Origin of the sequence: Enterobacter sp. SENG-6 (assembly GCF_001605945.1) — a bacterium.
Classification (GTDB): Bacteria; Pseudomonadota; Gammaproteobacteria; order Enterobacterales; family Enterobacteriaceae; genus Enterobacter; species Enterobacter cloacae.
In genome coordinates this window covers 228,768-270,951 of sequence record NZ_LOMM01000033.1, presented here as the reverse complement: position 1 = coordinate 270,951, position 42,184 = coordinate 228,768, and the positions used below count along the sequence as shown (strand labels likewise).

The window sequence follows — 42,184 nt, the reverse complement described above, 5'->3', positions numbered from 1 at the left end:
ACGCTTCTTCATGGGGATGTCCTCATGTGGCTTATGAAGACATTACTAACATCGGGGTGTACTAATCAACGGGGAGCAGGTCAGTCAGAGGGAATACATTCGCAGACTACACAGATAAGGGGGGGAATTTTTGCAAAGCAGCAGATGATGAAGGCTCTGCAACGGATAAATATTCTGGTAATAGCCGTCTGACATTTACCCAAAATCGATGTAAGTGGCTAGGCGCTGGTACTGGTGGAGTTATGCTTTATTCATCAGGAGTAGCCGCTTCTATTACTGATAACTCTAGCGAAAATAGCCTCATAGCGATAAAACTTGGATACCCATCTTCATATGCTGTTATTGATAGACTCTACAACGAAATGCTGGCAGGGGGGCAAAATGTAATTGAAATTGGAGATAATATAGCTGCACCTGTAAACAATTACACTGGCATTAGTATTAAAAATGTATATTGTAATTTCCATGGGCTTAACACTAACTCTTTCATTAGAACAGCAAATAATTCAGTTTTATTAAATGAGATTATATTAGATGATGTAAATATTACTAATACACCGCCTGTGACCGCTTATATTCCCCCAATTGTAAAGATTAACGACTTAGCATTTCAGAAGATTATTGCTGGAAGAATTTCAGCAGCTAATATGCCACTATTGCCAATGACAACAAACTACGTAGCTGTAGTAGATAAATATGGGATAGATATTCCGGCATTAAACTCAGATCTCGTGTATATAGACAATGCAACTGTGTCTATACCAGCAAATGCATCAACGGCAATCGCCCCAGGATGGTTTGCTAAGTCCTCTGGAGCAGCTACATTTACCAGGACTGGCGCTGGCACTCCAAGACAAGATTTAAGGAATGCTAGATACATAGGATCGCTATCTGCTATCGCTGGAGCTACAAGTACGATTTATTTCCAGTTCCCAAGAGCTGATCTTATCAACTATGAGTTCGTTACTATTCAGTTCCTAATCAACACATCCCAGGCGGTAACTAATGTCGTTAAAACATCTATTTACAACCCAGACGGAACTAAGTATCAGTTGGATTTGCGAAACCTTGATTCCGCTGCCTCATGGAGTGAAGCTACAATCACCATTAGCTCAAGGGATGCAAATTCATCAGGCTCGTTAGTTACTGTAGAGATAGGAAATAGCCACCCATCAGCAATGACCACCTATGTCACTGGATTTAGGATGAATAGGGGCCAATATGGTATGTGCGGAAGGGCTAACGCCTTGAGCTATGCGGAAACTGAAAGAATGAAGTCTGATTATTCATACATAACACCGTAAGCAACAAATGCGCCATCCAGGGATGATCCAGATGGCGCTTCCTTTATTTCAGTATTTTATTTACTACAAATATGCTCATGAAAGAGCAAATCACCTCAAAAATAAAATCCACCCTGAATCCAGATATAAATACCGTTGGAGAGAAACCCATGGCTGTTACAGATATAACGCCAACTAACAACGCTACAATTGGAATGAGGAATGAATGGTCATGATAAGTCAAGTCAAGCATAATAGTAACCAGGCATGTCAATAACATTGTCAGTAATACGTAAGACATATACTTGTACAATGTAAAGAATGTCTCTCCAGAGATATCTCCCAAATTAAAAAAGAAATGAGAGTTCATGGCTGGTGAAAGAAGTCTAATTAACTGCAATATGGCATATGCAAAGGAGAAAACTATAGAAAACTTAACGGAGATGCTAAGCTTTCCAATAGTGAGCCTGTAATATGATAGCAGGATGCAGAAAATAATTAACGGTAGATTAACAACATATATGATAAGTTCATTAATCTTATCAAGGCCTAATGAAAACTTTATGAATACATTATAGTATTTGAACTGTGGCAATCTATTCCATGTTTCAAGATATAGCCTTTGCTCACTCCCAGGAGATTTTATACAAATGATAAAATTAACTAAAACAATCACGAAAAGTAGTACGCTAAATTTAGTGATGTAGTCTCTTTTAAATACAAAAGCTAAAGCCATTGCGACTAAAAAACAAAGCGCGGCTTGCTCCATATAAGAAATATAAAACGCAAGAACTACGGATATTATTTTGTGGGCTTTTGAATCGATCCCTGATAAAAAAACCGAGAATACATAGAATGCCACTGATGTAGGTAATAAATAGTTATAAAATCCTGTAACCCAGAATACAGAGTCATTTATTACCTGAACTGGCATGCTTGCAAACAATATAACGAACAATGCTATTGGTATTAAACCCGTCCTGGATGATGTCATCTTGCAGCAAGAGTATGCCAACAAGAGCAGAGACGCAGGAATACCAAATAACCAAAAGGTGCGGTATCCTATAGTGCTTATCATCAAAGCGTCAACCAACACCCTGCCACTCCATGTCTGGTATTGGTGAGAAAGAAAACTTATAAATTCACCACTCTCAAAAGCAGAGAGGTAAAAAGCATCGTCGTTATAGTCACGCAACGATACGTTCATGGATATTGTTAATAAATAGAGTGTCGCCATAGATATTAGCGATACCCCTATCCATTTATTTGCAACTGAATCTTTTGGCATGACCAACTCCGCTATAATCCTCTGATATTACTTCAATCTCTCCACTGTAATCATCTGCATTGAAAATGCGTTTAGAAGCTGAGAAACCAGCCCTGTCGTATGAGAGTTTCTTGTTAAAATAACGAGTTACGTCAGGCCTCATGACAACTGACGACATAACCTCCACAGCCTCTCCGTTCGTCTTATAAGCGAAAACGCGATTAATAGATGATGGCTCGCCTTCAGTGAATGCCCACCCGACGACCTTTATGCGGTGTTTATCAAAAGAGCACTCATCAACATGGACATTCTCGAGGTCCATAACTACACTCTTTGGCTTGTTCAGAGTACAGGCGTTCCAGACTAAAAAAACAAGCAAAACAATTAACGCAGAGGCAGCAGTTAAACAAAGCCATATATAGTTAATATATCGATTAATAAAATCAGGCATAGGATTCACTTATTCCTTCTCTTAAGGATGTAGCGAGGTCTACCCTTGGACTCTATGTATATTCTTCCTATGTACTCACCTAGAACTCCAATGCCTATGAGTTGCACTCCACCGAGGAACAGAACCGAAACAAGTAGCGATGGATACCCGCGGACTGGATTCCCGAAGGCTAAAGTATCAATCACCATCCATGCTCCGTAAAAGAATGACATCCCAGCAACGGCTAAACCAATGTATGTCCACATTCTGAGCGGGAATGTTGAGAAGCTTGTTATGCCCTCAAGCGCGAGATTCCATAACTTCCAGCCATTGAATTTTGTATTTCCGGCAACTCGTTCTGCGCGAGCGTACTCAACCACATCAGTACTTCCGCCTACCCAGCTTAATACTCCCTTCATGAAAAGGTTGCGCTCAGGCATGAGTTTAATGTTTTCAACAACTTCGCGAGACATCAGGCGGAAGTCACCTACGTTTTCTTCGATCTGCGGATTGCTGATTTTGTTATGGAGCTTATAGAACCACTCAGCCGTTTTGCGTTTCAGTCGGCCATCTGTAGAACGATCGGTTCTCTTAGCCAGCACCATATCAGCCCCGGCCTGCCATTTATCAACCAGATGCGGTATTACCTCGATAGGGTCCTGAAGGTCTACGTCTATTGGGATAATTGCGTCACCCCTTGCATGGTCAAGGCCAGCGAAAAGTGCGGGCTCTTTACCAAAGTTGCGCGTAAAGGACAGTGGAACCACAAGCGGATCGGCAACAGCAAGCGCGTTAATAATTGACTCGGTCGCGTCTTTACTCCCATCATTGATGAATACTATCTCTACCTCATATTTTTTAAGGTCTTCAAATTCCCGGACGGTTTTATAAAAAATAGGTATCGCGTCTTCTTCGTTGAAGACAGGAACTACCAGTGAAATCTTCATTTTGCTTCCCTAAAAACTACATATCTTGAATAAAAGAATCCGCAAACAAGGCTCAACAGCGAGAACTCTACAAGAGTGATGATTGGCGATATCTGATAGTAATCAGAAAGCTTACCTACTAAAACGCTCATCAAACCCATGAATGTCACGAAGAGAAAATATCCTTTTGCTTTCGGCTTGGACTTGAAGGTGAAAGCTGCGTTTGCGAAGAACGAAAATGTTACCGCGACAGCGAACGCCAGGAAGTTGGCGGCAGCCTGGTTAACCGAAAACGTATAGACACCCGCTGCAAAGACAATCCAGTGGATGGCGGTGTTGAACACCCCTACAGTTAGGTACTTCGAGAATAACTTAAGCATATGAGTTGTGTGGTCGTTTTAAAATGAAGCGGAGTTTACCACCTAAGACCAATCTGATCAGCACTTGATCAATTTCAAAAGCTGAAATACTGTATATGCATACAGCAACTATCGGAGGTGAGTTATGGGATTCCCGAGCCCTGCAGCAGACTATGTAGAGGAGCGCATATCGCTCGACAAGCGACTTATCGCTCATCCATCAGCCACGTACATGATGATAGCCGGCGCGACATATCTTCGTGCGGGGATCATGAAGGGTGCCATGCTCATCGTCGATTCATCACTGACGCCAAAAGACGGTTCTTTGCTTGTCTGTGCTGTAGAAGGTGAGTTCAGGATCATGCGATACAGGACACATCCTCATCCGCACCTGGAAAACCCTGAAAATGGAAGGAGGGAGTCGTTACCGTTGAAGGATGATGTCTCTGATACTTCACGGCCGGTGTTTGGGGTGATCACCTATAGCATCAACGATGCGCGTTCTGGTGAGTTCGACGACTGCCCGGTGATGTGATGGGGCATGGGTGGGGCATAAAACAGCACTCGTTCTAAGGTGAACTTAGACGACTGATGATTTCAACGACTCTAACCATCTGTTATTTGGTGCGCTCTTGGACGATCTTTGTCGATTATGAAAAATGTATGCTCATGTGATGGGGATGCAGGTCTAAGACCTGGACGATCTTCGCTGGCAGCCTTAGCGCTTTAATGCCACAATATTTTTTTCTTCGAATGCAGGAAAGATGATGAAAAAAATAGCAATTGCTGGCGCGCTGCTGGCACTCACCGGGTGCGTACAGGTAGATAGCTACAAGGATGTGATTAAACATCCTGTTCCGGCACATCTGGCGGGATACTGGCAGTCAAAGGGGCCGCAGAGCAAAATGGTCAGCCCGGAGGCGATTGCCACGCTGGTGGTGACGGAGGAGGGCGATACGCTGGACTGCCGTCAATGGCAGCGCGTAATTGCCGTGCCGGGAAAAATCATGCTGCGTTCAGACAGCTATTACAACGTAACCAGCAAGCTGGATATCTACCCGCTGGAGCGCGATGGCTCGGTGCTGGAGTATGATGGCATGGAGCTGCAGAAGGTCGATCGCCCAACGGTGGAGTGTGCCGATTACCTGAGCAAAAATCCGCTGGAAAGTAAGCTACCGTAGCTGTTTTTGGTGTTTGCACCCTCTCCCTGTGGGAGAGGGCCGGGGTGAGGGCATCTGGCCGCACTCTTCAAATACTACAATGCATCCTCAATCACCCACACGCTCACGCTTCCGCCTTTGCAGGTAAATGTCCCTTCGCCATCCGCTGCGGTGGTCACCGTTTCTTCACGATTGCCGAGAAAATCACGCCAGGTTTTGTTGCCGTAGTTTTCCCCAAGGCAAATCACCTTCTCGCCATCATCACCGTTGGACATCACCACCACGCAACCGGGATCCTCTTCCGTGCCACTGCGGCTGAATGCGATGCAGTTAGGGTGGTCAAAAAACAGCGTCTGCACGCCGTGGGCAAAGCGCTGACGGGCGAGGATCAGCTCGTGCAGTTGCTCAATCACCGGCATATCAATGTGGTAAGTTTCACCGTCTCCCCCGGTATCGTCATAGCTGGCGCCAAAGAGATCGGGATAAAACACGCTCGGCACGCCATTTTCCCGCAGCAGGATCAGGGCGTAGGCCAGCGGTTTAAACCAGGCTTCCACCGGGGCTTCAAGCGCCTGCAACGGCTGGGTGTCATGGTTGGCAACCAGCGTCACCGCATGGAACGGATCGGCCTCCACCAGCGTGCCGGTGAAAATCTGGCTCATGTCGTAGTCCCGCCCCTGGCGCGAGGCCTCGTGGAATTTCATCTGCAGGGGGGCATCAAACAGCATCGTTTTCCCCTCGACCTGATTAATATAACCCTGCAGTTTATCCACCTCGTGGGACCAGTATTCCGCGACAATGAACAGCGGCTGCGTCGCCACTTCCTGAACGTGTTCAATCCACTCCTTATAGAACCAGGCGGGGATGTGTTTGACCGCATCCAGGCGGAATCCGTCGCAGCCGGTTTGTTCCATGACCCAGCGCGCCCAGTACTTGATCTCCTCCGTCACGGCATGGTTACGGAAATCGATATTTTCGCCCATCAGATAGTCGAAATTACCCATTTCGTCATCGACCTGATCGTTCCAGCCTTCGCCGGTGTAGTCATTGACGATTTTGAAGATGCCATCCTCATCGGGGTTTTCGATGTGGTCGATGCCGCTAAAGCATTTGTAATCCCAGACGAACTGCGAATACTGTCCGGCGCGGGCAGGGAAGGTGTAACGGGTCCAGGCTTCGCACTCGATGATTTCATCATCGATTTGCGTGCGGTCCTGTTCGTTCACGCGCTGAACGCGAACGTGCTCTTTCTCATCGGCGCCCATTTTGTGGTTAACCACCACATCCAGCAGCACCGCGATGTTATTACTTTTGAGCGCATCAATGGCTTCCAGAAGCTGGGCTTTATCACCGTATTTGGTGGCAACACTGCCTTTCTGGTCAAACTCGCCGAGATCAAACAGATCGTAAGAATCATACCCGACCGAGTAACCGCCCGATGCGCCTTTATAGGCTGGCGGCAGCCAGATCATATTGATGCCGATTTCGTTAAGATTGGGGGCTAATGCCGTGACCTCTCGCCACAATTCACCGCCTGCAGGGTAATACCAGTGAAAGCATTGTAACAGGGTGGGGTTTTTCATCGTCCGTGCTCCAGAAGCCGTTTGGCTGACTTCTGGAGTATGGATGAAGAAATCATAATTGTGTGTCGCGGGTCAAACTTTCTGGATAAAGAATATTCCCTGACAGCTTTCCATAGGTTGATGTGATGGATTGCTGTTTACCGGTTTGATCAATGAGGCTGCGCAGTTCGTCCATGCGGACTGCAAGCAATTCCTTAAGCTCGCGCTCATTTTTCAGAATGTTATCGAGAAACCACCTTGCCTGCTCAATCTGGGAGGGTGAGTCGCTTAAAATCGGGTGTTTCGAAATCGTTTCAACCAGTAAAACGTAATCAATTTCGTGTTTTATTAGCTCATCCCATAGACCTGAATGCGCGAGCTTTAACATTTTGATACTGAGTCTATAAAGCGCCTGCCAGGCGCTAAGTGAAGAGCTGGGATTATTCATCAAAAAGTATCCTGGAAGGAGGTGGCATTAGGGCCTATTTGTTTCCATGCGTCAGCAATGTTATTTATTAAATCCTCTACCTCGACAATCGCTTTTGGGTCATTATGCAAATTTGCCTGTAATAACCTCCTAACCATGTAGTCATATAGCGCGGAGAGATTAGCAGACAAATCACCTTCAACTTCCATATTTAGCCCCGCCTTCAGGCCATTGTCGATAATATTGATCGCCTTGGATAAAGCTTCCCCTTTTTCACTGATGCGCCCCTCCTCAAGAAAGAGGCGAGCGCGAACAAGGGCACTCAGTGCCCCGTCAAAAAGCATGGTCACAAGCTGATGGGGACTTGCGCTCATTACTGCACTCTCCAGTCCAATCTGCTCGTACGCTCTTGCGCTATTATGTGAGTACATTAACGTTCCTTAGCTACTTGGAGCTAAATTGTTGCGTTAGATAACTTGCCGTGTTGTTTAATTTACTGACTAACGTATCTAGACTGGTAAACTGTGCCTTATAGCGTGCCATGGTGGCTTCGATACTGGCTTCCATCGCATCGTAACGTTTGCTTAACGTTTTGAGCGTGGTGTTAATACCGTCAGTAGCATTTTTGATTATTCCTTCTTTACCTGCCGTTGTGCTCAGCATGTTGGTGAGTGTGATACCCATCTGGGTCGCCAGACCGTTTGTCTTGCCGTCGCCCATAAAGTAGGCTTGCACCCCTTCTGGATTATCGCTTAGTGCTTTGGTCAGTTTAGTGGCGTCAACCTTCAAATTACCCAGCGTGCCATCTGCACCCTTAGTGGGATCCTGAGTGACGCCCAATTGTGCCAAAATTGCGTAAGAGCCGGATTGTACCTCGGTCAACAATCCACGTAACTGTGCCTGTACAGAACGTACGGTGCTGTCCCCAAGTAATGCGCCATTGTTTGCAGATTGATCCTCACCTGCTTCAACTTTGGTATATTTGGTAATAGAGGTTATGGTTGACTGCAGGGAGTTATAAGCGGTAGCCCAGTCGGTGATCGCCTTTTGTGTGGCATCTGTAGAACGATCTATGATCAGATTTTCGCTACTGGTGCTTTCAGACTTCAGGCTCAGTGTGATGCCTGGCAGTGCATCGGTGATGGTGTTAGTAGAACGCTCGACGGTGATACCATTTATATCGACCTTCGCATTTGTAGACGCAACTTTCTCCGTCATTCCTCCGGAACCGGTTGATGACTCGTAGCCAATGATACCTTGCAGCGTATCATCACCGCTCACGGTTATGGTCATATCATTTTCTGTGCCCGTCGTTTTGGACGTGAGCATCAGTGTGTAATCACCATCTTTCGCCTTAACAACGCTGGCAGTGATGTTGCCATTAGCTTTATTAATAGCGCTGGCAATACCATTGAGCGATGTATCAGAATCGGAAAGCTCAACAGTAAGCGGCTTATTGACCCCTGTTTGTTCAATGGTAATAGTACGTGTGCTGCCGGTGGTCTCACCAAGTTGTGCCGTTGCGCTGGCCTGACTGGCTGAAGTCAACATCTGTGACTTAGCCATCGAGAGAACCCGAATATTGTAATTATTGACGCTGGCTCCCGTTGTAGTGGTGGCAGTAAAGGAATTGTTGGTTGAGCCTACAGACGTCGCATTCCAAGTGTCCGCTTTTGCCAGCGCTGCCGTAGCAGTATTCAGGCTTTGCATGGCGCTTTGCAGTTTACTGAATGCGCTCAGTTGTGCGTTATATGAGCTTTGCTGGTTAGTGATCGTTGTTAGCTTTGTATTTTCAGCATTTTCAAGATTTGTGTAAAGGGTTTGGAGGTCCAGACCAGAACCCACGCCCAGGCTACTAATTGTTGCACTTGCCATTAGTTAATTTCCTTTAGTCAATGGTAGCAATGGTAGTTTCAGCTAGTTATCGGCGTTATTTAAAATTAGTTTAAGGTTAATGAAAAAAAATTATCGTCCGAATAGAAGGTGGGCCTGTTGCCATATAGGGCTATTGATTTGTTCCGCTTTTCGCACCAGATAAGATGCACTCAACGTTAGCTTTCTGATCATGAATAGGGTGGTGTGTGGTGTTTTTCTTTTAAAACAGTAAGTTAAAAAAAATTCATCAAAATTTCTAAAGTCTTTTTCAGGTGCGTCGATAACCCTGTAGACGGTGAGAGACGCCGTGAGTGTTAGGCACCGAACCTTGAATCCAATTTGAAGGAATTAAATTATGGCAGTAATCAATACTAACCTGTTATCCCTGTCCACTCAGAACAACCTGAACAAATCTCAGTCTGCTCTGGGCACTGCGATTGAGCGCCTGTCTTCTGGTATGCGTATCAATAGCGCTAAAGATGATGCTGCTGGTCAGGCGATTTCTAACCGTATGACCGCTCAGATTAAAGGTATGACTCAGGCTGCCCGTAACGCCAACGATGGCATCTCCATGATTCAGACCGCTGAAGGCAACCTGAACGAAATCAACACCAACTTACAGCGTATTCGTGAACTGTCCGTACAGGCAGCAAACGGCACCAACCAAAAAAGTGATCTCGACTCTATCAACACTGAAATTACCCAGCGTATGAGCGAAATCAATCGTATTGCAGGTGCTGCAAACTTCAACGGTAAAAACTTGCTGGATGGTTCTCAGAGCGGCGGAGTGAGCATCCAGGTTGGTGCTAACACGGCTTCAGGCGATACCATCACCATTGGCTCTGACTCCCTGATTAATGCTCAGCTCAGCTCTCTGGCTTCTGGTACGGTTCTGTCTGGAACCGCATCAAATATCACCGATACTACCTCTGCGCAAGATGTTATCGATGCAGTTGACACTGCGCTTAAGGGCATAGATGGTGCTCGTAGTAATCTGGGTGCGATGCAAAACCGTTTCGAATCCACGGTGAATAACCTGAACAACTCTGTGACTAACCTGTCTGCTGCACAGTCCCGTATTCAGGATGCTGACTACGCCACCGAAGTTTCCAACATGTCACGTGCGCAGATCCTGCAACAGGCTGGTACTTCTGTTCTGTCTCAGGCAAACCAGGTTCCACAGACTATGCTGTCTCTGCTGCGTTAATCTGTACCCCTTTGATATTCAGAAACCCGGCAATGCCGGGTTTTTGTTATCCGGACCAACCCTTTCCCACGTTGATAGATGTGAAAATATTATGCGAAAAATTTTACTAACCATTGACAGACTCGAGCATTACGGTCAACACGAGAGTATTTTTTTTGATCTGGTTGAATATTTTCATCGTCACGGCTGGCAGGTTGATATTGTTGCTAGAGCTTTGGGGCGGTACTGGCAAAATAGCCTTAATTTTATTAGTGAAAATAAAACCATTCGTTTTTTGGAGCAGAGTCAGGTTAGCCTGCACGACGCCTACGATCTGATGTGGATATTTAATGGTTATATTCCCACCTCGCTAAATACCGCCTTTATGCAAGGGAAGTTTGTCGCCACAGTCTTTTTTCATCATTTCTATAGCTATGCTGATTATGATTTACCCTACGGTTGTGAGGTAGAGAATGCGCTATCAAGCATCAGTCTGGCCTGTTCCACTACCAGTTATGTTCGTTTAGTTGAGAAAGGGATTAGACAATCACGATTAAAAGTATTCCCGCTCACGATTAACAATCACTTTGCTTCAACAAAGGTCAAGTTATCTGGTAAGCTTGAAAAAATCCTGCTTATTTCTTCCGGATATAATAATAATTTATTAGATCAAATTGAGGCATTCAGCAGAAAAAAAATCAAACTGGATTACTACAATTTGGATTCTATGCCTAGCCCCGTAACGCCAGAATTACTCTCACAATACCAGCTGGTGATTGGCGATGAAGGCCGCGTGGTGCTGGCCATGAGTATGGGGTTACCGGTAGTGATTTCGGACGGCATCTCCTCTCATGGTTATTTGACTGAAAGTAATTTGCTCGAACGCAGCGATTACCATTTTGGCCTGACGGGTGCAAAAAAGATCACGAATCAACATCGCTGGGCACAAGAGATCGTTGAGGGCTACTGCCAGGCAGCCCTCTGGGCGCGGGAATTTCGTGCCGAGGCAATCTCACAATTTTCTCTGGACACTATTGTCGGCAAAATTCTTGACCGAGCCCCCGCACCAAAAAAATTGCAAATTACCGAAGAGCAGGGACGTCGCCTCGAATTTCACCGCAAAGTCATGGAAAGTCTCGGCGAAGAAAAAACGCGTTCGGTCAGTAGCTGGCTGAAAGACAGAAAGCCTGACCAGTTGCGTTCCGCAATTGTTGCGACTTTGCTTCAATCCTTCCCTGAATGTGCCAGCATTGCAGCCATTGTTATCGATCGTGTGGGAGCACAGAATAAGCTGCGCATGACACTCGATTCGCTAGAGAAGCAAATACTCAGAGCAGAGTCTGTATGTATCATTGGGATAACCGCAACGGAGCTAAATCTGGCGGTAGAAGGGATTACGTCAGCGAAGGTATTGATAATTGATGCGGGCGATACCCTTGAAGAGCATGCGTTGCTCACCTTTGCCGAGTTTGCGATGCGGGAACCGCAGAAAGAATTCTGGTATTTTGATGAACTGATCGTCAGAGACAATAAAGAAGATGGCTTAATCCTAAAGCCAAAATGCGATATTGATATGCTGCGTGCGCATCCGTATATCGGTTCGAGTGTGATTATTGCTACCGAGGCGATACGTCGACACAAAGGATTTGATACAGCCTTTCCGACACTGGGCCATATCGATTTATGTTGGAAACTCATAGAAGAAAAAGGACCTGCCGTTATCGGGCATATCCCGGAGGCGCTGATTGCCAGAGCTGTGAACATGAGTGAATGGTGCCAGGAACCGGCCATCAGGCTGGAGATCAAGAGCATCACTGAAGGGCATTTATACCGCTGTGGCATTCTGGCAGAGATCAAATCTATTGAAAATGACGGTATCCAGAAGGTGGAGTATGCGTTACCTGTTGCCGCGAAAGTGTCGGTAATTATTCCAACCAAAGATCGTTTCGTTCTATTACAACGCTGCATCGATTCGCTGATGGAGAAAACGTATTACCGTCAGTATGAAATCATTATTATCGATAATGGTTCAACGGATAAAGATGCAAGAATTTACCTGGACCAGCTTGAGGCATTACAGCTTGCACAGATCAAAGTGCTACACTGGGATGCTGACTTTAACTTTGCCGCCATCAACAACTACGCGAGCCGTCATGCAACAGGGGACTACCTGTTGTTTATGAATAACGATATCGAAATCGTCGACGGTAACTGGATGGGGGCACTGCTTGAACATGCGCAGCGTCCGGAGGTCGCGATTGTCGGCAGCAAACTGGAGTATCCGGACGGGACTCTCGAACATGGTGGCTACATTACCGGCGTTAACGACGGTGTGATCGTTGGCGGGAAAGGCAGCCAGGCGGGCGAGAGCGGTTTCCTGAGTTGTCTGAAAATCCCTCGCGGCGCTCATGCCGTCAGCGCAGCTTGCATGATGATGCGAAAGGCGGTGTTTGATGAACTCGGTGGTTTCGATGAAGTTCATTTCCCCATTTATTACGCCGATGTTGATCTGGCCTTAAACGCGAAAGCGCAGGGGTATCTTACCCTCTGGACGCCTTTCAGTACGGTAAAACACATGGGAGGTGCCACACGCCTGTTCCCGGAAAAATTCGCAGTGGTCGCACATGCGGATGACTCATGCCATGACGCGCTTTTGGGTAAATGGGGGGCGGAACTGGCGCGCGATCCTTATTACAACCCGAATATGAACCGTCTCGGCTCAGCGTTTAGCCTGAATACCCGCATGTCGCGTTTACCTCATGTGTTGCCAGGCAAACCGTTGCCGGTAGTTATGGGCTCGCACGTTAACTGGACAGGCTGCGGTAATTATCGCGTCATCAAGCCTTTTCGAGCTTTACAGCAGGAACTGAAGGCCGATGGTGGATTGATTCTCGGTTTGCCAACGGTGATGGAAGTGGCACAATTCCAGCCCGATCGTTTAATACTGGAAGTACCGATCGCCGACGATATTCCCCAGACGGTGAGGCGCTATCGCCAGGTTTGTGATGCCAAAATAATCATGGAATTTGATGATTACTACATTAATGTCCCGGAGAAAAACATTTTCAGGAGCAATATACCAAAAGATATCCAGAACCGATTGAGTGCGGGTATGGCGCTGGCTGACTGGGTTGTTGTATCTACAGAGCCTCTGGCAGAAGCGTACTCTCGTTTCCATTCGGATATTCGCGTAGCGAAAAATAGGCTGGATATGGATCTGTGGGGACATCTTAAGTCCACGAAACGGCGAGGGGAAAAACCACGTGTGGGCTGGGCTGGCGGGTCGAGCCATACCGGCGATCTTGAAATACTATTGCCGCTCATTCGTGAATTACAAAACGAAGTGGAATGGGTGTTTATGGGCATGAAACCAGTAGGGGTGACATGCGAGTTCCATTTGCCTGTGCCATTTGAACATTACCCGCAAAAACTGAGTGAATTGGATCTCGACCTGGCGTTAGTTCCGCTGGAGATTAATCTGTTCAACGAATGTAAAAGCAATTTGCGTTTGCTGGAACTTGGCAGTTGTGGGGTTCCTATTATCTGTACAGATATTGAACCTTACCGTTGCGGCTTGCCTGTGCAGCGGGTGAAAAATACGCCTGAAGCATGGATTGCTGCCGTTCGTGAACACATTTATGCCGGCGATGCGCTTGAGCGTGCCGGAGATGCGTTACGCAGCGCCGTACATCGCGATTGGATGCTAAAAGATAGCGGCCTGGATGACTGGCAGCGCGCTTGGTTAGGCTAATGTCTGAAACTATAAATGGGTGAGAGTTATATGTATCAGGGTAAAAAAATTGGTGTGGGGATTGTCACTTATAATCGTAAGGAAGGCTTACTTAAGCTCTTTAACTCTCTTCCACGCGAATACATCGATGAACTGGTTATCGTCAATGATGGTGAACATTTTGATGAGTATTCAGCGTTGGAATGTCACTATATTCTTAATGATGAAAATGCCGGTGTAGGGATCAGCAAGAACCGAGCATTATCGTACCTGCGTGAAAGAGACGTGGATCATTATTTTCTTATAGAAGATGACGTGTTTGTAAAACATAGCGACGTCTTTTTTCGATATATTGAACTGTCGCGTCTGACGGGCGTGCAACATTTTAACTTTAGTCAGCACGGTAAACAAAATGTTGATGAACATGGACATCCGCGTGTACGGATGCGTTGTGATTACGGTGCTGAAAAACTCTTTATGTTTCCCTTCTGCGTGGGAGCGTTCAGCTACTACACTGCTCTGGTGATTGAGACTGTCGGTTTGATGGACGAACGCTTCTATAATGCTATGGAACATGTTGAGCATACCATCGCGATTATTAACGCCGGTATGCATCCCCCGTTCGGTTATTTTGCTGATATCGCGGATTCGCAAGAATATATTGGCGATGAAGGCTGGAGTCTTACACAATCAACGATTTCAGGTGAGTTAAATTATCGTGCAATTCTAACTGTTGCCCTTCAGTATTTTAACCAGAAACATGGTTACCTGCCCGCAGACATTCCATTTGAAAATGCAAACAAAACGACCAAAATACTAGAAAAAATACATGGCAGATATGGTGCGAAAAACTAGTTCCAAGGAACAATATTTTCATGCGATCAGCTGCAGATGCAGGCTTGCGTCGGCGTGCCTTTTTTCACCTACAGTCAAAATAACCGTCTATTTCACCCATTATTCACCCGATTAAAACCCCTGCAGAATCGGATAATCATGCCGATAACTCAACTAACGCAGGGCTGTTTATCGTGAATTCACTCTATACCGCTGAAGGTGTAATGGATAAACACTCGCTGTGGCAGCGTTATGTCCCGCTGGTGCGTCACGAAGCATTGCGCCTCCAGGTGCGTTTGCCGGCGAGCGTGGAACTGGACGATCTGCTACAGGCGGGCGGTATCGGGTTATTGAATGCAGTTGACCGATACGACGCTCTGCAAGGAACGGCATTTACCACTTACGCAGTTCAGCGTATTCGTGGTGCGATGCTGGACGAGCTGCGCAGCCGGGACTGGGTGCCGCGCAGTGTTCGCCGCAACGCGCGCGAAGTGGCGCATGCGATGGGGCAGCTGGAACAGGAACTGGGACGCAACGCGACGGAAACGGAAGTGGCGGAACGGCTTGGTATTCCTGTTGAAGAGTATCGTCAGATGTTGCTCGATACCAATAATAGCCAACTCTTCTCTTATGACGAGTGGCGCGAAGAGCATGGCGATAGCATCGAGCTGGTGACGGATGAGCATCAGCAAGAAAACCCGTTACACCATTTAATGGAAGGTAATTTACGCCAGCGCGTGATGGAAGCCATTGAAGCTTTGCCAGAGCGCGAACAGCTGGTGTTAACCCTCTATTATCAGGAAGAGCTTAATCTCAAAGAGATTGGCGCTGTTCTGGAAGTGGGAGAGTCGCGGGTAAGCCAGCTGCACAGCCAGGCCATCAAACGCTTACGAACCAAGCTGGGTAAGTTATAGGTGATTGATTCACCTGAAAAATGCCGCACAACGTATTGACAACCAGGAGTTATCATGACGGTGCAGCAATCTAAAAGACGGCCTTTAAGCCGCTACCTGAAAGACTTTAAACACAGCCAGACGCATTGCGCCCACTGTAACAAGTTACTCGATCGTATCACGCTGGTTCGTCGTGGCGAAATCGTCAACAAAATTGCGATTTCTCGTCTCGACACGTTGATGGACGAAGCCGCGTGGCTCGAAGAGCAGAAAGAGTGGGTGGCGCTTTGCCGTTTCTGTGGCGATCTCCACTGCAAAGAGCAAAGCGACTTCTTCGATATTATCGGTTTCAAACAGTTCCTGTTTGAACAGACCGAGATGAGTCACGGGACCGTTCGCGAATACGTAGTTCGCCTGCGTCGCCTGGGACAGCATCTGACCGTGAATAACATTTCCCGCGATCTGCTCAAGACCGGCTATCTGGATGAAAACCTGGAGCCGTGGCTGCCTGCGACCAGTACTAATAACTACCGTATTGCGCTGCGCAAGTACGCACAATATAAGGTCCAAATGCCGGCGGCGGTAAAGCAGAAAGCCCACGCCGGGACAACTTCTGATATATATTAAAAAAGAATAAGATGTAGCGCAGTCGCCTTTGACCTTGCAGGCGATTTCTCTACACTACACAAAAATTCCACTATATCGGGGTACTTATGAAATTAGCACTTCTGGGTCGTCAGGCGCTGATGGGCGTTATGGCCGTTGCGCTGGTCGCGGGAATGAGCGTGAACACCTTCGCCGCAGAGAACCTGCTTAACAAAGTGAAAGAGCGCGGTACGCTGTTGGTCGGGCTGGAAGGAACCTATCCTCCGTTCAGCTTCCAGGGTGATGACGGTAAACTGACCGGTTTCGAAGTGGAATTTGCGGAAGAACTGGCGAAACACCTTGGCGTGAAAGCGTCCCTGAAACCGACCAAATGGGACGGTATGCTGGCGTCGCTGGATTCCAAACGTATTGATGTGGTGATTAACCAGGTGACCATTTCTGACGAGCGTAAGAAGAAGTATGACTTCTCCACGCCGTACACCGTGTCCGGTATCCAGGCGCTGGTGAAGAAAGGCAACGAAGGCTCAATCAAAACGGCCGCGGATCTGAAAGGTAAAAAAGTCGGTGTCGGTCTGGGAACCAACTACGAAGAGTGGCTGCGCCAGAACGTTCAGGGTGTGGATATCCGCACCTATGATGATGACCCGACAAAATACCAGGATCTCCGCGTTGGCCGTATCGATGCCATCCTGGTTGACCGTCTGGCGGCACTGGATCTGGTGAAGAAAACCAACAACACCCTGGCGGTCGCCGGTGATGCGTTCTCTCGTCAGGAATCAGGGGTTGCTGTCCGTAAAGGTAACGAAGACCTGGTCAAGGCGATCGACTCCGCCATTGCGGATATGCAAAAAGACGGCAGCCTGAAAGCGCTTTCTGAGAAGTGGTTTGGGGCAGACGTCACCAAATAAGTCTTTGACGTTAAAAAAAGGCGCTTTTAAAAGCGCCTTTTTTATTTCTTACGCGTCTGCGTGCATAATGAAAAATATCACATTTTGTCTGAGTTACCGGAGAACCCATGTCACTACAGAATTTAACGCGCTTTCCCCGCCTGGAGTTTATCGGCGCGCCGACACCGCTGGAGTATCTGCCGCGATTTTCTGACTATTTAGGACGCGATATTTTTATTAAGCGTGATGACGTGACGCCAATGGCGATGGGGGGCAATAAGCTGCGCAAACTGGAGTTTCTGGCGGCTGACGCGCTGCGTGAAGGGGCTGATACCCTCATCACCGCAGGCGCGATTCAGTCCAACCACGTTCGTCAGACGGCGGCGGTGGCGGCAAAACTCGGGCTGCACTGTGTGGCATTGCTGGAAAACCCAATCGGTACGCGGGCAGAAAACTACCTGACCAACGGAAACCGTCTGCTGTTGGATCTATTTAATGTCCAGGTTGAAATGGTCGACGCGTTAACCGACCCGACCGCACAACTCGATGAGCTGGCCACACGTCTGGAAGCACAGGGTTTCCGTCCCTATGTCATTCCAGTGGGCGGGTCGAATGCGCTGGGTGCGCTGGGGTATGTGGAAAGCGCGCTGGAAATTGCTCAGCAGTGTGAGGGGGCGGTAAGCCTCTCCTCAGTGGTGGTTGCTTCCGGCAGTGCGGGGACGCACGCGGGGCTGGCCGTCGGTCTGGAGCAACTGCTGCCGGAGGTGGAGCTGATTGGTGTAACGGTATCGCGCAGCGTTGCAGATCAGAAACCCAAAGTGGTGAGCTTGCAGCAGGCGGTGGCCGGGCAGCTGGAGCTGAAGGCAAAGGCCGATATTCTGCTCTGGGACGACTATTTTGCGCCGGGTTACGGCACGCCGAACGAAGAGGGGATGGAAGCGGTTAAACTGCTGGCGCGCCTCGAGGGGATATTGCTTGATCCGGTCTATACGGGCAAAGCGATGGCCGGGCTTATTGATGGCATTGCGCAGAAACGCTTTAAGGATGAAGGGCCGATTTTATTTGTGCACACCGGCGGGGCGCCCGCGCTGTTTGCCTATCATCCTCATGTCTAAAAATCAGGTCGAAAAATAATAATGCAAGAAAGTATTCAACTGGTTATCGATTCGCTGCCGTTCCTGCTGAAAGGCGCGGTGTTTACATTACAACTCAGTATTGGTGGCATGTTCTTCGGCCTGGTACTCGGGTTTGTGCTGGCCTTAATGCGTATGTCGCCCGTCTGGCCGGTGCGCTGGCTGGCTCGTTTTTATATCTCTGTGTTTCGCGGCACGCCGCTTATCGCGCAGCTCTTTATGATCTACTACGGTTTACCGCAGTTCGGGATTGAACTGGACCCGATCCCGGCGGCGATGATTGGTCTGTCGCTTAATACGGCGGCGTATACCTCGGAAACCCTGCGTGCGGCAATTTCGTCGATTGATAAAGGGCAGTGGGAAGCCGCAGCCAGTATCGGTATGACACCGTGGCAAACCTTGCGCCGGGCCATTCTGCCGCAGGCGGCGCGGGTGGCGTTGCCGCCGCTCAGCAACAGCTTTATCAGCCTGGTGAAAGACACCTCGCTGGCGGCGACGATTCAGGTGCCGGAGCTGTTCCGTCAGGCGCAGCTTATCACCTCGCGCACGCTTGAAGTGTTTACCATGTATCTTGCTGCCTCGCTGATCTACTGGGTGATGGCAACGGTGCTGTCTGCCCTGCAAAACTATTTTGAAAACCAGCTTAACCGCCAGGAGCGTGATCCAAAATGAGTGCTATCGACGTTAAAAACCTGGTGAAGAAATTCCACGGGCAAACGGTGCTCCACGGGATCGATCTGGAGGTGGAGCAGGGTGAAGTGGTGGCGATTATCGGCCCGAGCGGCTCAGGAAAAACCACGCTGCTGCGCAGCATTAACCTGCTTGAACAGCCGGAGGGAGGCACCATTCGGGTTGGGGAGATCACCATTGATACCGGTAAATCCATCAGCCAGCAAAAAGGCCTGATCCGCCAGCTGCGCCAGCACGTGGGGTTTGTTTTCCAGAGCTTCAATCTGTTCCCGCACCGGACGGTGCTGGAGAACATTATTGAAGGTCCGGTGATTGTGAAAGGTGAACCAAAAGAGGAAGCCACGGCGCGTGCGCGTGAACTGCTTGCCAAAGTGGGGCTGGCAGGGAAAGAGACCAGCTATCCGCGTCGTCTTTCGGGCGGGCAACAGCAGCGTGTGGCGATAGCCCGCGCGCTGGCAATGCGCCCGGATGTGATCCTCTTTGACGAACCCACTTCTGCGCTCGATCCTGAGCTGGTGGGCGAGGTGCTTAACACTATTCGTCAGTTGGCACAGGAAAAACGCACCATGGTCATTGTGACTCACGAAATGAGCTTTGCCCGTGACGTCGCCGACCGGGCTATTTTCATGGATCAAGGACGGATTGTGGAGCAGGGGCCGGCAAAAAGTTTATTTGCCAACCCGCAGCAGCCGCGAACCCGTCAATTCCTTGAAAAATTCCTTATGCAGTAGCATTTTTGCACGCATTTGCTCCAGATTTTTCTTCTGGAGCAAATTATTCTCTCGCGGTTTCGTCTGCCATGTTTTTTTATTCCGCTCAGTACAGATAAACCTTATCAAAACTAAAGTTAATTGTGCTATTGCCGATATTTTGTGGTTAGAAATAAGTTTTATGTGTTAGGTTATATTCACCTTAATAATGAATATCATTTCAGAGGCTTCATTTAGTAAGTATGAAGGATTCAGACTTTTTCACCTGGCGACGGGATTGCTTCCTCCGGTTTCAGGCACTGACCAGTGCCAGTGAGGTATATCAGGAACTACAGCGACAAACTCAGGCGCTCGAATTTGATTATTACGCACTCTGTGTACGCCATCCTGTGCCATTTACGCGCCCCAGGATATCTGTACACGCCACGTATCCACAACGGTGGATGGCGCAATATCAGTCAGAGAATTATTTCGCCATTGATCCAGTGCTCAAACCGGAGAATTTCATTCAGGGCCATTTACCCTGGACGGATGAATTATTCGCGGATGCTGAGGCATTATGGAATGGCGCACGCGACCATGGCTTGCGTAAGGGAATAACACAGTGCCTGATGCTGCCAAATCACGCGCTTGGTTTCCTGTCCGTTTCGTGTACCAGCGTTCAGGCGGGCGCGATCACCAGCGAAGAATTAGAGCTGCGGTTGCAGATGCTGCTGCAAATGGCGTTAACCAGCCTGCTGCGTTTTGAAGATGAGATGGTGATGCCACCCGAAATGAAATTCAGCAAACGTGAGCGGGAAATTCTGAAATGGACTGCTGAAGGGAAGACATCAGCGGAAATAGCGATCATTCTCTCTATCTCGGAGAATACCGTTAACTTCCATCAGAAGAATATGCAGAAGAAATTCAACGCGCCAAACAAGACGCAGATTGCGTGTTACGCGGCGGCGACAGGGTTAATCTGAGCAGAGAGAACGTTCTGCGTGCCAGACGAGATAACGGCTGAATGCAACACATTCAGCCGTTTTTTTTACTGACGGTAGGCTTGTTTAATTTGCTTAACGGTATTGGCAAATACCGCTGACTCAGCCTGGTTTTCCATCTGCGCGATTTGCTTTTCCATTTTAATGATCACACGTCCGGCGTCAGCCTGACCCATTGCCTGTAACATCAGCGTCAGCAGGGCTTTCAGGCAGTTGACTTCCTGGGCCAGTTCCTGGCTATTCTCCGCAGTTGCAAATTCAGGTGTGCTCATTTATTTTCCTCGTTATAAAACAGCGCTCGCGCGCGATGATGCAAGTCAAGGCGGCGGAGTATACCACAAGCTGTTCCAAAAAATGCAGCGGTTGTTTTTCATACTTTTCCGCAGGGTGTTTATTTGCATAAACACCGCGTGCCAGTAAACTGTACAGGGTCGAAGATTATTAATTGTTTATGGCCGGTTCGCTTGCCGTTAATTATTGTTACAAAAATTTGAGAACTGTTTTTTTGACCGTGACGGGGCAGCTATTTTTGTAACCTTTTGAATACAGATGCTTAAAAAAAGCCGTACAAGCGCTCACCGCGCGGGCTTTCTTTCCAGCATCTGTACAGGCTAATTTCCAAAAACGCGAGCGAAATCGAATAGCCGGTTTTTTAACGTTTTAATCTTGTGAGGAAAAACGTTAATATAAAGCCAATTATCACTCAGTAGCGTTATCCCTATTCTGGAGACATTCCCTTTGATCAACGTCCTTCTTGTTGATGACCACGAACTGGTGCGCGCAGGGATACGACGCATTCTTGAAGATATAAAAGGTATTAAAGTTGCCGGTGAGGCGTGCTGTGGCGAAGATGCCGTTAAATGGTGCCGCACCAATTCAGCCGATGTGGTGCTGATGGATATGAACATGCCCGGTATCGGTGGGCTTGAAGCAACACGCAAAATCGCGCGTACCTTTGTTGACACAAAAGTAATCATGCTGACCGTACATACCGAAAACCCGCTTCCTGCGAAGGTGATGCAGGCAGGGGCGGCAGGTTACCTCAGTAAAGGCGCCGCGCCGCAGGAAGTGGTGAACGCGATTCGTTCCGTCTTTGCCGGCCAGCGTTACATTGCTTCCGACATTGCGCAACAAATGGCGCTGAGCCAGATTGAGCCGGAGAAAACCGAATCTCCGTTTGCCAGTTTGTCTGAGCGTGAATTGCAGATTATGCTGATGATCACCAAAGGCCAGAAGGTAAATGAGATCTCGGAGCAACTGAATCTCAGCCCGAAAACGGTGAACAGCTATCGTTATCGGATGTTCAGTAAACTGAACATCCACGGTGATGTTGAACTGACTCATCTTGCCATCCGTCATGGTCTGTGTAATGCGGAGACGTTATTAAGTCAGTGAGTGATGTATTTGATTCAAAAGCATTTCTGAAAACCGTGACCAGCCAGCCTGGCGTTTATCGCATGTATGACGCTGGCGGTACGGTTATCTACGTGGGGAAGGCGAAAGATCTCAAGAAACGCCTCTCCAGCTATTTTCGCAGCAACCTTGCCTCCCGTAAGACTGAAGCGCTGGTCGCGCTCATCCAGAATATTGATGTCACCGTCACCCATACGGAGACAGAAGCACTCCTGCTTGAGCACAACTATATTAAGCTCTATCAGCCGCGCTATAACGTTCTGCTGCGGGATGATAAATCCTACCCGTTTATTTTTCTGAGCGGCGATACCCATCCCCGGCTCGCGATGCACCGTGGTGCGAAACATGCGAAGGGTGAATACTTTGGGCCGTTTCCTAACGGCTATGCCGTACGTGAGACGCTGGCGCTGCTGCAAAAAATCTTTCCTGTTCGTCAGTGCGAAAACAGTGTCTACCGTAACCGCTCGCGCCCGTGCCTGCAGTACCAGATTGGCCGCTGCCTGGGGCCCTGCGTCGCCGGGCTGGTTAGTGAAGAAGAGTACGCGCAGCAGGTTGAGTACGTGCGCCTGTTTTTAGCCGGTAAAGACGATCAGGTCCTGACCCAACTGATTGCCCGTATGGAGAAAGCCAGCGCCGCGCTGGAGTTTGAAGAGGCCGCGCGCATACGTGACCAGATTCAGGCGGTGCGCCGGGTGACGGAGAAACAGTTTGTTTCGAACACCGGTGACGATCTCGACGTGATCGGCGTTGCCTTTGATGCCGGTCTGGCCTGTGTGCATGTGCTGTTTATTCGTCAGGGCAAAGTGCTCGGCAGCCGCAGCTATTTCCCGAAAGTGCCAGGCGGTACGGAGCTGGGTGAAGTGGTTGAAACTTTTGTCGGCCAGTTTTATCTGCAGGGGAGCCAGATGCGCACGCTGCCATCGGAGATCCTGCTTGATTTTAACCTTGCCGATAAAACCCTGCTGGCCGATTCCTTATCCGAGCTGGCGGGACGCCGGGTGAATGTCCAGACCAAACCGCGCGGCGACCGTGCACGTTATCTGAAGCTGGCGCGTACCAATGCCGCGACAGCGCTCAGCACCAAACTTTCCCAGCAGTCGACGGTGAGCCAGCGTTTAACGGCTCTGGCGACGCTTCTGAAATTGCCGGAAGTGAAACGCATGGAGTGTTTCGACATCAGCCATACCATGGGGGAGCAGACCGTTGCCTCCTGCGTGGTGTTCGATGCGAACGGTCCGCTGCGTGCTGAGTATCGTCGCTATAACATCACCGGCATCACCCCGGGGGATGACTATGCGGCAATGAATCAGGTGCTGCGTCGTCGCTATGGTAAAGCCATTGAAGAAAGCAAGATCCCGGATGTGATCCTGATTGACGGCGGGAAAGGGCAACTCGGCCAGGCGAAGGCGGTCTTTGAATCCCTGGATGTCAGCTGGGATAAAAACCATCCCCTGCTGTTGGGGGTGGCAAAAGGGGCCGATCGTAAAGCCGGGCTGGAGACGCTGTTCTTCGAGCCGGAAGGTGAGGGCTTTAGCCTGCCGCCGGATTCCCCGGCGCTGCATGTTATTCAGCATATTCGCGATGAGTCGCACGATCATGCCATCAGCGGTCACCGTAAAAAACGGGCGAAGGTGAAAAACACCAGCACGCTGGAGACCATTGAAGGCGTTGGGCCAAAACGTCGCCAGATGCTGCTGAAGTATATGGGCGGATTGCAAGGATTACTCAACGCCAGCATGGAGGAAATTGCAAAAGTGCCGGGTATTTCGCAAGGGCTGGCAGAAAAGATCTACTACTCGTTGAAACATTGAGGGCTCTGTAGCAACATAGAGCTAAATTTTACTGACAACAAATAGTTACCGTCATTATGCAATATAACATCCCTACGTTGCTCACTCTCTTTCGCGTCGTGCTTATCCCGTTCTTTGTACTCGCGTTTTATCTGCCGTTTGTCTGGGCCCCTTTTGCCTGTGCGCTGATTTTCCTGGTTGCCGCGGTCACCGACTGGTTTGATGGTTATCTGGCGCGCCGCTGGAACCAAAGCACCCGTTTTGGTGCTTTCCTCGATCCGGTGGCCGATAAAGTGATGGTGGCTATTGCCATGGTGCTGGTGGCTGAACATTACCATACCTGGTGGGTGACACTGCCAGCCGCCACCATGATTGGACGCGAGATCATCATCTCTGCACTGCGTGAATGGATGGCTGAACTGGGTAAACGCAGCAGCGTGGCGGTATCCTGGATCGGTAAAGTGAAAACCACCGCGCAAATGGCGGCGCTGGTCTGGATGCTGTGGCGTCCGAACGCCTGGGTAGAGTGGGCGGGAATCGGCCTGCTGTGGGTTGCCGCGGTGCTGACCCTGTGGTCAATGCTGCAATATTTGAACGCGGCGCGCGGAGATTTGCTTGAACAGTGATCGTTTCGCCGTAATTTTCAGCAAACGATCCGGGGATGCAAAAAATAACGTTGACTCATCACGTCATATCAGTAGAATGCAACGCATCGAACGGCGGCACAGTTAGCCGGACGATAATGAAATCAAGTGGTTAGCAGTTAACTTGATGACATGCGGGAATAGCTCAGTTGGTAGAGCACGACCTTGCCAAGGTCGGGGTCGCGAGTTCGAGTCTCGTTTCCCGCTCCAGATTAAAGACATGCGCAATAGCGGGTGTCAGTTTAAAAAGTTTTACGGCGCGTTAGCAAAGCGGTTATGTAGCGGATTGCAAATCCGTCTAGTCCGGTTCGACTCCGGAACGCGCCTCCACTTTCTTCCCGAGCCCGGATGGTGGAATCGGTAGACACAAGGGATTTAAAATCCCTCGGCGTTCGCGCTGTGTGGGTTCAAGTCCCACTCCGGGTACCATGGGAAACAAAGAATAATCAAAGCAATAAGCAGTGTCGTGAAACCACCGAAAGGTGGTTTTTTTGTGTCTGCAAATCCGACATCACACCCCGCCCAAATACGCCTTCCTCACCTCCTGATTCCCCAGTAACTCCTCACCGCTGCCGCTCAGGCGGATCTGCCCGTTAACCATCACGTAGCCGCGGTCAGAAAGCTTCAGCGCGTGGTGCGCGTTCTGCTCCACCAGAAAAATGGTCATCCCGTTGCGGGCCAGTTCGCGCAGCGTCTGAAAGATCTGTTTCACCACAATCGGCGCCAGGCCGAGGCTGGGTTCATCCAGTAACAGGAGTTTAGGGCGGCTCATCAGCGCCCGGGCGATGGCCAGCATCTGCTGTTCCCCGCCGGACATGGTCATCGCGCGCTGTTTACGCCGCTCTTTGAGGCGAGGGAAGAGGTCAAACATGGTGTGCATATCTTCCGTTGCAAACTGGCTGCCAATGGGGATGGTCCCCATCAGCAGGTTCTCCTCCACGGTCATATCGGGAAAAATGCGTCGTCCTTCCGGCGCCTGGGCAATGCCTTCGGAGGCGACATAGTGGGTCGATTTATGGCTAATGTCCTCTCCGCAAAACACGATCTGCCCGCTGCGAATACGCGGCTGGCCGAAGATAGACATCAGTAATGTCGATTTACCCGCGCCGTTAGCGCCTATCAGCGCCACGGTTTCCCCTTTGTTTACTTCAAGGGTTACCTGTTTCAGCGCCTGGATCACGCCGTAAAACACGTCCACCTCGCGAAAGGCCAGCATCGGTTCGCTCATAGATTGACCTCGCTTTCATCGGTGCCCAGATACGCGGCGATCACTTTTTCATCATGCTGGATCTGCTCGGGTTTTCCCCTCGCGATGACGTCTCCATGGTCGAGCACAATGATGTCGTCCGAAATCTCCATCACCATTCCCATATCGTGTTCAATCAACAGTACCGTAATGCCGTGGTGGTCGCGCAGAAAACGGATGATGTTGCTCAGCTTGTGCGTTTCAACCGGGTTGAGCCCGGCGGCGGGTTCATCCAGACAGATCATCTCTGGTCCGGTGCACATGGCGCGTGCGATTTCCAGACGCCGCTGCTGGCCGTAGGACATCTCGCCCGCCAGGCGATTGGCACACTCCACAAGATCCACCACCTCAAGCCAGTAGAAGGCCCTGTCCAGGGCGTCGCTCTCTGCCCGTCGGTAAGCGGGGGTATTGAGGATCCCGGCGAGCAAATGACGGTTAACGCGCATATGCTGTGCGACCAGCAGGTTTTCCACGACCGACATCTCGCGGAACAGACGAATGTTCTGGAAGGTGCGTGCCAGCCCGGCGCGGTTAACCAGATGCGTCCCGCCAAACATCTTATAGAAAAGGCGCTGCCCCAACTGTGCAGGGTGAATCCAGTCGTCCGGCTGGAATTTTTGCCCGAGTACCTGAATGACGTTGGTCGTTCTGTTGCGTGCATTAAACAGAATGTTCCCGCCGGACGCTTTATAGAAGCCGGTCAGGCAGTTAAAGACGGTGGTTTTGCCAGCGCCGTTTGGGCCGATAAGGGCGGTAATTGAACCGCGCTGCACGTCGAGATTGACGTCATTAAGCGCCTTGATCCCGCCAAAATGCATCATCAGGTGCTCTACGCTTAATATCGTTCCGTTCATGGCGCCACGCCCTTACGCACGGCAAACCCGCTACGGTTAATGCGGATCAACCCGCGCGGACGCCAGATCATCATCACCACCATCAGCATGCCAAACAGCAGGACGCGATACTCAGCAAAGCTGCGCAACAGCTCGGGTGTCACGGTGAGCACAAAGGCTGCCAGTACGACTCCGAGCGTGGAGCCCATGCCGCCCAGTACCACGATGGCGAGGATCAGCGCAGATTCAAAAAAGGTGAATGAGGTTGGATTCACAAAACCCTGATAGGTGGCAAAGAACACGCCCGCAATCCCGGCCGTTGACGCGCCCAGCGTAAAGTCCGAAAGCTTAACCAGCACATGGTTGAGGCCCATGGAGCGGCAGGCGATTTCATCTTCCCGCAGGGCTTCCCATGCCCGGCCAATCGGCATTCGTGTCAGACGATGCTTGATATAAAGCACCAGCAGCACCACCAGAAACAGCACCGCGTAAATAAAGATAAACTTCATATTCGGGTTGTACGTCAGATGGAAAAACTCATGAAATGGCACGCCACCTTCTTTGGCGCGTCGACCAAACTCCAGTCCGAAAAACGTAGGCGGCGGCGCTGACACGCCATTAGGCCCGCCGGTGAAGGTTAGCCAGTTGTTCAGCACCAGACGGATAATTTCCCCGAACCCGAGCGTCACAATCGCCAGGTAGTCGCCGTGCATGCGCAGCACCGGGAAGCCGAGCAGGGCACCGGCAGCCGCAGCCATAATTGCCGCCAGCGGCAGCATGCTCCAGAATCCGAGTCCCAGATATTGATACCCCAACGCCAGCCCGTAAGCACCGATGGCGTAGAAGGCGACATACCCCAGATCCAGCAGTCCGGCCAGACCCACGACGATATTCAGGCCGAGGCCGAGCAGGACGTAAATCAGCCCGAGGATAGCAACCGTCAGCAGGTATTTGGTGGCGACAAACGGGAAGCAGATCGCAAGGGCGATCGCCAGAGGAATAACCCAGCGCAGACGGCTTTTGTATTCCGGCGGGCGAACATATACTCCCGCGCTGTCGGCTTCGAACCGCGCCTGAAAACGGGCCCCGGCAGCGGTACTTAAAAAAACGCTCAGCAGAAAACGCCCAACCATCACTGTGCCGACCATCCAGGCCAGGCGCTGTCCGGCAAAGTTAAAGCTATATCCGTCCAGCACCACGCCCGCAATCGGGCCAAAAATAATCAATGCGATCAGCCCGGAAAACATCGCGTCCAGCAGGCAGCGCTTGAGGGAGAAACCGTGTGATGTCATCGTTTTCTCCTTCACACTTTGGCCACGACAGGGCGGCCGAGCAGCCCCTGAGGGCGGAAAATCAGGATCATGACCAGCAGCCCAAACGAGAACACATCTTTGTAGTCCGAGTTCACCATGCCGGAAAACTGAGCTTCGGCCACCCCCAGAATCAACCCGCCGAGCATCGCGCCGGGCAAAGAGCCGATCCCCCCGAGCACCGCGGCGGTAAAGGCTTTGATACCAATCACAAACCCGACGTAGAAATCAAAGGTGCCATAATTCATGGTAATGAGCACCCCGGCCAGACCGGCCATTGCCGCGCCGATGACAAATACCAGAGAAATAATCCTGTCGGTATTTATCCCCAGAATGGAGGCCATTTTTCGATCCTGTTGTACCGCACGACACATGCGTCCCAGCCGGGTATGGCTGATAATCCAGGTGAGCAATAACATCCCGGCGAAGGAGGCGACCAGAATGAATACTTTGGTATAGGTAATCTGCACGAACCCCTCTCCCAGATGCAGACGAATCACGCCATCCAGCATGGTGGGAACCCCTTGCTGACGCGGCCCCTGGCTCAGTTGCGCGTAATTTTGCAGGATAAGCGACATGCCGATGGCGGAGATCAGCGGTGCCAGACGGGTGGAGTTGCGTAGCGGTTTATAGGCAATGCGCTCGATGGTCCAGCCATACACTCCGGTGACCACGATGGTGAATACCAGCGTGCCGAGGATCAGTAGAGGGAACGACTGCAGGCCGAAGAAGGAGAGCAGCGCCAGGCCAATCGCGCAGAGATAGGCAGAGATCATATACACTTCGCCGTGGGCGAAGTTAATCATGCCGATGATGCCGTACACCATCGTATAACCGATGGCGATGAGTCCGTAGACGGAGCCCAGCGTTAAGCCATTAATTAACTGTTGCAGGAAGAATGTACTCATCTTAGCGCGCTCTTTATAACGGCCGCATAAACCGCGCAGCCTGATGTGTTGTTTGCGTCGGCAGGCGGCCCTGCCGACGTTGAGCGTGACTCCGTCCCGTTACGGCACTTCCTTATACTTTCCTTTGTCGTCCCACTGATACACCACGTAGTCAGAGACTTTCAGATCGCCTTTGCTGTCCCAGGCTTTTTTGCCCATCACCGTATCGACGGAATTAGCCTTCAGCCATTCGCTGGCTTTGGCTGAGTCCTTGCCGCCCGTCGCCTTGAATGCCGCGGCGATAGCCTGCACGGAGGCATAGGAGTAGAGGGTGTATCCTTCCGGTTCGAATTTACCGGCGCGGAATTTCTCAATTACCGCTTTACCGTCCGGGATCAGGCGCGGATCTTTACCGAAGGTCATATAAATGCCGTTGGTATATTGCGGTCCTCCCGCCGCGGTCACCATCTCTTCGTTGACAATACAGTCGCCGGAGAAGAATTTTGCCTGCGCGCCCTGTTCACGCATCTGGCGAACCAGCGGGCCGGCTTCAGGGTGACAGCCCCCGAAGAAGACGACGTCCGGTTTTTGCGCCCCAATTTTGGTGACCAGGGCGTTAAAGTCTTTTTCACCACGGGATAACCCTTCGTACATCACGTCCTGCACGCCGCGTTTTGCCAGTGCGGCTTTGGTGGCGTCCGCCAGCCCCTGACCGTAGGTGTCTTTGTCGTGAATGATCACCACCCGTTTGGCTTTCAGCTTGTCGATAATGAAATCGCTGGCGACCTGACCCTGCTGGTCATCGCGGCCGCACATGCGGAACATATCGCTCATGCCGCGCTCGGTAATCTGCGGGTTGGTGGAGCCAGGCGTGATGGCGATGATCCCCGCGTCGCTGTACACCTCAGAGGCGGGCATGGTGGACGAGGAGCAGAAATGACCGACCACCGCGTTGACCTTATCCTGGTCGACTAAACGGTTGGCGACGGCAACGGCCTGCTTGGGCTCGCAGGCATCATCTCCCTGAACCAGCTTAATTTTTTCACCGTTGATCCCGCCTGCGGCGTTAATGTCCTCTGCTGCCTGTGTTGCGCCATGCCAGTACTGATCGCCGTAGGTGGCATTGGGGCCTGTAAATGGCCCGGCCACGCCAATGACAATATCTGCCCGGGCGGAAAATGCCGTCACCAGACAACCGGCCAACACAAGAGAAAGAGGAGTTCTGATTAATTTCAGCGACATTATTGTGTTCCTTAGCAATGAGGTTTTTGCACCACGGTGTAAACCCGAACGCCCGACGGCGCAGCCAATCAAAAACACGAGCGAGAAAAATGATTTTACGAACAAGATACGGTCAGCATCCTGCTTAATACGGCGAGGTTTCCATGCGCAGTGTCGCGTGCTGAAGATTAAGCAAAATCGTTGCCAGAATGGTTAACCTGTTGACGGCGTTGCGACATGTTGAGTATAGAGCGCCGCTGTACGCAGCCTTGCGGGACGCACTGAAATTACAGCGGAGATCACATCTCGTTAACAATAAAGCCCATAAGTTGTGCAAGGGTCACGATTTGCACGTTTTTGCAGCAATAATTCCCGTAACTTCCGCCGGGAAAGGCGTACGATATGTGCTAGGATCCTTTCCTTTTTGATCAGGAGTGTCAGCAATGACTGAAGGCCCATTAAATGAAAGCGAAATGGCGTGGCTGGAAGAGACGTTAATGTCTTACGGTCATGACGATGCGTCCGTGATTGACGTGTCCGAACTGGACGGCATGCTTACGGCAGTGCTTTCCGGCCCCGTGGTTGTCGAGCCAGACACCTGGCTGGTGGCGGTATGGGGCGGCGAGAAATATATCCCGCGCTGGAAAAACGATCGAGAAATGAACCGTTTTATCGATCTCTGCTTTAAGCATATGAACGACATTGCTGAGCGCCTGAGCGAATACCCGGATCAGTTTGAGCCGATGTTTGGTTATAACGACGTGGACGGCCAGAGCTACACCGTTGTGGAAGAGTGGTGTTATGGCTATATGCGCGGCGTGTCGCTGACCGACTGGTCTGCACTGCCAGAAGAGCTGAAAGCGGATCTGGATGTCATCGCGCTTCACGGCTCAGAAGAGAACAGCGAGAAGCTGGACGCGCTGAGCGAAGAGGAGTACATCGCCAGCATTGAGCGTATCCAGCCAGCGGCGCTGCGCTTATACGACTACTGGTCTGCTAACCCACAGCAACCGGAAGCGAAGAAACCGATTGTTAACGGCACAAAGGTCGGGCGTAACGATCCGTGTCCGTGCGGCAGCGGGAAGAAGTTTAAGAGCTGTTGCTTACACTGATAAAAAAGGGGCTGTCGATAGCCCCTTTTTTTTACCCCACTTCCGGCAGCATTCCCGCCGCAATTAAAAATTGCACCAGAATAATGACGACCCCGCAGGCAAACACAATGCACAGCAGCGGCTTTCCACCTGCCACCCTGTATCCTTGCCGGGCATGCTGTTGGCGGCTCTTCCACGCCAGCAGAGAAGGGAGCAGCAGGGCAAGGATGGATAGAGCCACCCCCGCATACCCCAGCGCCATGACAAACCCGCGCGGGTAGAAGAGGGCAAAGGCCAGCGGAGGCAGGAAGGTGATCGCCCCTGTCTGTAAGCGGCCGGTGACGGAATTGCGACGCTGGAACAGATCTGCCAGATAATCGAACAGACCGAGCGCCACGCCCAGGAAGGAGGTGGCCAGCGCCAGATCGGCAAACAGATGCACCGCCAGCTCAACGTGTGGAGAAGTTACCACTTCACGCAGCGCCAGCAAGAAACCGTTCAGACCGGCGTGTTCCGCCATCAAGCCAATAAAGGTGGAGGAGTCGATACTGCCCAGCGTCACCAGTTGCCAGAAAATGTAGGCCATCAGCGGGATGGCGCTACCGATAACAAACACGCGGCGAAGCTTGCGAATATCACCGTTCATGTAGCTGACAATGCTTGGCACACTGCCGTGGAAGCCAAATGAGGTAAAAATGACCGGGATCGCGGAAAGCGCCAGGCCTTTTTCCAGCGGCAGCGTCAGCAGGTTGACCTTATGAACATGCGGTGCCAGCAGAACCAGCATTACAATCAGAAAAAGGATTTTGGCGCTGAATAAAAAACGGTTAAACAGATCGACCAGCGAGGTACCTACACAGACTACGCCGCCGCCGATGAGCGTAAAGAAGATGGCCCCCGTCGCTGGCGTAATGTCAGCACCGAATCCGTCGTTGACGCTGGAAGCGATCAATTCCCCGGCACCACTGATATACGCAGCGGTCAGGGCGTACATCAGAAACATCATGCTAAAGCCGGTCACCCACTGTCCGTAACGGCCCAGATAGCGTGCCGCAAGCGAACCCAGCCCGGTATCGGCGGGGACGTGCTGATAAACCTCAAGCAGCAACAGCGCGGTGTAACACATTAATGCCCAGAGCGTACCCAGCAGCAGTAATGTCATGCCAAATCCGACGCCCGCGGCGGCCAGCGGCATCGCCAGCATTCCTGCGCCAATCGTCGTTCCGGCGACGATAAAAATACTTCCCAGGGTTCTGTTTTTCACGCTTTCCTCTACAACGCTTCACGATCGCGACAAAATCTGCGGCGCAGAGTAAGGGAAAAGCCGTATTTCGTCAAATGACCGTTACAAGAAGTGTAACTTTAACTTTACGATTTTAGCCGGGCGAGGCTCTTCAGGTAACTCTCTGATCCTTCGGAGGTGTAAGGCTACTTCATAAGGACAATAGGATCGCGTGAAAATCAGGCGTAATTTAAACAAAAATTGCAAAACATAAAATAAAATGAGGGTCTGATGGCGGGGGAAAATCCATTCACAGCGGCCTGGAGCCGGGGAGGCAATTTGCTATGTCACGGCCACTGGATCATCAGCTGGCAGAATACGGCGCTGACGTTGCCGGAATCCCGACGTGAAAAGGATATGGGCACATGGGCGATTTATTCGATTATCGATCCTGAGGATGAGACCTTTGCACAGGGGTTAAAAGAGGATGAGTGGATAATCGAAAACGTGGACTGGCTGACGGATTTATTCTTCGACGCCGGGATCCCGCTTGAGGCGGCAAACTACCGGTACTTTTTCCAGGCCGTAAATCCGCATGACTGGCGCTGTACCAGTTGCGCAGGTTGCATGTAAAAAAATACGGCGCTGAAAGTCAGCGCCGTATCGATATTAATTCTGGGTATCAAGCGTAGAGAGTTCTTTATCAATAAAGTAAAGACCTTCACCGGTTTTACCGGCCAGCGATAATTTATCCAGAACCGATTTAAACAGTTTCTCTTCTTCGTGTTGTTCGGCCACATACCACTGCAGGAAATTAAAGGTTGGATAATCCTGGCTGGTCATTGCCGCATGCACCAGTTCGTTAATTTTCTGGGTGATCAGCTGCTCGTGCTCGTAGGTAGCGCGGAAGAGTTCATCAAGTGAGCCATACTCCGCAAACGGTGATGCCACGTTATCAATGCGCGGCAGGCTGCCGGTATCTGTCAGATAATCAAAGAGACGCTGCATGTGGGTCATCTCTTCCTGAGCGTGACGACGCAGGAACGCGGCGGCACCTTCAAAGCTGTGATAGCTGCACCAGGCACTCATCTGCTGGTAGAGCAGGGAGGAAAAAAGCTCAAGATTCATTTGCGCATTGAGCTTGTCGATCATTTCAGTTTTCAGCATGGTGACGCTCCGGTTTATTATTTCTGGTTCACAATGAGCGACACTATAATTTGTTATTGAATTATATGCAAAACGTAAAATAAATATTTGTTTATTTAAAAATACGAATGGGAATAAAACGCATTGGCGATATTTATATTTATAAATGAGAATTATTTATTTTAACGGGCTGCCAGCCAAAACTGGCAGCGCAGATTAATACCACGGATTACTGGTGGCCGGTTTAACAGCATAACCCATGCATTTGTACTGAATGGTCACGCTCTCGTTCAGACACAGTGAGCCGCTAATCAGGGTGCAGGTTTTAATGGGCTGCCCATAGGAAGAGGCGGTGGCATATCCCATGCCCTGGCACGCTTTGGTTGCAGTGCCATTGTTCACATATTCATCAGACCAGGCGTTTTGTAGGGCGGCCTGACCATAGTCAAGGCGGACTATGCCATTTGGCGCATCCAGACTGCTCACCTGTGCCTGGCGGTTGATGCTACATCCCGCGAGCAGCAGGACCGTGCCGACAACGAAGACTCTTTTCATGGTTCGCTCTGAGTGGAGGGAAATACGTTATCGTACCGCTCGCTGTCCGCCGCAATGCCCTGAATAGCCGGACAATCTGCCCTTTCTCTTTGCAACGGGCCGGGCTCAGACCTGTCATCAACAAAAATGTGAGTCCTCTTTGGTTTTTTAAAACAATCTTTCATTTAATTTGAAAGTGCGTTTGTGTGATAGTAGGGTGAAGATGAAAAGGTATCCATGATGGGCTCGCCCGCAACGCATTCAGGAGAGAGACAATGAAAATCGCACTGATGATGGAAAACAGCCAGGCCGCAAAAAATCCAGTGATTCTGAAAGAGTTAAAAACGGTCGCCGATGAAAAAGGGTTCCCGGTGTATAACGTTGGCATGAGCGATGAGAACGACCATCATCTGACCTATATCCATCTGGGGATCATGGCGAGCATTTTGCTCAATGCGAAGGCCGTTGATTTTGTGGTGACTGGGTGTGGAACGGGCCAGGGGGCGTTGATGTCGCTGAACATCCACCCGGGCGTGATCTGCGGTTACTGTATCGACCCTGCAGATGCGTTTCTCTTCGCCCAGATTAACAACGGTAACGCGCTTGCCCTGCCGTTTGCCAAAGGCTTCGGCTGGGGCGCAGAGTTGAACGTTCGCTTTATCTTCGAAAAAGCGTTCACCGGCCGCAAGGGAGAAGGTTATCCGCCAGAGCGCAAAGAGCCTCAGGTACGTAATGCGGGGATCCTGAATCAGGTGAAAGCGGCTGTGGTCAAAGAGAACTATCTGGACACGCTGCGGGCAATCGATCCTGAGCTGGTAAAAACCGCCGTTTCCGGCCAGCGCTTCCAGCAGTGCTTCTTTGAAAACTGTCAGGACAAAGAGATCGAGGCTTTCGTGCGCGAGATTGTCGGCTAACACGCGTAGTTGAATACAGAAAAAATTGTGATGTGAGTCACAAAAATATTGATTTTTGTGATAGTGGTCATATTATAGGCACATTGACGATAAAGTTGTATAACAAGTTAATGGAGCATCACAATGAAACTGCGCAAAATCCTCAAAAGCATGTGGGCTAACTACTGCAACACCTTCAAAGACGTGCCGCCTGGCGCGATGTTCTGATAAAAAAACCTGCTTCGGCAGGTTTTTTTATGCCTGCAACCACCAGAAGGGAGATGAAAGGGGGCGTGTTTTGTTACTATGGCGGCCTTTGAATAAGGAGAAACCCCATGTCTCAAAACCTGAGCGCCGATCAGGAACTGGTATCTGATGTTGTCGCATGCCAGCTGGTCATCAAACAGATCCTTGATGTCTTAGATGTTATCGCGCCGGTGGAAGTGCGCGAGAAAATGTCTACCCAGCTGAAAAACATCGATTTTTCCAGCCATCCCGCTGCGGCTGACCCGGTTACGCTTCGGGCGATCCAGAAAGCCATCGCGCTGATTGAGCTGAGATTCACGCCGCAGAGTGAATCTCACTGATAGCGCGCAACGTGAGAAGGGCGACAGTGCCTGTCGCCCGAAAGCGTTTAAAAGAAGGTCTGTACCAGCAGATAACTCGCCGCGCAAGCACAGCTCACGCCAATTATCCCCGGCAGGATAAAGCTGTGGTTGATAATAAATTTGCCGATACGGGTTGTCCCTGAACGGTCAAACCCGATGCAGGCCAAATCGCTTGGGTAGGTAGGCAGAACAAAATAGCCATACGACGCCGGGAAGAAAGCGATCAGCATTTTCGGATCGATACCCAGCATTAACCCCATCGGCGCCACGGCCGTCAACGCTGCCGCCTGGCTGTTCACCAGTTTAGAGACCAGGAAAAGCACGATGGCGTAGGTCCACGGATGGCTTTTCACGACCCCTTCCAACGCCAGTTTTAGCTCGTCGAGATGCGCCTGGAAAAAGGTATCACTCATCCACGCGACGCCGAACACCGAGAAAATCGCCACCATTCCGGCTTTAAAGACCGCGCCGTTAGAAATGGTCGCTGCATTGACCTTGCAGGTGACCAGCATCACCGCACCCGCAATGAGCATCATCATCTGAATGACAAGGTTCATCGACAGCGCCGTCATTTTGCCTTTCACCTCAAACGCCGGACGCAGGTCAGGCAATGCCCCGAGCAGCACCACCACCGCGATCCCGGCGAAGAAAATCCACGTTGACCAGTAGGCCTGTTTCGGAAAACGTTGGTTCATCAACGTCTCGGTTCCGCCGTAGATAAACTCGCGCTGTTTTGGATCTTTCAGCTTTTCCTGGAATTCCATGTCATCGGCTAAATCTTTCCCGCGGCGTAAACTCCACAGGGCGGCAATGGTCACACCGAACAGCGAGGCGGGAACCGACACGGCGAGAATTTCAAGGATCCCCCACGCGTGTCCAATGCCGTGCTGGGCGGCCAGAATGGAAATCAGCGACACCACGGCAACGGAGACCGGGGAGGCGGTGATCGCCATTTGCGATGCCACCGACGCCACGGCCATCGGACGTTCCGGGCGGATCCCTTTTTTCAGGGCGATATCGGCAATAATCGGGAACATGGTGTACACCACATGGCCGGTACCGCAGAGAAAGGTCAGCATCCAGGTGGTAAAGGGGGCGAGGAGGGTGATGTGCTGAGGATGCTTGCGCAGCAGGCGCTCGGCAAATTGCATCATCACATTCAGCCCGCCTGCCGTCTGCAGGGTGGCCGCACACCCGATCACAGCGAGGATAGTCAGCATCACATCAACCGGCGGTTTACCGGGCTGCAGACCAAAGATAAACGTCAAAATAAACAGACCGATACCGCTTATCAGCCCCAGTCCCATCCCGCCAAAACGCGTGCCTGTCAGCAGGCACAGGAGGATGACAATAAACTCAATGGTGATCATGATGCTCCCTCGTCATTAATTATGTAATTAAATAAATCATTACATGTTGTAGGGATAATCATTGAGAGCGAGATCTGATTTGTTAAATCTTTTAAAAAGCAGGAGGTTGGCTGTGAAAAAGAGGCCCACTCCCGAACGGGAGCAGGCGAAAAGCTTAGTGGTGCTGCACTGTCACCAGATCGAGCAGGTGACGGTCGGTCTGTTCCGGGCATAACCCGGACTGTTGCGCGTTGCGGAGCTCATCCGCCAGTGCTTTAAGCAAAATGCCGTCCTGCTGCTGCTCTTTGTCCATATCGCGCAGGAACTGCAGTGTTGCGCTGTCATGCTGTGCTCTGGCTTCATCCGCCAGTTTATTTAGCGTGGCGCAGCGTTGCTCATACTCTTCAAGTGTTTTCCTGAATAACTCCTCCAGCGAGGAGTAGTGCCCATTAATTGCATCCGGGGCTTTGACGATAGGATTTGCCCCTGCGCCTTTCAAAAAGTTAAAGACGCGCATCATATGGGTGACGTTACTTTGTGCCTGGGTACGAAAAAAAGTGGCGGTACCGTTGAGACGGTTCTCAGAACACCACTCGCTCAAATGGAGGTGCAGATTCGACGCATAGAACTCCAGGTTCATCTGCGCATTGAGTTTTTGCATCATCGTTTGGGTAGTCATACCAATATCCTTATAGACTGTTAGTGTGATGTCCGTAACAAAACCTGAACGGGCAGGTTAAGACGAGTAAGTGGCAGAAAAGCATTTCTGCAGTGACAAAAGTCGACCGAATAATCACTTCCTGTGTTCGATATAAATTAGCATACCCCTGCTCGGTGTTTAAGAAAACTCTTAATTGGTGCGTTTTACCATACATTACAAAATTTAATATAGTACAAAAATAACAACATGTTGTTATAAAATAAGATTTATCTAATGCTTTGAAATTACTGGTTTTACCTATTTTAATATCGCTATTTACCCACTGGGAATAGTGAGTCGGAATAATGCTCTGAGAAATAGTTAATTCAGGATTAACTATTTCAAATATATGATGCGCCGACTAAATTGCGCTAAATCAATTTTCGCAGAATAACGCCATAAAATATATTTTGCGGCAACGCCAGTCCTACACAGTTCCCGATGATGGTAACGCCGTACCGCGATCGCGCCCGGAGCGCGGGGGTTTGGGTATCAGGGATTTCTTAGCTGATCTTATGGATAATTCTGCTTATCTCGGTTTCATTTGTCCGACAAATACTGCCGTTTTTATGTCATTTTTCGCTGAATTTATGTACGCAATTACTGTAATTCTGCGGTGTGATGGCGCTCTCTTATGGATGATTAATTTCCCGCTAAAACTATCACCAGCACTAACGCTTATGACGAGGTAAGCGCTAATGCCTTGTTTTAAGTCCGATTAAATAAGAAGTACGCAAATATTCCCTACAGAAAAGAACGCTAATGCTGGAGTTTACCATGCACAAATTTACTAAAGCGCTGGCGGCCATCGGTCTGGCTGCCGTTATGTCACAATCCGCTATCGCTGAGAATTTAAAACTCGGTTTTTTGGTAAAACAGCCGGAAGAACCCTGGTTCCAGACCGAATGGAAATTCGCCGATAAGGCCGGGAAAGATTTAGGTTTTGAAGTCATTAAAATCGCCGTGCCTGACGGTGAAAAAACGCTGAACGCTATCGACAGCCTGGCGGCCAGTGGGGCGAAAGGGTTCGTTATCTGTACGCCGGATCCCAAACTGGGCTCTGCGATTGCAGCCAAAGCGCGCGGTTACGACATGAAGGTTATTGCGGTTGACGATCAGTTCGTCAACGCCAAGGGCAAACCGATGGACAGCGTGCCGCTGGTGATGATGGCGGCCACCAAAATTGGCGAACGTCAGGGCCAGGAACTCTATAAAGAGATGCAGAAACGCGGCTGGGATGTGAAAGATACCGCCGTGATGGCTATCACCGCCGACGAGCTGGACACCGCCCGCCGTCGTACCACCGGGTCAATGGATGCGCTGAAAGCGGCCGGCTTCCCGGAAAAACAGATCTATAAAGTGCCGACAAAATCCAACGACATTCCGGGGGCCTTCGACGCCGCCAACTCCATGCTGGTTCAACATCCAGAGGTGAAGCACTGGCTGGTGGTCGGCATGAACGATAACACCGTCCTGGGCGGCGTACGCGCAACGGAAGGTCAGGGCTTCAAAGCGCCTGATGTGATCGGTATCGGCATCAACGGTGTTGACGCGGTGAGTGAGCTCTCTAAAGCGCAGGCGACGGGCTTCTACGGCTCACTGCTGCCAAGCCCGGACGTACACGGCTATAAATCCAGCGAAATGCTCTACAACTGGGTCACCAAAGGGGTGGAACCGCCGAAGTTTACTGAAGTGACCGACGTGGTGCTGATCACCCGCGACAACTTCAAAGAGGAGCTGGCGAAAAAAGGACTGGGCGGTAAGTAATACGCGGTGATTGTGCCCCTCGCGAACCGCGAGGGGCCAGACGTACACACTACAGGAATCACGGAGACGTTATGCGACAGTCTGATCCGTATCTCTCTTTTCGCGGTATCGGGAAAACCTTTCCCGGTGTTAACGCGCTGACCGATATCAGCTTCGACTGCTATGCCGGTCAGGTTCACGCCCTGATGGGCGAAAATGGCGCCGGAAAATCCACGCTGTTGAAAATCCTCAGCGGCAACTACACGCCAACCACCGGCACGCTGGCCATTCGCGGCGAAGAGGTGGCGTTTGCTGATACCACCGCTGCGCTCAACGCCGGGGTGGCCATCATCTATCAGGAACTGCATTTGATCCCTGAGATGACGGTGGCGGAAAACATCTATTTAGGCCAGCTCCCGCACAAAAGCGGCGTGGTAAACCGTTCGCTACTTAATTACGAAGCGGGGCTGCAGCTGAAACATCTGGGTCTGGATGTCGATCCCCAGACACCACTGAAGTATCTCTCCATCGGCCAGTGGCAGATGGTAGAAATTGCCAAGGCGCTGGCGCGTAACGCCAAGATCATTGCCTTCGACGAACCGACAAGCTCGCTTTCCGCGCGTGAAATCGAAAACCTGTTCCGGGTGATCCGCGAGCTGCGTAAAGAAGGCCGCATTATTTTGTATGTTTCGCACCGTATGGAAGAGATTTTTGCCTTAAGCGATGCCATCACCGTCTTTAAAGATGGCCGCTACGTGCGCACCTTTACCGATATGGAGCAGGTCAATCATGACCAGCTCGTTCAGGCGATGGTTGGCCGCGAGCTGGGAGATATCTATCACTGGCAGCCGCGCAAATACGGCCCTGAGCGCCTGAAGCTGGAAAACGTTAAAGCGCCGGGCGTGCGAACGCCGATCTCGCTCTCGGTGCGCAGCGGGGAGATTGTCGGGCTGTTTGGTCTGGTGGGCGCAGGGCGTAGCGAGTTAATGAAAGGCCTGTTTGGCGGTACGCGCATCACCGAAGGGCAGGTATCCATTGACGGGCAGCGGGTCGATATCCAGAAGCCCGCACATGCCATCCAGGCCGGAATGATGCTCTGCCCGGAAGACCGCAAAGCGGAGGGCATTATTCCGGTGCACTCGGTACGTGACAACATCAATATTTCCGCGCGGCGGAAGTTTATTCGCGCCGGTTGCCTGATCAACGACGGCTGGGAGGAGAGCAACGCCGACCACCATATCCGTTCGCTGAACATCAAAACCCCGGGCCCGGAACAGCTGATCATGAATCTCTCCGGCGGTAACCAGCAGAAGGCGATTTTAGGCCGCTGGCTGTCGGAGGATATGAAGGTCATTTTGCTGGATGAGCCAACGCGCGGCATCGATGTGGGGGCGAAACACGAAATTTATAACGTGATCTATGAGCTGGCAAAACGCGGTGTGGCGGTGTTGTTCGCCTCCAGCGATCTGCCTGAGGTACTCGGCGTGGCCGACCGCATTGTTGTGATGCGTGAGGGCGAAATCGCCGGTGAATTGCTTCATGAACAGGCGAATGAACAACAGGCGTTGAGTCTCGCCATGCCGAAAGTTAGCCAGGCTGTCGCCTGAGTAAGGAGTTAATGATGTCCTCTGTTACTACATCCGGAGCGCCGAAATCGAAATCGGCCTTCAGTTTTGGCCGCATCTGGGATCAGTACGGCATGCTGGTGGTCTTTGCCGCACTCTTTGTCGCCTGCGCGATCTTTGTGCCCAACTTTGCCACCTTCATTAATATGAAAGGGCTGGGGCTGGCCATTTCCATGTCCGGTATGGTGGCCTGCGGGATGCTGTTCTGTCTGGCCTCGGGCGATTTCGACCTGTCAGTGGCCTCCGTCATTGCCTGCGCTGGCGTCACCACGGCGGTGGTAATCAACATGACCGAAAGCCTGTGGATTGGCGTGCTGGCGGGTCTGCTGCTGGGCGTTATCAGCGGTCTGGTTAACGGGTTTGTGATTGCCCGCCTGAAGATTAACGCCCTGATCACCACGCTTGCGACCATGCAGATTGTGCGCGGTCTGGCCTATATCATCTCCGACGGTAAAGCGGTGGGGATTGAAGACGAGCGCTTCTTCACCCTGGGCTATGCGAACTGGCTGGGTTTGCCTGCGCCAATCTGGCTGACGGTGGCCTGTCTGATCCTGTTCGGCTTCCTGCTTAACCGCACCACGTTTGGCCGAAATACCCTGGCGATCGGCGGTAATGAGGAAGCGGCGCGACTGGCGGGTGTACCGGTGGTGCGCACTAAGATCATTATCTTTGTGCTCTCCGGTCTGGTCTCGGCGGCAGCGGGGATTATTCTGGCATCGCGCATGACCAGCGGCCAGCCTATGACCTCCATTGGGTACGAGCTGATCGTCATTTCAGCCTGCGTGTTGGGCGGGGTTTCGCTGAAAGGTGGCATCGGAAAAATCTCATATGTAGTGGCCGGTATCCTCATTTTGGGGACGGTAGAGAACGCCATGAACCTGCTGAATATTTCGCCGTTCTCCCAGTATGTGGTTCGTGGCCTGATCCTGCTCGCAGCCGTGATTTTCGACCGTTACAAGCAAAAAGCGAAGCGTACCGTGTAACG

The 42,184-nt window shown here is 50.7% G+C and carries 44 protein-coding genes and 3 tRNA genes; 27 read left to right on the top strand and 20 right to left on the bottom strand.

Annotated elements, in window-relative coordinates:
- Positions 1-242: 242 nt before the first annotated feature.
- Positions 243-1,304, top strand: a complete 1,062-nt coding sequence (locus AX755_RS25380; RefSeq protein ID WP_146095412.1) for a hypothetical protein — start codon at positions 243-245, stop codon at positions 1,302-1,304.
- A 43-nt stretch (positions 1,305-1,347) separates the two neighbouring features.
- On the opposite strand, the gene AX755_RS17055 is transcribed toward AX755_RS25380, so the two are convergent.
- Genes AX755_RS17055 through AX755_RS17035 form a run of 4 tightly spaced genes read right to left on the bottom strand, consistent with a single transcriptional unit; the run spans position 1,348 to position 4,286 of the window.
- On the bottom strand, positions 1,348-2,571 hold the full coding sequence (locus AX755_RS17055; RefSeq protein ID WP_127348423.1) for a DUF6056 family protein: 1,224 nt from the start codon (positions 2,569-2,571) through the stop codon (positions 1,348-1,350).
- Positions 2,546-3,001, bottom strand: coding sequence for a hypothetical protein (locus tag AX755_RS17045; RefSeq protein ID WP_045620333.1), 456 nt, complete (start codon positions 2,999-3,001; stop codon positions 2,546-2,548). Before AX755_RS17045 ends, AX755_RS17055 begins: the two co-directional genes overlap by 26 nt.
- Positions 3,002-3,006: 5 nt before the next feature.
- Positions 3,007-3,927, bottom strand: coding sequence for a glycosyltransferase family 2 protein (locus AX755_RS17040; protein WP_062857136.1), 921 nt, complete (start codon positions 3,925-3,927; stop codon positions 3,007-3,009).
- Positions 3,924-4,286, bottom strand: a complete 363-nt coding sequence (locus tag AX755_RS17035) for a GtrA family protein (RefSeq protein ID WP_062857135.1) — start codon at positions 4,284-4,286, stop codon at positions 3,924-3,926. Before AX755_RS17035 ends, AX755_RS17040 begins: the two co-directional genes overlap by 4 nt.
- A 124-nt stretch (positions 4,287-4,410) precedes the next feature.
- On the opposite strand from AX755_RS17035, the gene AX755_RS17030 reads away from it, so the two are divergent.
- Together AX755_RS17030 and yedD are read left to right on the top strand one after the other, a co-directional pair.
- Entirely contained in the window at positions 4,411-4,800 is a 390-nt protein-coding gene (locus AX755_RS17030; RefSeq protein ID WP_062857134.1) for a HumD family translesion DNA polymerase, read from the top strand.
- 232 nt (positions 4,801-5,032) lie between these two features.
- Positions 5,033-5,446, top strand: a complete 414-nt coding sequence (gene yedD, locus AX755_RS17025; RefSeq protein WP_013096004.1) for a lipoprotein YedD — start codon at positions 5,033-5,035, stop codon at positions 5,444-5,446.
- 74 nt (positions 5,447-5,520) lie between these two features.
- Here yedD and amyA read toward each other — a convergent pair whose 3' ends face one another.
- From amyA to fliD, 4 genes are read right to left on the bottom strand one after another with little or no spacing between them, the layout of a single operon-like run.
- Positions 5,521-7,008 (bottom strand): alpha-amylase, encoded by a 1,488-nt coding sequence (gene amyA / locus AX755_RS17020; RefSeq protein ID WP_062857133.1) that lies wholly within the window; start codon positions 7,006-7,008, stop codon positions 5,521-5,523.
- Positions 7,009-7,060: 52 nt separating this feature from the next.
- Entirely contained in the window at positions 7,061-7,435 is a 375-nt protein-coding gene (gene fliT, locus AX755_RS17015) for a flagella biosynthesis regulatory protein FliT (RefSeq protein WP_062857132.1), read from the bottom strand.
- Positions 7,435-7,845, bottom strand: coding sequence for a flagellar export chaperone FliS (gene fliS / locus AX755_RS17010; RefSeq protein WP_062857131.1), 411 nt, complete (start codon positions 7,843-7,845; stop codon positions 7,435-7,437). Before fliS ends, fliT begins: the two co-directional genes overlap by 1 nt.
- A 13-nt stretch (positions 7,846-7,858) precedes the next feature.
- On the bottom strand, positions 7,859-9,289 hold the full coding sequence (gene fliD, locus AX755_RS17005; RefSeq protein ID WP_062857130.1) for a flagellar filament capping protein FliD: 1,431 nt from the start codon (positions 9,287-9,289) through the stop codon (positions 7,859-7,861).
- A 355-nt stretch (positions 9,290-9,644) separates the two neighbouring features.
- On the opposite strand from fliD, the gene AX755_RS17000 reads away from it, so the two are divergent.
- The 10 genes from AX755_RS17000 to sdiA all read left to right on the top strand — a co-directional run bounded on the left by AX755_RS17000 (position 9,645) and on the right by sdiA (position 20,923).
- The gene (locus AX755_RS17000; RefSeq protein ID WP_062857129.1) at positions 9,645-10,496 is read left to right on the top strand and encodes a flagellin N-terminal helical domain-containing protein; all 852 of its coding nucleotides are present in this window, start codon (positions 9,645-9,647) and stop codon (positions 10,494-10,496) included.
- A gap of 91 nt (positions 10,497-10,587) precedes the next feature.
- The gene (locus AX755_RS16995) at positions 10,588-14,226 is read left to right on the top strand and encodes a glycosyltransferase (protein WP_062857128.1); all 3,639 of its coding nucleotides are present in this window, start codon (positions 10,588-10,590) and stop codon (positions 14,224-14,226) included.
- Between the two features lie 15 nt (positions 14,227-14,241).
- Positions 14,242-15,060: a glycosyltransferase family 2 protein gene (locus tag AX755_RS16990; RefSeq protein ID WP_062857127.1), complete on the top strand. Its 819-nt coding sequence runs from the start codon at positions 14,242-14,244 to the stop codon at positions 15,058-15,060.
- Positions 15,061-15,233: 173 nt separating this feature from the next.
- Positions 15,234-15,953 carry an RNA polymerase sigma factor FliA gene (locus AX755_RS16985; protein WP_013096018.1) on the top strand — a complete coding sequence of 240 codons (720 nt, stop codon included), beginning with the start codon at positions 15,234-15,236 and terminating at the stop codon, positions 15,951-15,953.
- A 54-nt stretch (positions 15,954-16,007) separates the two neighbouring features.
- On the top strand, positions 16,008-16,559 hold the full coding sequence (fliZ, locus tag AX755_RS16980) for a flagella biosynthesis regulatory protein FliZ (RefSeq protein WP_013096019.1): 552 nt from the start codon (positions 16,008-16,010) through the stop codon (positions 16,557-16,559).
- 86 nt (positions 16,560-16,645) lie between these two features.
- On the top strand, positions 16,646-17,446 hold the full coding sequence (gene tcyJ / locus AX755_RS16975; protein ID WP_048972056.1) for a cystine ABC transporter substrate-binding protein: 801 nt from the start codon (positions 16,646-16,648) through the stop codon (positions 17,444-17,446).
- A gap of 107 nt (positions 17,447-17,553) precedes the next feature.
- Positions 17,554-18,540 carry a D-cysteine desulfhydrase gene (dcyD, locus tag AX755_RS16970; RefSeq protein WP_014832456.1) on the top strand — a complete coding sequence of 329 codons (987 nt, stop codon included), beginning with the start codon at positions 17,554-17,556 and terminating at the stop codon, positions 18,538-18,540.
- Between the two features lie 21 nt (positions 18,541-18,561).
- Positions 18,562-19,230 carry a cystine ABC transporter permease gene (tcyL, locus tag AX755_RS16965; RefSeq protein ID WP_013096022.1) on the top strand — a complete coding sequence of 223 codons (669 nt, stop codon included), beginning with the start codon at positions 18,562-18,564 and terminating at the stop codon, positions 19,228-19,230.
- On the top strand, positions 19,227-19,979 hold the full coding sequence (gene tcyN, locus AX755_RS16960; protein ID WP_013096023.1) for an L-cystine ABC transporter ATP-binding protein TcyN: 753 nt from the start codon (positions 19,227-19,229) through the stop codon (positions 19,977-19,979). Before tcyL ends, tcyN begins: the two co-directional genes overlap by 4 nt.
- Positions 19,980-20,200: 221 nt before the next feature.
- Positions 20,201-20,923 carry a transcriptional regulator SdiA gene (gene sdiA / locus AX755_RS16955; RefSeq protein ID WP_023622078.1) on the top strand — a complete coding sequence of 241 codons (723 nt, stop codon included), beginning with the start codon at positions 20,201-20,203 and terminating at the stop codon, positions 20,921-20,923.
- Between the two features lie 65 nt (positions 20,924-20,988).
- Here sdiA and AX755_RS16950 read toward each other — a convergent pair whose 3' ends face one another.
- Both AX755_RS16950 and AX755_RS26095 read right to left on the bottom strand, forming a co-directional pair.
- Positions 20,989-21,213, bottom strand: coding sequence for a DUF2594 family protein (locus tag AX755_RS16950; RefSeq protein WP_013096025.1), 225 nt, complete (start codon positions 21,211-21,213; stop codon positions 20,989-20,991).
- Positions 21,200-21,280, bottom strand: coding sequence for a hypothetical protein (locus AX755_RS26095; RefSeq protein WP_418250438.1), 81 nt, complete (start codon positions 21,278-21,280; stop codon positions 21,200-21,202). The genes AX755_RS16950 and AX755_RS26095 overlap by 14 nt, the downstream gene beginning before the upstream one ends.
- A 399-nt stretch (positions 21,281-21,679) precedes the next feature.
- Here AX755_RS26095 and uvrY point away from each other — a divergent pair, with 399 nt between their 5' ends.
- From uvrY to AX755_RS16920, 6 genes are all read left to right on the top strand, one after another.
- Complete coding sequence (gene uvrY / locus AX755_RS16945) at positions 21,680-22,336, top strand: UvrY/SirA/GacA family response regulator transcription factor (RefSeq protein WP_013096026.1); 657 nt, start codon at positions 21,680-21,682, stop codon at positions 22,334-22,336.
- A complete protein-coding gene (gene uvrC, locus AX755_RS16940) occupies positions 22,333-24,165 on the top strand; it encodes an excinuclease ABC subunit UvrC (protein WP_013096027.1) in 1,833 nt (610 codons plus the stop codon). The genes uvrY and uvrC overlap by 4 nt, the downstream gene beginning before the upstream one ends.
- Positions 24,166-24,221: 56 nt before the next feature.
- A complete protein-coding gene (gene pgsA / locus AX755_RS16935) occupies positions 24,222-24,770 on the top strand; it encodes a CDP-diacylglycerol--glycerol-3-phosphate 3-phosphatidyltransferase (protein ID WP_013096028.1) in 549 nt (182 codons plus the stop codon).
- Positions 24,771-24,922: 152 nt separating this feature from the next.
- Positions 24,923-24,998 (top strand) — tRNA-Gly (locus AX755_RS16930).
- 46 nt (positions 24,999-25,044) lie between these two features.
- Positions 25,045-25,118, top strand: a tRNA-Cys gene (locus AX755_RS16925).
- A gap of 12 nt (positions 25,119-25,130) precedes the next feature.
- Positions 25,131-25,217, top strand: a tRNA-Leu gene (locus tag AX755_RS16920).
- Positions 25,218-25,299: 82 nt separating this feature from the next.
- Here the strand turns inward: AX755_RS16920 and AX755_RS16915 are convergent.
- The 5 genes from AX755_RS16915 to AX755_RS16895 all read right to left on the bottom strand — a co-directional run bounded on the left by AX755_RS16915 (position 25,300) and on the right by AX755_RS16895 (position 30,306).
- The gene (locus tag AX755_RS16915; RefSeq protein ID WP_013096030.1) at positions 25,300-26,016 is read right to left on the bottom strand and encodes an ABC transporter ATP-binding protein; all 717 of its coding nucleotides are present in this window, start codon (positions 26,014-26,016) and stop codon (positions 25,300-25,302) included.
- Complete coding sequence (locus AX755_RS16910) at positions 26,013-26,888, bottom strand: ABC transporter ATP-binding protein (protein ID WP_062857126.1); 876 nt, start codon at positions 26,886-26,888, stop codon at positions 26,013-26,015. The genes AX755_RS16915 and AX755_RS16910 overlap by 4 nt, the downstream gene beginning before the upstream one ends.
- A complete protein-coding gene (gene livM, locus AX755_RS16905; RefSeq protein WP_062857125.1) occupies positions 26,885-28,159 on the bottom strand; it encodes a high-affinity branched-chain amino acid ABC transporter permease LivM in 1,275 nt (424 codons plus the stop codon). Before livM ends, AX755_RS16910 begins: the two co-directional genes overlap by 4 nt.
- Before the next feature lie 11 nt (positions 28,160-28,170).
- A complete protein-coding gene (locus AX755_RS16900) occupies positions 28,171-29,085 on the bottom strand; it encodes an ABC transporter permease subunit (RefSeq protein ID WP_020687620.1) in 915 nt (304 codons plus the stop codon).
- 99 nt (positions 29,086-29,184) lie between these two features.
- Positions 29,185-30,306, bottom strand: coding sequence for a branched-chain amino acid ABC transporter substrate-binding protein (locus tag AX755_RS16895; protein ID WP_062857124.1), 1,122 nt, complete (start codon positions 30,304-30,306; stop codon positions 29,185-29,187).
- A 422-nt stretch (positions 30,307-30,728) separates the two neighbouring features.
- On the opposite strand from AX755_RS16895, the gene AX755_RS16890 reads away from it, so the two are divergent.
- Positions 30,729-31,397, top strand: a complete 669-nt coding sequence (locus tag AX755_RS16890; protein ID WP_013096035.1) for a YecA/YgfB family protein — start codon at positions 30,729-30,731, stop codon at positions 31,395-31,397.
- Positions 31,398-31,428: 31 nt separating this feature from the next.
- Here the strand turns inward: AX755_RS16890 and tyrP are convergent, their stop codons facing one another.
- On the bottom strand, positions 31,429-32,640 hold the full coding sequence (gene tyrP / locus AX755_RS16885) for a tyrosine transporter TyrP (protein ID WP_062857123.1): 1,212 nt from the start codon (positions 32,638-32,640) through the stop codon (positions 31,429-31,431).
- Between the two features lie 249 nt (positions 32,641-32,889).
- Between tyrP and AX755_RS16880 the strand changes: the two genes are divergently transcribed.
- Positions 32,890-33,231: a hypothetical protein gene (locus AX755_RS16880; RefSeq protein ID WP_013096037.1), complete on the top strand. Its 342-nt coding sequence runs from the start codon at positions 32,890-32,892 to the stop codon at positions 33,229-33,231.
- Positions 33,232-33,267: 36 nt separating this feature from the next.
- Here AX755_RS16880 and ftnA read toward each other — a convergent pair whose 3' ends face one another.
- Positions 33,268-33,765, bottom strand: a complete 498-nt coding sequence (gene ftnA / locus AX755_RS16875) for a non-heme ferritin (RefSeq protein WP_013096038.1) — start codon at positions 33,763-33,765, stop codon at positions 33,268-33,270.
- 195 nt (positions 33,766-33,960) lie between these two features.
- Positions 33,961-34,299, bottom strand: a complete 339-nt coding sequence (gene yecR / locus AX755_RS16870) for a YecR family lipoprotein (protein WP_013096039.1) — start codon at positions 34,297-34,299, stop codon at positions 33,961-33,963.
- A 254-nt stretch (positions 34,300-34,553) separates the two neighbouring features.
- Between yecR and AX755_RS16865 the strand changes: the two genes are divergently transcribed.
- The 3 genes from AX755_RS16865 (at position 34,554) to AX755_RS16860 (ending at position 35,758) form a co-directional block, all read left to right on the top strand.
- On the top strand, positions 34,554-35,192 hold the full coding sequence (locus AX755_RS16865; RefSeq protein ID WP_013096040.1) for an RpiB/LacA/LacB family sugar-phosphate isomerase: 639 nt from the start codon (positions 34,554-34,556) through the stop codon (positions 35,190-35,192).
- A 123-nt stretch (positions 35,193-35,315) separates the two neighbouring features.
- Complete coding sequence (gene azuC, locus AX755_RS25375) at positions 35,316-35,399, top strand: stress response protein AzuC (RefSeq protein WP_014832437.1); 84 nt, start codon at positions 35,316-35,318, stop codon at positions 35,397-35,399.
- A 107-nt stretch (positions 35,400-35,506) separates the two neighbouring features.
- Positions 35,507-35,758, top strand: coding sequence for a DUF2766 family protein (locus AX755_RS16860; protein WP_023620128.1), 252 nt, complete (start codon positions 35,507-35,509; stop codon positions 35,756-35,758).
- A gap of 47 nt (positions 35,759-35,805) precedes the next feature.
- Here the strand turns inward: AX755_RS16860 and AX755_RS16855 are convergent, their stop codons facing one another.
- Both AX755_RS16855 and AX755_RS16850 read right to left on the bottom strand, forming a co-directional pair.
- A complete protein-coding gene (locus AX755_RS16855) occupies positions 35,806-37,149 on the bottom strand; it encodes an anaerobic C4-dicarboxylate transporter (protein ID WP_038419950.1) in 1,344 nt (447 codons plus the stop codon).
- A 154-nt stretch (positions 37,150-37,303) separates the two neighbouring features.
- The gene (locus AX755_RS16850) at positions 37,304-37,807 is read right to left on the bottom strand and encodes a non-heme ferritin-like protein (protein WP_020687625.1); all 504 of its coding nucleotides are present in this window, start codon (positions 37,805-37,807) and stop codon (positions 37,304-37,306) included.
- A gap of 798 nt (positions 37,808-38,605) precedes the next feature.
- Between AX755_RS16850 and araF the strand changes: the two genes are divergently transcribed.
- The 3 genes from araF to araH all read left to right on the top strand — a co-directional run bounded on the left by araF (position 38,606) and on the right by araH (position 42,182).
- Complete coding sequence (araF, locus tag AX755_RS16845) at positions 38,606-39,595, top strand: arabinose ABC transporter substrate-binding protein AraF (protein WP_028027935.1); 990 nt, start codon at positions 38,606-38,608, stop codon at positions 39,593-39,595.
- A 71-nt stretch (positions 39,596-39,666) separates the two neighbouring features.
- Complete coding sequence (gene araG, locus AX755_RS16840; RefSeq protein WP_062857122.1) at positions 39,667-41,181, top strand: L-arabinose ABC transporter ATP-binding protein AraG; 1,515 nt, start codon at positions 39,667-39,669, stop codon at positions 41,179-41,181.
- Positions 41,182-41,195: 14 nt separating this feature from the next.
- A complete protein-coding gene (araH, locus tag AX755_RS16835) occupies positions 41,196-42,182 on the top strand; it encodes an L-arabinose ABC transporter permease AraH (RefSeq protein ID WP_013096046.1) in 987 nt (328 codons plus the stop codon).
- The last annotated feature ends 2 nt before the right edge of the window (positions 42,183-42,184 follow it).

What these genes read in the sequence shown, in the direction of transcription:
- AX755_RS16900 (WP_020687620.1), bottom strand. Translation starts at nt 29,085, where the DNA reads ATGAGTACATTCTTCCTGCAACAGTTAATTAATGGCTTAACGCTGGGC.
- tcyN (WP_013096023.1), top strand. Translation starts at nt 19,227, where the DNA reads ATGAGTGCTATCGACGTTAAAAACCTGGTGAAGAAATTCCACGGGCAA.
- AX755_RS17045 (WP_045620333.1), bottom strand. Translation starts at nt 3,001, where the DNA reads ATGCCTGATTTTATTAATCGATATATTAACTATATATGGCTTTGTTTA.
- AX755_RS16950 (WP_013096025.1), bottom strand. Translation starts at nt 21,213, where the DNA reads ATGAGCACACCTGAATTTGCAACTGCGGAGAATAGCCAGGAACTGGCC.
- fliS (WP_062857131.1), bottom strand. Translation starts at nt 7,845, where the DNA reads ATGTACTCACATAATAGCGCAAGAGCGTACGAGCAGATTGGACTGGAG.
- AX755_RS16850 (WP_020687625.1), bottom strand. Translation starts at nt 37,807, where the DNA reads ATGACTACCCAAACGATGATGCAAAAACTCAATGCGCAGATGAACCTG.
- AX755_RS16910 (WP_062857126.1), bottom strand. Translation starts at nt 26,888, where the DNA reads ATGAACGGAACGATATTAAGCGTAGAGCACCTGATGATGCATTTTGGC.
- AX755_RS16895 (WP_062857124.1), bottom strand. Translation starts at nt 30,306, where the DNA reads ATGTCGCTGAAATTAATCAGAACTCCTCTTTCTCTTGTGTTGGCCGGT.
- tcyL (WP_013096022.1), top strand. Translation starts at nt 18,562, where the DNA reads ATGCAAGAAAGTATTCAACTGGTTATCGATTCGCTGCCGTTCCTGCTG.
- yedD (WP_013096004.1), top strand. Translation starts at nt 5,033, where the DNA reads ATGAAAAAAATAGCAATTGCTGGCGCGCTGCTGGCACTCACCGGGTGC.
- ftnA (WP_013096038.1), bottom strand. Translation starts at nt 33,765, where the DNA reads ATGCTGAAAACTGAAATGATCGACAAGCTCAATGCGCAAATGAATCTT.
- AX755_RS17030 (WP_062857134.1), top strand. Translation starts at nt 4,411, where the DNA reads ATGGGATTCCCGAGCCCTGCAGCAGACTATGTAGAGGAGCGCATATCG.
- AX755_RS16855 (WP_038419950.1), bottom strand. Translation starts at nt 37,149, where the DNA reads ATGATCACCATTGAGTTTATTGTCATCCTCCTGTGCCTGCTGACAGGC.
- araF (WP_028027935.1), top strand. Translation starts at nt 38,606, where the DNA reads ATGCACAAATTTACTAAAGCGCTGGCGGCCATCGGTCTGGCTGCCGTT.
- AX755_RS17055 (WP_127348423.1), bottom strand. Translation starts at nt 2,571, where the DNA reads ATGCCAAAAGATTCAGTTGCAAATAAATGGATAGGGGTATCGCTAATA.
- pgsA (WP_013096028.1), top strand. Translation starts at nt 24,222, where the DNA reads ATGCAATATAACATCCCTACGTTGCTCACTCTCTTTCGCGTCGTGCTT.
- AX755_RS16860 (WP_023620128.1), top strand. Translation starts at nt 35,507, where the DNA reads ATGTCTCAAAACCTGAGCGCCGATCAGGAACTGGTATCTGATGTTGTC.
- AX755_RS17035 (WP_062857135.1), bottom strand. Translation starts at nt 4,286, where the DNA reads ATGCTTAAGTTATTCTCGAAGTACCTAACTGTAGGGGTGTTCAACACC.
- araH (WP_013096046.1), top strand. Translation starts at nt 41,196, where the DNA reads ATGTCCTCTGTTACTACATCCGGAGCGCCGAAATCGAAATCGGCCTTC.
- AX755_RS16890 (WP_013096035.1), top strand. Translation starts at nt 30,729, where the DNA reads ATGACTGAAGGCCCATTAAATGAAAGCGAAATGGCGTGGCTGGAAGAG.
- fliD (WP_062857130.1), bottom strand. Translation starts at nt 9,289, where the DNA reads ATGGCAAGTGCAACAATTAGTAGCCTGGGCGTGGGTTCTGGTCTGGAC.
- AX755_RS16865 (WP_013096040.1), top strand. Translation starts at nt 34,554, where the DNA reads ATGAAAATCGCACTGATGATGGAAAACAGCCAGGCCGCAAAAAATCCA.
- AX755_RS25380 (WP_146095412.1), top strand. Translation starts at nt 243, where the DNA reads ATGCTTTATTCATCAGGAGTAGCCGCTTCTATTACTGATAACTCTAGC.
- AX755_RS17040 (WP_062857136.1), bottom strand. Translation starts at nt 3,927, where the DNA reads ATGAAGATTTCACTGGTAGTTCCTGTCTTCAACGAAGAAGACGCGATA.
- yecR (WP_013096039.1), bottom strand. Translation starts at nt 34,299, where the DNA reads ATGAAAAGAGTCTTCGTTGTCGGCACGGTCCTGCTGCTCGCGGGATGT.
- tcyJ (WP_048972056.1), top strand. Translation starts at nt 16,646, where the DNA reads ATGAAATTAGCACTTCTGGGTCGTCAGGCGCTGATGGGCGTTATGGCC.
- sdiA (WP_023622078.1), top strand. Translation starts at nt 20,201, where the DNA reads ATGAAGGATTCAGACTTTTTCACCTGGCGACGGGATTGCTTCCTCCGG.
- dcyD (WP_014832456.1), top strand. Translation starts at nt 17,554, where the DNA reads ATGTCACTACAGAATTTAACGCGCTTTCCCCGCCTGGAGTTTATCGGC.
- AX755_RS16915 (WP_013096030.1), bottom strand. Translation starts at nt 26,016, where the DNA reads ATGAGCGAACCGATGCTGGCCTTTCGCGAGGTGGACGTGTTTTACGGC.
- amyA (WP_062857133.1), bottom strand. Translation starts at nt 7,008, where the DNA reads ATGAAAAACCCCACCCTGTTACAATGCTTTCACTGGTATTACCCTGCA.
- fliT (WP_062857132.1), bottom strand. Translation starts at nt 7,435, where the DNA reads ATGAATAATCCCAGCTCTTCACTTAGCGCCTGGCAGGCGCTTTATAGA.
- livM (WP_062857125.1), bottom strand. Translation starts at nt 28,159, where the DNA reads ATGACATCACACGGTTTCTCCCTCAAGCGCTGCCTGCTGGACGCGATG.
- fliZ (WP_013096019.1), top strand. Translation starts at nt 16,008, where the DNA reads ATGACGGTGCAGCAATCTAAAAGACGGCCTTTAAGCCGCTACCTGAAA.
- araG (WP_062857122.1), top strand. Translation starts at nt 39,667, where the DNA reads ATGCGACAGTCTGATCCGTATCTCTCTTTTCGCGGTATCGGGAAAACC.
- AX755_RS17000 (WP_062857129.1), top strand. Translation starts at nt 9,645, where the DNA reads ATGGCAGTAATCAATACTAACCTGTTATCCCTGTCCACTCAGAACAAC.
- AX755_RS16990 (WP_062857127.1), top strand. Translation starts at nt 14,242, where the DNA reads ATGGGTGAGAGTTATATGTATCAGGGTAAAAAAATTGGTGTGGGGATT.
- AX755_RS16995 (WP_062857128.1), top strand. Translation starts at nt 10,588, where the DNA reads ATGCGAAAAATTTTACTAACCATTGACAGACTCGAGCATTACGGTCAA.
- azuC (WP_014832437.1), top strand. Translation starts at nt 35,316, where the DNA reads ATGAAACTGCGCAAAATCCTCAAAAGCATGTGGGCTAACTACTGCAAC.
- AX755_RS16880 (WP_013096037.1), top strand. Translation starts at nt 32,890, where the DNA reads ATGGCGGGGGAAAATCCATTCACAGCGGCCTGGAGCCGGGGAGGCAAT.